This is a genomic window from Pseudomonas sp. AN3A02 (assembly GCF_011765255.1).
GTDB lineage: Bacteria > Pseudomonadota > Gammaproteobacteria > Pseudomonadales > Pseudomonadaceae > Aquipseudomonas.
This window is the reverse complement of record NZ_JAARNI010000001.1, coordinates 1-54378: the sequence shown is the minus strand read 5'-3', so window position 1 is coordinate 54378 and position 54378 is coordinate 1. Positions and strand designations below refer to the sequence as shown.

57 protein-coding genes, 4 tRNA genes and 1 pseudogene (1 of these 62 only partly in view) are annotated in these 54378 nt (G+C 59.4%); 34 read left to right on the top strand and 28 right to left on the bottom strand.

The genetic code is table 11. From position 1 onward, the window contains the following. On the bottom strand, nucleotides 1-362 hold the 5' portion of the coding sequence (locus tag HBJ59_RS00310; protein ID WP_167662473.1) for a MarR family winged helix-turn-helix transcriptional regulator. The gene continues 88 nt to the left of window position 1, outside the view; only the first 362 of its 450 coding nucleotides appear in the window; it begins with the start codon at nucleotides 360-362; the stop codon falls past the left edge of the window. Nucleotides 363-525: 163 nt separating this feature from the next. On the opposite strand from HBJ59_RS00310, the gene HBJ59_RS00305 reads away from it, so the two are divergent. Beyond that, a complete protein-coding gene (locus HBJ59_RS00305; protein ID WP_167662472.1) occupies nucleotides 526-1635 on the top strand; it encodes a beta-eliminating lyase-related protein in 1110 nt (369 codons plus the stop codon). Between the two features lie 13 nt (nucleotides 1636-1648). On the opposite strand, the gene HBJ59_RS00300 is transcribed toward HBJ59_RS00305, so the two are convergent. Further along, nucleotides 1649-2644 (bottom strand): AraC family transcriptional regulator, encoded by a 996-nt coding sequence (locus HBJ59_RS00300; protein WP_178124236.1) that lies wholly within the window; start codon nucleotides 2642-2644, stop codon nucleotides 1649-1651. 64 nt (nucleotides 2645-2708) lie between these two features. Here HBJ59_RS00300 and HBJ59_RS00295 point away from each other — a divergent pair, with 64 nt between their 5' ends. Then, a complete protein-coding gene (locus HBJ59_RS00295; protein WP_167662471.1) occupies nucleotides 2709-3941 on the top strand; it encodes an MFS transporter in 1233 nt (410 codons plus the stop codon). Nucleotides 3942-4017: 76 nt separating this feature from the next. On the opposite strand, the gene HBJ59_RS00290 is transcribed toward HBJ59_RS00295, so the two are convergent. Then, on the bottom strand, nucleotides 4018-5688 hold the full coding sequence (locus HBJ59_RS00290; RefSeq protein WP_167662470.1) for a M24 family metallopeptidase: 1671 nt from the start codon (nucleotides 5686-5688) through the stop codon (nucleotides 4018-4020). A gap of 77 nt (nucleotides 5689-5765) precedes the next feature. Here HBJ59_RS00290 and HBJ59_RS00285 point away from each other — a divergent pair, with 77 nt between their 5' ends. The 3 genes from HBJ59_RS00285 to HBJ59_RS00275 all read left to right on the top strand — a co-directional run bounded on the left by HBJ59_RS00285 (nucleotide 5766) and on the right by HBJ59_RS00275 (nucleotide 9466). Next, a complete protein-coding gene (locus HBJ59_RS00285) occupies nucleotides 5766-7265 on the top strand; it encodes a PLP-dependent aminotransferase family protein (RefSeq protein WP_167662469.1) in 1500 nt (499 codons plus the stop codon). A 77-nt stretch (nucleotides 7266-7342) separates the two neighbouring features. Continuing rightward, the gene (locus HBJ59_RS00280; RefSeq protein ID WP_167662468.1) at nucleotides 7343-8557 is read left to right on the top strand and encodes an MFS transporter; all 1215 of its coding nucleotides are present in this window, start codon (nucleotides 7343-7345) and stop codon (nucleotides 8555-8557) included. Nucleotides 8558-8665: 108 nt separating this feature from the next. After that, on the top strand, nucleotides 8666-9466 hold the full coding sequence (locus tag HBJ59_RS00275; RefSeq protein ID WP_167662467.1) for a GNAT family N-acetyltransferase: 801 nt from the start codon (nucleotides 8666-8668) through the stop codon (nucleotides 9464-9466). A gap of 806 nt (nucleotides 9467-10272) precedes the next feature. Here HBJ59_RS00275 and HBJ59_RS00270 read toward each other — a convergent pair. The 4 genes from HBJ59_RS00270 to HBJ59_RS00255 all read right to left on the bottom strand — a co-directional run bounded on the left by HBJ59_RS00270 (nucleotide 10273) and on the right by HBJ59_RS00255 (nucleotide 12157). Beyond that, on the bottom strand, nucleotides 10273-10659 hold the full coding sequence (locus tag HBJ59_RS00270; RefSeq protein ID WP_076016118.1) for a hypothetical protein: 387 nt from the start codon (nucleotides 10657-10659) through the stop codon (nucleotides 10273-10275). Nucleotides 10660-10765: 106 nt separating this feature from the next. Continuing rightward, nucleotides 10766-11089, bottom strand: coding sequence for a low molecular weight protein tyrosine phosphatase family protein (locus HBJ59_RS00265; protein WP_167662466.1), 324 nt, complete (start codon nucleotides 11087-11089; stop codon nucleotides 10766-10768). A 274-nt stretch (nucleotides 11090-11363) separates the two neighbouring features. Then, complete coding sequence (locus HBJ59_RS00260) at nucleotides 11364-11768, bottom strand: hypothetical protein (protein ID WP_076016116.1); 405 nt, start codon at nucleotides 11766-11768, stop codon at nucleotides 11364-11366. Between the two features lie 11 nt (nucleotides 11769-11779). Further along, nucleotides 11780-12157: a GNAT family N-acetyltransferase gene (locus HBJ59_RS00255; RefSeq protein ID WP_083676698.1), complete on the bottom strand. Its 378-nt coding sequence runs from the start codon at nucleotides 12155-12157 to the stop codon at nucleotides 11780-11782. Between HBJ59_RS00255 and HBJ59_RS00250 the strand changes: the two are divergent. From HBJ59_RS00250 to HBJ59_RS00240, 3 genes and pseudogenes are all read left to right on the top strand, one after another. Beyond that, nucleotides 12151-13279: pseudogene (locus HBJ59_RS00250) on the top strand (saccharopine dehydrogenase family protein). The gene HBJ59_RS00255 and the pseudogene HBJ59_RS00250 sit on opposite strands and share 7 nt — an antisense overlap. A gap of 3 nt (nucleotides 13280-13282) precedes the next feature. Beyond that, entirely contained in the window at nucleotides 13283-13774 is a 492-nt protein-coding gene (locus HBJ59_RS00245) for a DUF2269 domain-containing protein (protein WP_167662465.1), read from the top strand. A 15-nt stretch (nucleotides 13775-13789) separates the two neighbouring features. Continuing rightward, on the top strand, nucleotides 13790-14137 hold the full coding sequence (locus HBJ59_RS00240; protein ID WP_167662464.1) for a hypothetical protein: 348 nt from the start codon (nucleotides 13790-13792) through the stop codon (nucleotides 14135-14137). 8 nt (nucleotides 14138-14145) lie between these two features. Here the strand turns inward: HBJ59_RS00240 and HBJ59_RS00235 are convergent, their stop codons facing one another. From HBJ59_RS00235 to HBJ59_RS00225, 3 genes are all read right to left on the bottom strand, one after another. After that, nucleotides 14146-14514 (bottom strand): DoxX-like family protein, encoded by a 369-nt coding sequence (locus HBJ59_RS00235; RefSeq protein ID WP_167662463.1) that lies wholly within the window; start codon nucleotides 14512-14514, stop codon nucleotides 14146-14148. After that, nucleotides 14511-14963, bottom strand: a complete 453-nt coding sequence (locus tag HBJ59_RS00230) for a thiol-disulfide oxidoreductase DCC family protein (RefSeq protein WP_167662462.1) — start codon at nucleotides 14961-14963, stop codon at nucleotides 14511-14513. The genes HBJ59_RS00235 and HBJ59_RS00230 overlap by 4 nt, the downstream gene beginning before the upstream one ends. A 233-nt stretch (nucleotides 14964-15196) precedes the next feature. Beyond that, the gene (locus HBJ59_RS00225; RefSeq protein WP_167662461.1) at nucleotides 15197-16534 is read right to left on the bottom strand and encodes an MFS transporter; all 1338 of its coding nucleotides are present in this window, start codon (nucleotides 16532-16534) and stop codon (nucleotides 15197-15199) included. Between the two features lie 219 nt (nucleotides 16535-16753). On the opposite strand from HBJ59_RS00225, the gene HBJ59_RS00220 reads away from it, so the two are divergent. The 3 genes from HBJ59_RS00220 (at nucleotide 16754) to msrA (ending at nucleotide 18093) form a co-directional block, all read left to right on the top strand. Next, nucleotides 16754-17230 carry a hypothetical protein gene (locus tag HBJ59_RS00220; RefSeq protein ID WP_167662460.1) on the top strand — a complete coding sequence of 159 codons (477 nt, stop codon included), beginning with the start codon at nucleotides 16754-16756 and terminating at the stop codon, nucleotides 17228-17230. 12 nt (nucleotides 17231-17242) lie between these two features. Beyond that, a complete protein-coding gene (locus tag HBJ59_RS00215; protein WP_167662459.1) occupies nucleotides 17243-17485 on the top strand; it encodes a hypothetical protein in 243 nt (80 codons plus the stop codon). Between the two features lie 101 nt (nucleotides 17486-17586). Continuing rightward, nucleotides 17587-18093 carry a peptide-methionine (S)-S-oxide reductase MsrA gene (msrA, locus tag HBJ59_RS00210; protein WP_076016107.1) on the top strand — a complete coding sequence of 169 codons (507 nt, stop codon included), beginning with the start codon at nucleotides 17587-17589 and terminating at the stop codon, nucleotides 18091-18093. Between the two features lie 156 nt (nucleotides 18094-18249). On the opposite strand, the gene HBJ59_RS00205 is transcribed toward msrA, so the two are convergent. Genes HBJ59_RS00205 through HBJ59_RS00195 form a run of 3 tightly spaced genes read right to left on the bottom strand, consistent with a single transcriptional unit; the run spans nucleotide 18250 to nucleotide 22315 of the window. Beyond that, nucleotides 18250-19593, bottom strand: a complete 1344-nt coding sequence (locus HBJ59_RS00205) for a cytochrome c (RefSeq protein ID WP_167662458.1) — start codon at nucleotides 19591-19593, stop codon at nucleotides 18250-18252. 17 nt (nucleotides 19594-19610) lie between these two features. Next, the gene (locus HBJ59_RS00200; RefSeq protein ID WP_167662457.1) at nucleotides 19611-21863 is read right to left on the bottom strand and encodes a molybdopterin cofactor-binding domain-containing protein; all 2253 of its coding nucleotides are present in this window, start codon (nucleotides 21861-21863) and stop codon (nucleotides 19611-19613) included. Next, nucleotides 21863-22315, bottom strand: coding sequence for a (2Fe-2S)-binding protein (locus HBJ59_RS00195; RefSeq protein WP_167662456.1), 453 nt, complete (start codon nucleotides 22313-22315; stop codon nucleotides 21863-21865). The genes HBJ59_RS00200 and HBJ59_RS00195 overlap by 1 nt, the downstream gene beginning before the upstream one ends. A gap of 342 nt (nucleotides 22316-22657) precedes the next feature. Between HBJ59_RS00195 and HBJ59_RS00190 the strand changes: the two genes are divergently transcribed. After that, nucleotides 22658-23221, top strand: coding sequence for an NADAR family protein (locus tag HBJ59_RS00190; protein WP_167662455.1), 564 nt, complete (start codon nucleotides 22658-22660; stop codon nucleotides 23219-23221). 14 nt (nucleotides 23222-23235) lie between these two features. Here HBJ59_RS00190 and HBJ59_RS00185 read toward each other — a convergent pair whose 3' ends face one another. Continuing rightward, nucleotides 23236-23535, bottom strand: a complete 300-nt coding sequence (locus HBJ59_RS00185) for a hypothetical protein (RefSeq protein WP_167662454.1) — start codon at nucleotides 23533-23535, stop codon at nucleotides 23236-23238. Between the two features lie 59 nt (nucleotides 23536-23594). Next, nucleotides 23595-24227, bottom strand: a complete 633-nt coding sequence (locus HBJ59_RS00180; RefSeq protein WP_167662453.1) for a hypothetical protein — start codon at nucleotides 24225-24227, stop codon at nucleotides 23595-23597. 242 nt (nucleotides 24228-24469) lie between these two features. Between HBJ59_RS00180 and HBJ59_RS00175 the strand changes: the two genes are divergently transcribed. Further along, entirely contained in the window at nucleotides 24470-24934 is a 465-nt protein-coding gene (locus tag HBJ59_RS00175; RefSeq protein WP_167662452.1) for a GNAT family N-acetyltransferase, read from the top strand. Nucleotides 24935-25073: 139 nt separating this feature from the next. On the opposite strand, the gene HBJ59_RS00170 is transcribed toward HBJ59_RS00175, so the two are convergent. Next, on the bottom strand, nucleotides 25074-26018 hold the full coding sequence (locus tag HBJ59_RS00170) for an EamA family transporter (RefSeq protein WP_167662451.1): 945 nt from the start codon (nucleotides 26016-26018) through the stop codon (nucleotides 25074-25076). Nucleotides 26019-26660: 642 nt separating this feature from the next. Here HBJ59_RS00170 and HBJ59_RS00165 point away from each other — a divergent pair. From HBJ59_RS00165 to HBJ59_RS00155, 3 genes are all read left to right on the top strand, one after another. After that, nucleotides 26661-27407, top strand: a complete 747-nt coding sequence (locus tag HBJ59_RS00165; RefSeq protein WP_167662450.1) for a hypothetical protein — start codon at nucleotides 26661-26663, stop codon at nucleotides 27405-27407. Between the two features lie 202 nt (nucleotides 27408-27609). Beyond that, on the top strand, nucleotides 27610-28032 hold the full coding sequence (locus HBJ59_RS00160) for a hypothetical protein (RefSeq protein WP_167662449.1): 423 nt from the start codon (nucleotides 27610-27612) through the stop codon (nucleotides 28030-28032). A 332-nt stretch (nucleotides 28033-28364) separates the two neighbouring features. Further along, nucleotides 28365-28598, top strand: a complete 234-nt coding sequence (locus tag HBJ59_RS00155; protein WP_003214497.1) for a hypothetical protein — start codon at nucleotides 28365-28367, stop codon at nucleotides 28596-28598. 22 nt (nucleotides 28599-28620) lie between these two features. Here the strand turns inward: HBJ59_RS00155 and HBJ59_RS00150 are convergent, their stop codons facing one another. Beyond that, complete coding sequence (locus HBJ59_RS00150) at nucleotides 28621-28953, bottom strand: DUF6124 family protein (RefSeq protein ID WP_167662448.1); 333 nt, start codon at nucleotides 28951-28953, stop codon at nucleotides 28621-28623. A gap of 325 nt (nucleotides 28954-29278) precedes the next feature. Further along, a complete protein-coding gene (locus HBJ59_RS00145) occupies nucleotides 29279-29551 on the bottom strand; it encodes a DUF3630 family protein (RefSeq protein WP_076016096.1) in 273 nt (90 codons plus the stop codon). Between the two features lie 150 nt (nucleotides 29552-29701). On the opposite strand from HBJ59_RS00145, the gene HBJ59_RS00140 reads away from it, so the two are divergent. The 4 genes from HBJ59_RS00140 (at nucleotide 29702) to HBJ59_RS00125 (ending at nucleotide 32766) form a co-directional block, all read left to right on the top strand. Further along, nucleotides 29702-30169, top strand: a complete 468-nt coding sequence (locus HBJ59_RS00140) for a hypothetical protein (protein ID WP_167662447.1) — start codon at nucleotides 29702-29704, stop codon at nucleotides 30167-30169. Further along, on the top strand, nucleotides 30132-30908 hold the full coding sequence (locus HBJ59_RS00135) for a hypothetical protein (protein WP_256670776.1): 777 nt from the start codon (nucleotides 30132-30134) through the stop codon (nucleotides 30906-30908). The genes HBJ59_RS00140 and HBJ59_RS00135 overlap by 38 nt, the downstream gene beginning before the upstream one ends. 377 nt (nucleotides 30909-31285) lie before the next feature. Then, nucleotides 31286-31726, top strand: a complete 441-nt coding sequence (locus tag HBJ59_RS00130) for a TspO/MBR family protein (RefSeq protein ID WP_167663407.1) — start codon at nucleotides 31286-31288, stop codon at nucleotides 31724-31726. Between the two features lie 146 nt (nucleotides 31727-31872). Next, complete coding sequence (locus HBJ59_RS00125) at nucleotides 31873-32766, top strand: alpha/beta hydrolase fold domain-containing protein (protein WP_167663406.1); 894 nt, start codon at nucleotides 31873-31875, stop codon at nucleotides 32764-32766. Here the strand turns inward: HBJ59_RS00125 and HBJ59_RS00120 are convergent. Beyond that, nucleotides 32763-33299 (bottom strand): hypothetical protein, encoded by a 537-nt coding sequence (locus HBJ59_RS00120; RefSeq protein ID WP_167662446.1) that lies wholly within the window; start codon nucleotides 33297-33299, stop codon nucleotides 32763-32765. The two genes, HBJ59_RS00125 and HBJ59_RS00120, sit on opposite strands and share 4 nt — an antisense overlap. A gap of 144 nt (nucleotides 33300-33443) precedes the next feature. Here HBJ59_RS00120 and HBJ59_RS00115 point away from each other — a divergent pair, with 144 nt between their 5' ends. Continuing rightward, a complete protein-coding gene (locus HBJ59_RS00115) occupies nucleotides 33444-33791 on the top strand; it encodes a cytochrome c (RefSeq protein ID WP_218585703.1) in 348 nt (115 codons plus the stop codon). A 117-nt stretch (nucleotides 33792-33908) separates the two neighbouring features. Here HBJ59_RS00115 and HBJ59_RS00110 read toward each other — a convergent pair whose 3' ends face one another. The 4 genes from HBJ59_RS00110 to HBJ59_RS00095 form a co-directional block, all read right to left on the bottom strand. Continuing rightward, complete coding sequence (locus HBJ59_RS00110; protein ID WP_167662445.1) at nucleotides 33909-34247, bottom strand: hypothetical protein; 339 nt, start codon at nucleotides 34245-34247, stop codon at nucleotides 33909-33911. Further along, nucleotides 34220-34873: a hypothetical protein gene (locus HBJ59_RS00105; protein ID WP_167662444.1), complete on the bottom strand. Its 654-nt coding sequence runs from the start codon at nucleotides 34871-34873 to the stop codon at nucleotides 34220-34222. Before HBJ59_RS00105 ends, HBJ59_RS00110 begins: the two co-directional genes overlap by 28 nt. Nucleotides 34874-35027: 154 nt before the next feature. Continuing rightward, nucleotides 35028-36239 carry a YeeE/YedE family protein gene (locus tag HBJ59_RS00100; RefSeq protein WP_167662443.1) on the bottom strand — a complete coding sequence of 404 codons (1212 nt, stop codon included), beginning with the start codon at nucleotides 36237-36239 and terminating at the stop codon, nucleotides 35028-35030. Nucleotides 36240-36337: 98 nt separating this feature from the next. Further along, nucleotides 36338-36994, bottom strand: a complete 657-nt coding sequence (locus HBJ59_RS00095; protein ID WP_167662442.1) for an O-methyltransferase — start codon at nucleotides 36992-36994, stop codon at nucleotides 36338-36340. 129 nt (nucleotides 36995-37123) lie between these two features. Between HBJ59_RS00095 and HBJ59_RS00090 the strand changes: the two genes are divergently transcribed. Continuing rightward, complete coding sequence (locus HBJ59_RS00090) at nucleotides 37124-37762, top strand: TetR family transcriptional regulator (protein WP_167662441.1); 639 nt, start codon at nucleotides 37124-37126, stop codon at nucleotides 37760-37762. Nucleotides 37763-37796: 34 nt separating this feature from the next. On the opposite strand, the gene HBJ59_RS00085 is transcribed toward HBJ59_RS00090, so the two are convergent. Continuing rightward, nucleotides 37797-39188: an aldehyde dehydrogenase family protein gene (locus HBJ59_RS00085; protein ID WP_167662440.1), complete on the bottom strand. Its 1392-nt coding sequence runs from the start codon at nucleotides 39186-39188 to the stop codon at nucleotides 37797-37799. 104 nt (nucleotides 39189-39292) lie between these two features. Between HBJ59_RS00085 and HBJ59_RS00080 the strand changes: the two genes are divergently transcribed. Further along, on the top strand, nucleotides 39293-40168 hold the full coding sequence (locus tag HBJ59_RS00080) for a LysR family transcriptional regulator (protein WP_076016088.1): 876 nt from the start codon (nucleotides 39293-39295) through the stop codon (nucleotides 40166-40168). A 526-nt stretch (nucleotides 40169-40694) separates the two neighbouring features. Here HBJ59_RS00080 and HBJ59_RS00075 read toward each other — a convergent pair. Next, nucleotides 40695-40904, bottom strand: a complete 210-nt coding sequence (locus HBJ59_RS00075; protein WP_167662439.1) for a hypothetical protein — start codon at nucleotides 40902-40904, stop codon at nucleotides 40695-40697. Nucleotides 40905-41211: 307 nt separating this feature from the next. Then, a complete protein-coding gene (locus tag HBJ59_RS00070) occupies nucleotides 41212-42408 on the bottom strand; it encodes an amino acid aminotransferase (RefSeq protein WP_167662438.1) in 1197 nt (398 codons plus the stop codon). Between the two features lie 343 nt (nucleotides 42409-42751). Here HBJ59_RS00070 and uvrB point away from each other — a divergent pair, with 343 nt between their 5' ends. Beyond that, nucleotides 42752-44767: an excinuclease ABC subunit UvrB gene (gene uvrB, locus HBJ59_RS00065; protein ID WP_076016086.1), complete on the top strand. Its 2016-nt coding sequence runs from the start codon at nucleotides 42752-42754 to the stop codon at nucleotides 44765-44767. 124 nt (nucleotides 44768-44891) lie between these two features. Here the strand turns inward: uvrB and HBJ59_RS00060 are convergent, their stop codons facing one another. Together HBJ59_RS00060 and HBJ59_RS00055 are read right to left on the bottom strand one after the other, a co-directional pair. Beyond that, a complete protein-coding gene (locus HBJ59_RS00060) occupies nucleotides 44892-46442 on the bottom strand; it encodes an MDR family MFS transporter (RefSeq protein ID WP_167662437.1) in 1551 nt (516 codons plus the stop codon). Then, nucleotides 46432-47478, bottom strand: coding sequence for an HlyD family secretion protein (locus HBJ59_RS00055; RefSeq protein WP_167662436.1), 1047 nt, complete (start codon nucleotides 47476-47478; stop codon nucleotides 46432-46434). Before HBJ59_RS00055 ends, HBJ59_RS00060 begins: the two co-directional genes overlap by 11 nt. 196 nt (nucleotides 47479-47674) lie before the next feature. Here HBJ59_RS00055 and gltX point away from each other — a divergent pair, with 196 nt between their 5' ends. From gltX to HBJ59_RS00005, 10 genes are all read left to right on the top strand, one after another. Next, nucleotides 47675-49156 (top strand): glutamate--tRNA ligase, encoded by a 1482-nt coding sequence (gene gltX / locus HBJ59_RS00050; protein ID WP_167662435.1) that lies wholly within the window; start codon nucleotides 47675-47677, stop codon nucleotides 49154-49156. Nucleotides 49157-49303: 147 nt separating this feature from the next. Beyond that, a tRNA-Ala gene (locus HBJ59_RS00045) sits at nucleotides 49304-49379 on the top strand. Between the two features lie 80 nt (nucleotides 49380-49459). Further along, nucleotides 49460-49535 (top strand) — tRNA-Glu (locus HBJ59_RS00040). 50 nt (nucleotides 49536-49585) lie between these two features. Beyond that, nucleotides 49586-49661 (top strand) — tRNA-Ala (locus HBJ59_RS00035). A gap of 80 nt (nucleotides 49662-49741) precedes the next feature. Continuing rightward, nucleotides 49742-49817 (top strand) — tRNA-Glu (locus HBJ59_RS00030). A gap of 182 nt (nucleotides 49818-49999) precedes the next feature. After that, nucleotides 50000-50539, top strand: a complete 540-nt coding sequence (locus tag HBJ59_RS00025) for a TetR/AcrR family transcriptional regulator (protein WP_076016082.1) — start codon at nucleotides 50000-50002, stop codon at nucleotides 50537-50539. Between the two features lie 28 nt (nucleotides 50540-50567). Beyond that, nucleotides 50568-51401 carry an alpha/beta hydrolase gene (locus HBJ59_RS00020; protein ID WP_167662434.1) on the top strand — a complete coding sequence of 278 codons (834 nt, stop codon included), beginning with the start codon at nucleotides 50568-50570 and terminating at the stop codon, nucleotides 51399-51401. Nucleotides 51402-51451: 50 nt separating this feature from the next. Further along, entirely contained in the window at nucleotides 51452-51901 is a 450-nt protein-coding gene (locus tag HBJ59_RS00015; RefSeq protein WP_167662433.1) for a thioesterase family protein, read from the top strand. 40 nt (nucleotides 51902-51941) lie between these two features. Continuing rightward, nucleotides 51942-52919 carry a tRNA-dihydrouridine synthase gene (locus tag HBJ59_RS00010; RefSeq protein WP_167662432.1) on the top strand — a complete coding sequence of 326 codons (978 nt, stop codon included), beginning with the start codon at nucleotides 51942-51944 and terminating at the stop codon, nucleotides 52917-52919. Between the two features lie 565 nt (nucleotides 52920-53484). Next, nucleotides 53485-54378: hypothetical protein (locus HBJ59_RS00005; RefSeq protein ID WP_167662431.1), on the top strand; the 894-nt coding region annotated here is incomplete at its 3' end.

Here is a 54378-nt window from a genome sequence, read left to right as displayed (position 1 = left end):
AGCAGCCAATCGTCCTTGGCTGCCCGGCTGGCGATCAGGTGTTTACGAAAGCCGGGAGTCAGCTCGATCAGGGTTTGACGCCCATCGCTGGGGTCGGGTTTGCCCCTTATCGCTTTCATGGTCTCAAGCCCGGCCACAGTGATGCGCATGGACTGCGGTCGTACGCTTTCCGCCCGGGCCAGGGCCGAAACGGTAGTGGGCCCGTCACGGTCCAGGCGCAGCAGCACCGACTTCTGGGCGGAGGTGAAATCGTTCGGATGGGTTTGTTCCCGCAGCCGACGTATCAGCTTGCCCAGGGAGATACGCAGCTCGGCGGCCAGGGCGGCGGAGTGGGCTTCGGAGGTGATGGAAGGTTTGTTCATGTCCGGACGTTAGCATGCGTGCAGAAAAACTGTACAGTTTAGCTGTATGAATTTTTATTCATAAAAGGCGCCGCATTCCCTGCACGCCATAGAGCGCCATTGCAGAAGGCAGACTGATCAACCACTCTATTGACGATGTTCCACCCTGCATAGGCGCTCTTACGTGACACCCAACACTGATGAACAACGCCGCCAACTCAAAGCGGCCTGCACTGTCGAGATCAACGGGTTTGCAGAGCCCACGCCTGCCCAGTGGTTCCAGGAAATGGCGGATTGGGCGCAGGCCAACGACGTATCCCATGACAATTATGGCAGCGGTCAGTTGATCGAAGGTTTTGAAGCCAAGGTTGCCGAACTGCTGGGCAAACCCGCTGCGGTGTTCATGCCCAGCGGGGTGATGGCGCAATTGATCGCGGTCAACATCTGGAGCGAGCGACGCCGGCTGCCGCGCTTCGGGATACATGCGTCTTCTCATTTGCAGCTCCACGAAGAGCAGGCCTTCCAGGCCTTGTTGCGCTTGCATGGGGTGATGGTGGGGCACCGGTTGCGACCGATCCTTGCCGAAGACCTGTCAGCGATTGCCGAGCCCCTGAGCTGCCTCGTGGTGGAGTTGCCCGCCCGGGAGATCGGTGGGCAACTGCCTGAATGGCATGAGCTGGAGACCCTGAAAGCAGCGGCTGCGGCCTCCAATACACCGCTGCATATGGACGGCGCCCGCCTATGGGAAACCCGTGCTTACTACCAGCGTTCTTACGCCGAAATCGCTGAAGGCTTCTCCTCCGTATACGTCTCGGCCTACAAAGGCGTCGGTGGTATTGCAGGCTCGCTGCTGGTCGGCGAAACCGACTTTATCCAACAGGCTCGCCTGTGGCGTAAACGGCTGGGCGGCACCCTGATAAAACAGAGCCCGATGGTGGTCTCCACGGCCATGCGCTTTGATCAAAGGCTGGCGATGCTGAACGCCTGCTATCAGCGCGCGCTAAGCCTGGCAACCTGCCTGCAAACGATCCCAGGCATTCGTCTCCTGCCGCGCACGCCTCAGGTGAACATGCTTCACCTGTATTTCGACGCAGACCGGGCGGCGTTGCTCAACGCCCGCGATGAGATTGCGCGACAGCACGGATGTTGGCTGTTCACCCACCTGGAACCCGCAGAGGTGCCGGGGTGGTGCAAGACCGAGTGCTATGTCGGTGATCGATTATTGGGTCTGGAGGATGAGCGGGTTCTACAGCTGTTCACGGACCTGATGCGGCAAGCGACTCAAGACGACTGACGCAACCCTTTCGTTAGATCGACTGTCGCCGGCTGGCCCCCGGCGGCTGCCCGGTAACGCGCTTGAACGCCCGGCTGAACGCCGCCTGGGAGTTATAGCCAAGGCGCTGCGCCACGGTTTCGATCGGCAGCCGCTCCAGCGTCAGCCACTGGCTGGCCAGGCGCATCCGCAGTTCGGTGGCGTAACGCAAAGGTGGTGTGCCGATGGTGGTTTGAAAGTGCTGGGCGAACACCGAGCGTGAGGTATGACATTGCGCTGCCAACTCCTCCACCGTCCAATCGCGCCCGGGCTGCTGGTGCAACGCCAGCAAGGCCTTGGCCAGGCGCGGGTCGCGTAACGCGGCCACCAGGCCGGACGCATTCCCGCAGGCACATTCAACCCAACCCCGAATCACCATCGCCGCCACCACCTCTGCGAGGCGCGCCAGAATGCCGGCGAAGCCAATGCGGGCGCTGCTGACTTCACGCTCCATGGCCGTCAGGATCGGCATCAGCCCCGGATAACGCTGGCCCTTGGCATCGATCAGCATCAGGTCCGGCATCAGGCGGCCAAGGCCGTGCAAACTCCCCAGTTCAAACTCCATGCAGCCGCTGAAGAGCAGGGCGCTTTGCGTCACGCCCACATCGGCCCGGGCATCCACGGCACACACCGCATCACCGAGGGTTGCGGCGTTGAAGCTGTCGATGTCCTGCACCGGCACGTCCGGGCTGGAGAGCACCTGATGGGAACCGCCATGGGAGATGAACACCGCATTGCCTGGCGTCAGTTCATACAGAGTGCCGTCTTCGGTACGCAGGGTGACGCAACCGGCAGCGATAAGGTGGAAGTAGGCGTGTCCGGGCTTGGCCGGGAAGCCCAGGCCAAACGCCGGCCCAGTCTGGATGCGCCGGTACTCGACACCCCGCAGGCGCATGCCGCGCAGCAGCTCGTTGATGAGATCAGAGGACTGGTCGAACGGATCCGTGGGCATCATTTCCGGGGTTTCGGTAAAGGATTCGAGATTTTGCATCATAGATCATCCTGATCGTCGCACCTAGACTGCCGGTCGCAATAACTTTTGAAGGATGACCGTGATGAGCAGTTGTGTGTGTGACGCCGTAACCGGTGCAGATGTAGCGCCCGCGACGCCGGCCTGGATGGCGGTGTTTTCGTTGGCGATGGGCGTGTTCGGATTGCTGACGGCGGAGTACCTGCCGGCCAGCCTGCTGACGCCGATGGCAGCCGAGCTCGGTGTTTCGGAAGCCTTGGCAGGGCAGGCGGTGACGGTCACGGCGGTGGTTGCACTATTCGCCGGGTTGCTGGTGCCGGGCCTGACCCGAGGGATCGACCGCCGCGTGGTGTTGCTGTGCTTCAGCGCATTGATGATCTGTTCCAACCTGCTGGTAGCCGTCTCGTCGAGCCTCACGGTGTTGCTGCTGATGCGTATCCTGTTGGGCATCGCACTGGGTGGCTTCTGGAGCATGGCGGCGGCGGTGGCGATGCGGCTTGTACCGGCGGCGCTGCTGCCGCGTGCCTTGTCGATCATCTTCAGCGGCATCGCGGTGGGTACGGTCGTGGCGGTACCGCTGGGCAGCTTTTTGGGTGGGCTGTACGGATGGCGCAGCGCTTTTCTCGCAGCCGCTGCGGTGGGCGGCGTGACCCTGGTGTTCCAGCTGTTCACCCTGCCACCACTTGCACCCCGCCGGACGGCACGCTTGAAAACCGTGCTTGAGGTGCTGCTGCGTCCGGGCATTGCCGTGGGCATGTTGGGATGCGTGCTGGTGCATACCGGGCACTTTGCGTTGTTCACCTATATCCGGCCATTCCTGGAAAGCACCACTGGCGTCGGCGCCGAAGGGCTGGCGCTGATGTTGCTGGGTTTCGGCGTTGCAAACTTCGCCGGCACGCTGCTGGCCGGGTGGCTGCTGGTGCGTCTGCCGCGCGGCACCTTGGTGTTGATGCCGGCCCTGGTCGGCGTGGCAGCACTCGCCCTGGCGCTGTTGCCGGCGACCGTGACGGGCCAGGTGTGGCTGTTGATGCTCTGGGGCCTGGCGTTTGGCGGCGTGCCGGTGGCCTGGTCAAACTGGGTGGCCCGGTCAGTGCCCGATCAGGCCGAAAGCGCCGGCGGCATGGTGGTGGCTTCGGTGCAGTCTGCGATTGCAGCGGGTGCGGCGGCGGGCGGTGCGATGTTTAGCTTCAGTGGTATCGACGGTGTGTTTGTCGCGGCAGGTATCTTGATGCTGCTGGCGGCTTTGTTGATTGCGCTGAAGGTGAAGGTAGAAGCGCCTCCACAAGGTGCAGAGGCGGGGCCGGCGTTTCATCTTTGAAAAGGCGGCGTACTGGCAAAGTTTGGTGTGAAGCGCATCGGTGGACTCTCCGGCACCCGGCGAGTAGGGGGGACAACTAGACCCCCTTCGCCTCGCCAATCAAAATATCCTCGAAAAACGCCCCGATCGGTTGTGTGGGATGACACAGCTGAATTTCCAAAACCCAGACCATCTCGCTCGGTACGATCTCGACCTCAGCCAGCTTGTCCTGCCCGAACAGGGCATGCGGGAAGTCGGCGATGCGGTGCCCGGCCAGGTTGCGCTCAAGGCGCCAGCCTTTGGAGTGGGCACTGTGCTCGGCGAAGTCGTACAGCTCGCGTCCGGTCAGCCCTTGGTGCCATGCGCTGCGGGTTTCGTCGAACACTTCATGCAGTGCTTTCACGCAGGCGCCATGCAACGGGTGCTCGCCGAAGACGAAGGTGTCGCCGTAATCGCCTTCATAGCCATCCCACACCGGGCCGAGGTCGACCACGGCGATATCGGTGGCGCGCAGCTTGCGTTGCGGGTCGATGCCTTGGCGCGGTGTGCGGATGGTGTCGTCGCCAAAGCGGATATAGGTGGGGTGCCAGGTGTGAGAAGCGCCCATGGCCTGCAAGGTTTGACTGGCCATGTCGAGGGCTTGCGCCGTAGTCATGCCGACTTTCAATTGGGCGGCGATGGCGGCCAGGGCTCTGACCGTCTGCTCGCGGGCAGCGAGCATGCCGTCCAGCGAGTAGCGCGGGCCGACTTTTTCCAGCACCGGGTGCCGCGTGTTGAGCGACTCCGCTGGTGTCAATGCACCGCTGGGAACGAAGGCTTCGGCGACAAAACGGTGAGCCTGGGCGCCCGCTGCCAGGCAGGTTTCGCGGACTTGGCTGATCATCTTGCTGTTGCCGCAGGCGTAGATTTGGCTATCCGCCCAGTTGTGGGGCTGTGTCAGTGCAACCTGTTGCACGCGGGCGTCTACCGACTGCACTCGATGCCAGTGAAAGCGTGGATGTGCCTGGCTGGCCCGCTCAAGAAACTCAGCGTCGTAGAAGTCTGCCGGCGACGAGTTTCCCCAATACAGGGTGACTTCGGCCTGGCGAGCCAGGGCCGTCAGCAATAAGGGCTTGATGCCGGCATAACCGGTCCCGGTCGCGAACAGCACAACAGGGCGCTCATCGTCGTGTTGCCAGGTGCAGGCGCCCACGGGGCCTTCGATTTTCACTGCGTCACCCACTTGCAGGGTCGGCAGGATGCGTTCGGAAAACAGGCCGCCGCTGACCTGGCGAATATGAAACACCAACCGGCCTTGATCCTGTGCGGGCAGATTGGCGACGGAGAAACAGCGGCTGTCGCCGTCGTCAAGGCGAAACCTGACGTACTGGCCGGCCCGCACGTCGAGTGGCTGGGCGGTCAGCAACACCAGCTCGACGATGTCGGCGCTCAACGCGCGCTTGCTGATCACCTGTGCGCTGACTTCCAAGGCTGGCGTGTCCAGTGACCAGCCGGGAATTTCCAGGCGCATGTCGCTGCAGGCATGGCTCTGGCACAGCAACATCTCGTCAGCCGCGAGAGGGTAGGAGGCGGCCGGGGTGTCGGGTGTGAGCACCTTTTCGCGGTACTCGCCCGACACCACCTTGACCTTGCACGACCCGCAGGCGCCGCGGCGGCAGGAGAAGGGTACGGCAAGACCGCTGGCCAGCATGGCGTCGAGCAGCAAGTCATCGGCGGCTTCGAAGGATTTGCCCGAGGGCAACAATTCAACGACATGGCGGTTGTGCATAAACACCTCGGGGCAATTGAGGTTCGATTGTTGCGTTAGACTAGGACCAGAAGAACCTCCAGTTTTGGATAATTCACATGGTCCAGCTCCGCAAATGGCGCCCGCTGCTCAAGCTCGATGGCGCGCAGCCGCAGGCGTCGTACAGAAAGATCATCGAAGGATTGGTAAGCGCGATTGCCGAGGGACGCCTGCGCCCCGGAACGCTGTTGCCCGGCACGCGGGAAATGGCGCAACTGCTGGACGTCAACCGCAAGACGGTAATCCTTGCCTACGAGGAGGCGGTGACCAAAGGCTGGCTGGTCAGCATTCAACGTCGCGGCACCTTCGTCAGTACGCAACTGGCGACAGGAGCGGTGACTGCCGCCAGCGCGCCGACGTCGTTTGCCCCCGCGTTGCGGGAGGTGCCTGCTGCGGCCTATTTCACCCCGGGCGAGCAGGCGACAGCGCTGCAACATCGGCCGGGCGCGCTGTTTTTCGATAATGGTGCCTGTGACCATCGTTTGCTGCCCCAAGCCGTCCTGCATCGCTATTACCGCAACGCCTTGCGCAACAGCTTTACCACCAACACCGTGCGCCATGGCACCGAAGGCAGCGGCCAGTACTTGCGCGACGCCCTGGCCGAAATGTTGCGGCACAATCGCGGCCTGAATGTCGACGCGCAGCAGATCTGCCTGACCCAAGGCGTGCAGATGTCGCTGTACTTGGCCGCCAGCGCGCTGCTCAAACCCGGTGATGTGGTGGTGGTCGAACGCCTGAGTTACCCACCTGCCTGGGAGATTTTCCGCCAGTTGGGCGCGCAACTGGTCACCGTGGACCTGGACGACGAAGGTTGCCGGGTCGACCAGCTCGATGAACTGTGCCGCCGGCACAACGTGCGGATGATGTATGTCACCCCCCATCACCAGTTTCCTACCACCGTCAGCCTGCGTGCCGGACGTCGCCAGCAGCTCCTGGAATTGGCCCGGCTGCATGATTTCTGCATCATCGAGGAAGATTACGACCACGAGTATCACTTTTCCGGACGGCCCTATTTGCCCCTGGCCAGCGACAGCGCGCAGCGTCATGTGATCTACATCGGCTCACTGTCCAAGTCCCTGGGCAGTACCTTCCGTTGCAGCTATATCGTTGCCCCGTCGAACCTCATCGAAGTGCTCGAGCGCACGGCGGCGGTGAGCCTGGGCCAGGGCGATGCCGTCATGCAGCGGATGCTCGCGGACTTGATCAACGATGGCGAGTTGAAGAAGCATCTGCGTCGGGTGTCCAGGGAATACCGTCGGCGTCGGGAGACACTGCTGAGTTGTTTGCTGGAGGCGTTTGGCGAGCAGATAGCCGTGCAGGAGCCGGAAGGCGGGCTGGCGTTGTGGGTCAGGTTCGCCGACTCAATCAACGTCAATCAACTGGCTGAAAAAGCTCTGGAGCTGGACCTGGTGGTGCGCAGCGGTCGCCTGTTTTCACCCTTTGATCATCCGGAGAATGCCTTGCGCCTGGGTTTCGCCTCGCTCAATCCGGAGGAAATCCGCGCAGCCACGCAGCGCCTGGCTCAGGCGGCGCGGGCGATTGGGGAAGCGGCTAAATAATGATGCCGGCTGAAAGGTGAATGTGTAAGGATATGTTACTTAGCTTTTGATACTGCCCATTACAGGAACCGACTCTGATGCTCGCTGCCTTCAGACACTACCCGTTTTCGGTCAATCTGCTGCTGTCATCTGCGTTGTTCCTGACACTGGGGCGCGCCATTACCCTGCCGTATATGGTGATTTATCTGTCATCCAACTTCACGTTGGGCATCAGCGAGATCGGCCTGGTAGTGGGCGGTGCGATGCTCGTCGGCTCGTTGCTTAGCCTTTACGGCGGCTACCTGACTGACAAGATCTCCAGCTATCGATTGATCCTCAGCTTCACGGGGTTTTTCACCGTTGGCTTCGTCGGCATGTGCGTCACGTCCCACCTGTGGCTGTTTTTCCTGTTTCTGGTGTCGTTCAATTTTGCCTATTCAGTGATCGATATCGTGGTCAAGGCGGCGTTTGGCAAACTGCTGCCGGAAGCCGAACGCGGCAAAGTGTTTTCGGTGCGCTACACCCTGATCAACATTGGTTATGCGGTGGGGCCGTTCATTGGCGCGGGGCTCGCGCACATGGACATGAAACTGCCGTTCCTGGTGTCTGCGATCCTGGGCATGAGCTTCTTCCTGACCTACATGGTGTGGGGCGACAGGAGCCTCAGCTCCGCCGACCCGGCCAATGCCCCGGTGTCGTTCGTCGCGGTGGGGCGCATTCTGCTCAAGGACTATCGCCTGGTCTGCTTCACGGTTGGCGGCGCATTGAGCGCCGTGGCGTTCGGCCAGTTCACCGGCTACATCTCGCAATACCTGGTGACCACAAGCACACCGGAATTTACCTACCGGGTCATCAGCTCGGTTGTGGCGGTTAATGCGACGGTGGTGATCTGCCTGCAGTACATCGTGGGCAAGCGCATTACCAATGAACATTTGAATCAATGGCTGACGGCGGGCTTCAGCCTGTTTCTGCTGGGCGTCGTCGGCTTTGCGTTGTCCACCACCGTGCTGCATTGGGCGTTGGCCGTGGCGATCTTCACCGTGGGCGAAATCATCGTCTTCCCGGCCGAGTACATGTTCATTGACCGCATCGCGCCGGACCACTTGCGCGGCATGTATTACGGCGCGCAAAACCTGTCCAGCCTCGGCGGTGCGCTGGGGCCGGTGTTGTGCGGCTTTGCCCTGGCAACGCAGTCGGCGCATTTCATGTTCTACATGCTCGCGGCGTTTATCGTGGCGGGCGGGTGCTTCTATCTGATGGGTGCCTCGTATTCCAAACGCTACGACACTGGACGCGGTGATCGTGGGCAATGAGAAAAATGGAGAGGGAAAAAGCGGACGCTGAAGCAGGCTATCTTGCAGATACGTAGTGTTTGATTTACCGCTACCTTCCCTGGAAATCCCGCAATAAGGACTACGCACATGGACGTTGGAATGGCTCATGCGATCGAGACCGCAGAAAGCGAGTATTTGTGTTCCCGCGTTGAGAGCTTGTCTCGGGTCAGTGGAAACCCTTTTGGTGCTCGTGTGTTTTTCAACGAAGCGTTTCCATGCTTTCAAGTGAAGGCATCGCCCAGCCCGATGTTCAATCGCATCTACGGCGACAGCGCCAGCAAACCCCAGGCACTGTTGAGCCTACTCAAGGAATCAGCAGAGTACTCGACCGTAACGCCTCTTATCGGCAAGGCCTCGACGTTGGAACAGCACGCTTTTGTGGGGGAGGGGCGCTTGGAGCGCCTGAGGGGTTGGACGCACCTGCAGCTCGCGTGCTCCATCGAGGACGTGGTTTTGAACCACCACGCATTCGAAATCGAAGAAGCCACCTCACACACGCTGCCTGAGTTCGCAGCCGTTCATGCGAGTGGCTTTCATACCAAGCCAGAGCATCGTCAGATGAGCCAGGCTTCGTTTGCAGGACTGATGGCAAATGACCGTCTGAAAATCTACGTCCTTAAAGCTGATGGACAGGTGGTTGCAGGCGCGTTGATGTACCTGGCCAGCAACGGAGTTGCCTACCTTGGGACGGCAGCCACCCGAAAAGATGCACGAGGCTTGGGTTACCACGGAGCCCTGATCTCTCACCGCATAGAGCATGCGAAGAAGCACGGCAGCCTTGTGATCGCCGCAACTGCGCTTCCCAGTTCGCAAAGTCGCCGTAATTTGCAGCGCACAGGGCTAACGGCATCTCACGCTCAGGCGCTGTATCGTTTGGTGGGTAGTTGAGGTATGTCGGTGTGAGCGGCTGTTATTGATCGATAGCTGTCTGCCGCGACGGGCAGCAACCGGCCAATAGCAGAAACTCGGCTTCGGCCGTTTTCGACCCAATGCAGCCAGTTGTCATCCGAGGCTGAAGTCGATCAGTTATCGCCTGTCGGAGAGGACAGGAGCGGCGTCTAAAATAGCAAAATAAAGTTGGATGATTGGCGGCAAACGGCGCATTTAAATTAAATTCATGCGCCGTTTTTGAGACCTTGGAAGACCTGATTTTTTCTTGTGACGATTTGTTAGGGAGAGTTAGGGGCGGCCGGTTGCATTTCCATTTCCACCCGCCAAAAGTGGTCCTTCGAGCTATGCCAGCATGTGAAGCATCTCCATGAACATCGGACCTGATAGATCACGTATCTCTCCGTCGTCAGCAACCAAGCAACCTGCGGCGCCAGCGAATGACTGTTGGTCATGCGCTGGGATGTCCAAGCTGCAAATGATCCTGTAGCGAAACAGCCAACCGCAGGCGACGCGACCGCACAGTTCTACCGTTTGATGATAGCCATCAACGGACAGGGGCCGTGCACCGTGGGCCTGCGCAAGGCTATATGCTGTACTGCCGGTAGATTCGCGTTGGGAAGATTTGTTGTTCATACGTACTGGAAACGGCTGGAATAGCAGCCGATTATCTACTCGTTTGGTTTGAATGTCTGGGCGCCCGCTCTGGGTCGATTATGGCCCTCGCGACAGTCAGAGATCGGCCAACGCGGCGTTCGATCCACTACCTTCCAGCCGAAAAGCGAAAACCTCCCGATCTGTGAAAGTTAGTCTCCAAGGGTACGCATTATTTCCTCGACCACCGGCTTCGTGTATTTCTCACTGGGGTCAGTTCCCGGTGGGTCGTTACTACGGAACCATTCACCTTGATCGAATGCCTGGTAAAGCAACAAAGCGGGCTGAGGCATGTCGTTAGTCATTCCTACTTCAACCACAGTATTTATGATCCCGTTCATAACGCCGTTGCAAAACTCATAGAGCAGAGATCCTTGTATGTAGCCTTCCGCAACCGCGACGGACAGCTCGTTCAGCACATCATGCGGTGCAACGCCGAACCTTTCGCAAATGGGGACTAGATCACTCAGCGTTAAACCGTCTGCTTCCGCTTTCACCGACAGTTCCTTGAGTTCGATCTTCGGTAACACCATGAGCATGGGCTTCTTCCGGTTAGGTGCGAAAGGGGTCGTTCATGAGTGGAAGCAACCGGCCAATCGGTCAGTCGACTGATCAGGTTGAGACGGCGCAGAAGCGGACATAACATCAGGCAGATAAATAACGCCCGACTCTCGCTTCCAGTAGCGTGATCAACGCTGGTGCCATGTATTCGTAATCGTCAGAAATATTCAGGCAGATGATACGTTTATCCGCCAACTCCGAGGTGAAACGAGCAGTGAGTTTCTTTCGATGGTTTTGCTCCATCACAAAAATGAGATCGGCCCACTCGAGAAGCTCCTGGCTTACAAGCACATCCGCATCGTTATTAACACCAGCCGATGCTGTCTCAACACCCGACCAATCAGCAAAAAGTTGCTCGGCGGTCGGACTACGTAAGCGATTTTTGCCGCAGATGAACAACACATTCAAAGTGGTTTAACTCCAAATTTTTCCGGCGATCCGAAACTCAGGTTCGGACACATACTGACAGCTTAGCTTGTGAGAACCATAGAAATGCGTCCGCTCCGGGCAATCGAGAGAAGCCCCTCGCGAGCGGCTGCTATGGGTCGAAGGCGGTGGTTCATGAGCGGTAGCTGTCGGCCAAAACTGGTCGTTGGCGGTGACCTGAATTGGCAGATCCACGCAGGCACTCTGGACTGAGAACTTAATGCACGGATAGAACGGACTATTTCGACAGGCACTGTCAGGTGTTATCCGCTACGTAGTAAAGAATGTACCCGGAATACACGAGAGAACCGGCCGCCACTTCTGCTTTGAAGCACTCTGTGATTGCATCCTCATCAGCAAAACCGTAATCCGACAACTTGTCGCCGGCAAAACTAGCAAGTCGCCATGCGTCGAAGCCATCGATTTCACCACGATCCCCAAAGTCAAAGTCTACTGTACCTGTGGGGAGGCTTACCGCGCAGCCATAGCCGTGCTTGAAGTAACGAACTCCGCCTTCCAGCTCTCCACGCTGAGGAATGTCGGTTACCACCCAATCCGTATTGGTCGGGGGTCGTGGGATACCAGACCGCTGCATCATGTCCACCGCGGCGGCAACGCTTGCTTGGTAGTCACTGATCAACATGGCGAGTTGGTTATTCATACAGTCTCACATTATAAATAAGCAGCACTGAGGCCAGAGATTGAAGAGGGTAGCATTCGAAGCAACTTCTCCAGCAGGCGGCAAGAAGCGGCATTGCCGTCGGCTACAACTGCGTTTAGCACCTTCAGCCCGATTGCGTCGTGGGCGTAATCCATGACCCGTTGCATTGATTCAAAACCGTAGCCCTTCCCCTGTTGCCCGCTGAGAAACAAGTAGCCGACTTCTGCCGTCACTTCTTCATCGGGCACAGGCTTCAATCCCGTGACCCCAACGGCACAACGATCCAGGCTCAAGCGGTTAAACAAATCGGGTATCTTTAGCCGCCTCAGCCGCCAGTCTGCCTCAGGCTCAGCGCATGATCGATAGTTTAGGGAAAAATGGAATGACACTCAGGGTGATGGTGGTCGGTGGCTACGGCAATTTCGGCAGCATCGTTTGCCGGCATTTGGTGGTGGCGCCGGGCATTGAACTGGTGATCTCCGGCCGCGACCCGCACAAGTTGCAGCGCAAAGTGGATGAGCTGAAAAGCCAGTCGGGCACCGCCTGCGAAGGCTGGTGCGGCGATGCCATGGGCGCCGGGTTCGCGTCCGTTTTGCGGTCGATGAACATCCAACTGGTGATCCACACCGGCGGGCCGTTCCAGGGGCAATCCTATGCGGTCGCCCAGAGCTGCATCGACGCGGGCGTGAACTACTGCGACCTTGTCCGACTGCCGCACCTTCGTCAATGGCGTGAGCGTGCTGGATGCACAAGCCCGGCAGGCAGGCGTGGCAATCCTCAGTGGTTGCAGCTCCGTGCCGACGTTGTCTTCCGCCATCATCGATCAGTACCGCTACCGCTTCACCCGCATCGACGCAATCGAGCACGGCATTTCCTCTTCGGCCAAGATGCCGGGCTTGTCCACCGTCGAAGGCGTGCTGGCTTACGCGGGCAAACCGATCAAGCAACTCCGGCATGGCCAGGTGTATGAAGTGCTGGGCTGGCAGGACCTGACGCTGCGCAAGATGCCTGAGCTCGGCACGCGGGTGTTGGCGAATGTGGACGTGCCCGACATGGACATCTTCGCCAGTCGCTATGGTGCCCACACTTTGAGCTTCAAGGCTGGCGCGGGGCTCAAGCTTGGTGGTGTCGCCAACTACCTGCTGGCCCAGGCGCTGCGCACGGGAATCGTGCGAGACCATGTCGCCTGGGCCGCGCGCCTGCATCGGCTGGGTACCTGGTTCGAGCGCTTTGGCGATGGCAAAAGCGCGATGTACATCGACGTGCAAGGCCTCGGCACCGAAGGGCATCCGCTGTCCCTGGCGGTGCAACTGACGGCCCTGAATGACAAGGGCCCGGAAATCCCCAGCTGCGCCGCCGTTGCCCTTGCCCTCAAAATCGCCCAAGGCTACGTGCCTGAACCCGGTGCGCGGCCGTGCGTTGGCGAAATCACCGTCGACGAATACATGGCCGCCATCAACGACCCGGCGAACCTCAGCCTGGCCGTGCAATTCTCTGACGGGCAGGGCTGACCCATGCTCTATCTGGGCCTGAAGTACATCCACATCATCGCGGCGATTTTCCTGTTCGGCTTCGGCATGGGCTCCTACCTGTACCTGATCGCCGCAAGCCGTACGGCCAACCCGCAAGTGATCGCCCAAGTGGCGCGGATGGTGGTGCAGTTTGATACCTGGATTACCACGCCGGCGGGCTTTATCCAGATCATCACCGGCTTTCTGCTGATCAAGCTTGCCGGGCTGCCGCTGACCACCGAATGGGTGCTGACGTCGCTGATCATCTTCCTGTGCGTGGGGGCGCTTTGGCTGCCGGTGCTGGTGCTGCAGAAGCGGTTGCAGCAGATGGCGCTCAGTGCGGTCGAGACGGGCAGGCCGCTGGATGATGGATACCGCGGCGTTTACCGGAAATGGTTCTGGATGGGCGTTTTCGGGTTTTCCGGGATGTTTGTGATCGTGCTGATCATGGTGACGAAGATGACGCCGTGGCAGTTGATTGGGCTGTGTTGCTGATAAAAGGAACTGCCAATGAGTGAAACCGAAATCCAATCCACCTCACCGGATGATCACTACCGGGTCGAGGTGACGCCCTGGGAGGCGCGGAATACGCAGTGGGTGTGTTCACCGCAGATTGTGGATACATGGCAGGGGAGCTGTGTTTTTCAGTTTGAGGACGCTCGTTGGTCGGCGGATCAGTCGGTGTGGCTAAACCCAACCACAGTGGAGCTCAAGTTGCGCAAGTTCCCGGGAGATAAAACAGGGCGGGGCGTGTGTGTGGTGATTGATTGTGCAGGGCTTGTTGCACGCTTGGGCGATGGCAGCGTGGTTGAGTTATCAGTGCTGGAAGCTGCGCTTGATGCCATTGAGCTGAAATAAAGGCCCGTTCAGGGCTTGGTATTCCAAGCCACTGCACACGACGCCAACCCCGCCACATTCAGCGACACCGGATTAAACGCCTCCCTGAGCATCGCCGGGCTGAACACCGCCACATCCACCAGCAGCCCCGCCAGCGCAGCCGCAGCCACTGCAATCGGCCAGGCGCTGCGTGGTGAAAGCAGTATCCATACCGCCAGGACAATTTCCCCAACCCCCGCCAGCGTGGCGAACACCTGCACTTGTTCGATCCCGTGAGCCTGGATCATCGTCCGCTCGCCCTGGCTCAACCACAGCAGCTTCGGCACCAGCCCATGGTAGGCAAACATGAACGCCAGGCCGCCTCGGGCGATCCAGTTGATGCGCACAAAGGTATTCATGGCTGTTCTTTCAAAAAGCGCTGCTCATGATCCGGATCTGGCAACAGGCAAGTGTCGTATTTCCCGAAAAGCCGATAGCGATTGCGTGCGATGCGATCGTAAGCCCAATCCCGAAGAAAGCGCGGGATGGCGCGCAGGAGCAGCAATGGGCGCCAGCGGGCAGGCAGTTGCGCAATGATTTCGAACACCGCTTCCGAACGCGTCCAATAGTGCCGGTCGCGGATCACTGCGATGGTGTCGAACTGATCCAGCGGCAACCCCGCCCAGGCCAATAGCGCCTGACCTTCGGGCGACTGAACGGCCGCCAACCGCACACGCCGGTCGCGGTCATGGCGAATCAGGAACCTCGCCCAGCCGTTGCACAGCTTGCACACACCGTGGAACAGCACCACGGTTTCGCCGGGCTTAAGGAGTGGTGCGGGAGTAGGGCGGGTGTGGGAGGCGGGCATGTGTGTGGGTCCAGTCGGGCCGGGTTAGCCTGGATCATACTCGCGTTCGCCCACACTGTTCAGTCCGGGAGTGGAGATCTAACAAGCAAAGAAAATCCAGTGTGGGAGCGGGCTTGCTCGCGAATGCGGTGGGTCAGTCAGCACATTTTTCACTGCCACACCGCATTCGCGAGCAAGCCCGCTCCCACAGTTGATCTTTGTTGGATTGGGCATTGCGTTCACAACAGCCGAACCTAGCGCGACAACACCGGCGCTGCACCTTTTTCCTCCGCGCCCACATCATGCAGCGAAATCCGTGACGTCTCCGGCAACGCTAACCCACCCGCCAACGCCAGCAGCGCCACCGCAATCAGATAAAATGCCGGCGACAGATTGCTGCCCGTGGTACTGATCAACCACGTCGCCATCAACGGCGCCGTACCCCCAAAGATCGTATAAGCCATGTTGTAAGTAATCGCCGAAGCGGTATACCGCGTGCGGGTCGGAAAGGTCTCCGACAGCAACGCCGCCGTCACCACCCCACACAACACCGCGCCCACCGCCAGCAACATCACCCCGACGATAGACGCCGCGAACGAGCCGGAACTGGCCATCAGGAACGACGGGTACACCACGACCATCAACAACACACACGCCGTCATCACCGTGACCCGACGCCCCACGCGATCCGAATACAACCCCGCCAGCGGGCAAATCGCCGCCGCGAAGATCAGTGCAATCAGCGACACCAGCAACGCCATCGCACGGCTCAGCCCACCCGCCACCTGCATATACGTCGCGAAGTAGGTGGTGAACATATAAAACGACAGCGCCGTGAGCGACACAAAAGCGCCCAGGCAGCAGATCGCCGCACCATGGTTGCGCAGGGTTTCCTTGAGCGGGGAGTGGGCGACCGCGTGTTCCTGCTTCACCGCCTGGAACGCCGGCGTCTCATCCAGCTTCCAGCGCAGGTAAAGCCCCACCAGGCCCAGCGGCGCGGCGATCAGGAACGGCAGGCGCCAGCCCCAACTGCCCATCGCCTCGGCGGACAACGACGCTTCAAGTGCATAAGCCACCACCGCTGCGGCGGCGAACGCCGAGAACGTCGACACCGGCACAAAGCTGCCATACCAGGCACGTTTGTCACTCGGCGCGTGCTCCATCAGATAGGCACAAGCCCCGGCGTATTCACCCCCGGCGGAGAAGCCCTGAGCGCAGCGGATCAGCGACAACAGAATCGGCGCCGCTACGCCGATGGCGGCGTAGGTGGGCAGCAGGCCGATCAGCGTGGTGGCGCCGGCCATCAGCAAGATCGTCATGGCCAGCGTGCGTTTGCGGCCGATCCGGTCGCCGAGCATGCCGAAGAAAATCCCGCCCAGGGGCCGAAACGCGAACGCCACGGCAAATACCGCGAAGGTCTTGAGCAGTGCCGCGCTGGCGTCGCCGCTGGGGAAAAATTGTTGGGCGATGGTGGTGGCGAGGAAGCCGTAGACGGCGAAGTCGAACCACTCGACGAAGTTACCGATGCCGGCGGCGATGATCACTCTTCGCAGGGTTTGCGGGCTGACCTGTTCGGTGGATGGGCTCGTCATGGGGGAAGGCCTCGGCGGTGGTAGGGGAATGCTTGATTATCGGGGGCGGCAGTTGGGCGGCGGGGCTCAAAAGAGTCGTCCGCGTAGTCAGTAGCGACTTGATGGGGTAGGGCAGAGGCAGGAATTGGGCCAATACATGTGGCCCGCAGGGTGAAATGATTTGAATCCAGCGCGCGCCTTGTAGAGAATCCCCGCCTTTGGCTCGAAAGGATGCGTGCGATGAAGTTCGATGGGACTTTCCAATACCTGGGCAATCACGGGATCGTTTTCAACGTCTCGCAGATCACCCTCACCGACAGCGATCGCGGACGCCTGAGCGAGCTGCATTTTGGCGAAGCGAAAAGCGCCCACTATGAGGTCAATCGTAAGGTCGTCGAGGTGTACGACAAGATGTTGGCCAAGAACCTGCCGTGCCAGATGATGATCGGCATCTCCAAGCCGCTGACCCGGCAACAGGGCGATACCCTCAATGCTCAGCGCACCAAGATCGCTAACCTTGCCGCCACCGCCTTCGGCTCTGCCGCCACTGTGGCCTCCCCCTACGCGGTTGCTCCTGTAGGGGTCGGTGTGCGGATGTACGTGAATGAAATCTTGCCCACCTATCATGCAGGCGACGTATTGGTCAGCATCGAGGCGCAGGTCAACGGCGGTATCGGCCCGCAGCGCACCGGTACAACACTCATCATCAAGACCTGACTGGAGAAGCCCATGTCCGAAATTATCCAGTTGGTCATTGCCCTGGTGCTTTACTTTCTGTTGGATCGTTTTTTAAAGCCGTATCTGCTTCGCAAGTGGCTGGGGATGTTGCTGGTAGTGGGTGGTGCGGTCGGCTGCGTTGCTGCAAGTCAGATCCACTTATTGGGGTTTGATCTGGGGCTGATGTCGATCTTTGCCGTTCCGCTGGGATTGGGTTTGTTCAAGAGGCGTCGACGGTTCGAGCCGATTGGCTGACGAGAGGCAAGCATTTCCGCTGATTGGCGCTCGTTCAACCTTGGTATTACTCAACCCGGCCCCATAACTAGGGCTGTATCCATCCAGGGGAAGAACACGCCATGAGCAACCAAACTGAAACCGCCATCCTCGCCGGCGGCTGCTTCTGGGGCATGCAAGACCTGTTGCGACGCTACCCCGGCGTGCTGCAAACGCGCGTCGGCTACACCGGCGGCGATGTGCCGAACGCCACCTACCGCAACCACGGTAACCACGCCGAAGCCATCGAGATTGTTTTCGACCCGGCGGTGATCACCTACCGGCAGATCCTCGAGTTCTTTTTCCAGATCCACGACCCCAGCACGCCTAACCGCCAGGGCAACGACCTGGGCCCCGGCTACCGTTCGGCGATTTATTACCTGAGCGAACAGCAACGCGACGTGGCGGAAGACACCGCAGCGGATGTGGATGCCTCGGGGTTGTGGCCAGGCCGTGTCGTGACGGAAATCGAACCGGCGGGGCCGTTCTGGGAAGCGGAGCCGGAGCATCAGGATTACCTGGAGCGGATTCCGAATGGCTACACCTGCCACTTCATCCGCCCGAACTGGAAGCTGCCGAAACGCGGTTAAAAATGTGGGAGCGGGCTTGCTCGCGAAAGCGGTGTGTCAGTCAGCAAATTTCTCACTGACCCACCGTATTCGCGAGCAAGCCCGCTCCCACATAAAGCAGCTCCTACACAAAGCGTCTCTCTCACAAGGCGCTTATCTCACAAGGCGCCTTTCACCTCAGCGCATCTGCAGAATAATCGGGCTACTGCTCGCCGGGCCCGTGTGCTCACGCAACTTGCCCACCGCCTTCGCATCCACCGCACCGCCCTGATTGCCCCAGGTACCGCGCACAAACGTCAGCACCTCGGCAATCTCCTGATCCGACAACTGCTCCCTGAACGCCGGCATGCGATAAGCATCCGCCACATTCGCCGCCACCACCCGCTGCGAGCCATTCAAGGTGATATTGATCGCCGAAGCATTCTCCTTGGCCAACGCCGAAGTCGCACCCGCCAGCGGCGGCATCCAGTCCGGTTGCCCTTTGCCTTCCAACCCGTGGCACGACGCACAACGGGTCACATAGGTATGGGCGCCCGGTGCATCCAGGCGTTCCGCAGCCGACACTGCCTGATACTGCCAGGCCTTACCATCACGCTGCTCGTCCCCCGGCAACGACCTGAGATACCGCGCAATCGCCGCCAGGTCATCGTCGGTCATGAACTGCGTGGAGTTGTTGAACGCCTCGGTCATCGACCCATAAACCACCGCATGTTTATTGCGACCGGTCTTCAGGAATTGCACCACTTCCGGCTCACTCCAGCGCCCCAGGCCCGTGTTGTGATCGTCCCGCAGGCTCGGTGCGTACCAGCCATCCAGCAAGCCACCGGCCAGATACGGTTTGCCGCTCTCATCCAGCGCCTTCTCGTTAAAGGCCAGGCCCCGTGGCGTGTGGCAACTGCCGCAATGCCCCGGCCCCTGCACGATGTAGGCGCCGCGGTTCCACAGTTCATCCTTCCCGGCCTTCGCTACGTACGGCTTGCTGTCGGTAAACACACCATTCCACAGCGCGATGGGCCAACGCATATTCAATGGCCAAGGGATCGAACTCTCGATATTCGCCTGCCGCACCGGCGCCACGCCCTTCATGAAGAACGCATACAACGCGCGCACATCATCGTCGCTGAGCTTGGCGTAGGACGGATACGGCATCGCCGGATACAGCCGACGCCCACCCGGCGCGACACCCTGGCGCACCGCGCGGTCGAAGTCGGCGAGGCTGTAGCGGCCGATACCCGTTTCCGGGTCCGGCGTGACGTTAGTGGCATGGATCGCCCCCAGCGGCGTGGCCATTTCCAGCCCACCAGCAAAAGGCGCGCCGTTGGGCACGCTGTGGCACGCCACACAGTCGCTGAGCCGGGCGACATACTCGCCTCGGGCGATCAGCGCCGGGTCTGCGGCGACAGGCTCGGCGCCCAGCGGCGAAACCGGCTCACGGCTGACATACCAGGCCAACAGGCCTGCCGCGACCAGGCACGGCAGCGCCAGCCAGCCAACGGTTCTTGCGAATCGACGGTTGTTCATAAGTGCTCAGGCCCCGGTCAGGTGAAGGAGTAGCGGCTTAACGGCATGCTGCGAATGCGCTGCCCCGTCAAGATCGCCACGGCGTTGGCCACGGCGGGTGCCACGGCTGGCAGCGGCGGTTCGCCGATGCCACCCATTTTTTCCCCGCTCTCGATCACGCGCACATGCACCCGTGCCATCCGCGAAGGCGGCAGCACCGGATACAAATCGTAGTTACGCGCCCGAGGCAAGCCGTCCACATACACCGCCTCTTCCAACAGCACCTGGGACAAGCCCAGCGACACTGCCCCATGCACCTGCGCCTCGACAATCGCCGGGTTGACGATGCTGCCCGGGTCGATCGCCTGCCAGATGTCATGCACCTTGACCTGCCCGTTCTCGATCGACACCTCGGCGATCACCGCCGTCTGCGTGCCAAACGGCGACGCCATCGCCACTCCACGGGCGCGCTTGCTGCCGTCTTCGGCGGTAAACGGACCACGTTTCCAGCCCCCCGACAACTCGCCCACCGCCTTCAGCAGCGTGGTCAGCCGCTGGTTATCCCGCAACAGATGCAGGCGCAACTCGAACGGGTCTTTACCGCCCTTGTCAGCCAGTTCATCCAGAAAGGCTTCATAGAAAAAGTCATTCAGCGAGTTACCCACCGACCGCCAGTAACCCAGCATCACCGGGCCCTTCACATAAATCTGCGCGATGCGCTTGTTGGGAATCGCATACGACTTCCCGGACAACCCCTCCAGCGCCGTCGGGTCGAGCTTCTCGCCCTGTTTACCGGCCAGAGCCTCGGTCGGCCCCTCCGTGGCACTCACCGCTTCAATCGCCACCGGCCAGCCATCACTGTCCAGCGCCCCACGGAAATTCACCGCCGCGACAGGGCGCAGCACATCCCGCAGAAACTCTTCTTCGCGGCTCCAGATCAACTTCACCGGGCGCCCGACCGCCTTGGCCAACTCAATGGCCTGCGGGTAAGGGCTGGCCGAGTCATACAGAAAATGCCGGCCGAAAAACCCACCCAACAGCGGCGAGTGCAGGGTAATCCGCGACGGGTCCAGACCGGTGCGCTTGGCGATATCGGCCAGGAACATATCCTGCGCCTGATTCGGCAACCAGATCTCCAGCGAACCATCCGCATTGAAACGCGCCAGCGCCGAAGGCGGCTCCAACTGCGCATGGTGCAGATACTGGTTGTGGTAAGTGGCCTCGATCTTGGTCTTGGCGTTGGCCAGCGTACCGGCCACATCACCCTCGTTCTCATCATCCCGGGCCGGGCCGGTTTCGGCGGCCAGGCGCTTGAAATGCTCGTCGCTGGAAAAGTCCTTCGGCATCCCGCGCACTTTCGAATCCGCCGTCGGCTCCAGCCAGTCCACCTGAATCGACTCCACCGCACGCTTGGCATGCCACCAACGCTCAGCCACCACCGCCACTGCACCCGGCAAGCGATGCACCGAATGCACCCCCGGCATGGCCTTGACCTGGTCCTCATTGCGCAGGTTGCCCACCGTCATGCCCAACCGGGGCGCATGCTGCACCGCCGCGTGGAGCATGCCGTCCACCTTCATATCAATGCTGTACAGCGCCTTGCCGGTGGACTTGTCATACGCATCCAGACGCTTCACCGGCTTGCCGATCCAACGGAACTGGCTCGGATCCCGCAGCTTCACGCTGGCCACGTCCGGCACCGGCAGGTCCATCGCCCGCCCGGCCAACTCGCCATAGGTAAGGGAACGCCCGGACGCCGCGTGCACCACCTTGCCCGGCTCGGTCGACAACTCACCCACCGGCACCTTCAGCGCCTGTGCCCCGGCCTCCAGCAACATCGCCCGGGCCAACGCACCCAGCCGGCGCATCGTCGGGTAACTCATGCGCACCGACATACTGCCGCCGGTGATCCGCATGCCATTTTCCATCACCACAAAGGCTTCGCCGGGCGGGGCGCACTCCACCAAGAACGTGGCCGGGTCGGCGTCCAACTCCTCGCCGACAATCTGCGCCATCGCCGTGAACGTGCCCTGGCCGCCTTCGATAAAGGGGCTGAGCAAACGAATCGTGTTATCCGGACGAATCTCCAGGAACGCCGGCACCTGCGTACCGCGTTCACCAGCCGCCGCCGCAGTGGCCGCCTGCACCCGGCCAGAACCCAACGGCAGACCAAAGCCAATCACCAACGCACCCACGGCCGTACTGGCCAGGAAACGACGGCGGGACAGATTCACCGGGTCATTCAACGCCGCGACCAAAGGCAGGGCAGCGGGATCAATGCGAACGTTCATCAGGCGTCTCCCTTCGCAAGGTCATGCACCGCCGCATGAATCGCGTTATAGGTGCCGCAGCGGCAGAGATTAACCATCGCCGCGTCGATCTGCGCATCGGTCGGCTTGGGCGTCTGCTTGAGCAGCGCCGTGGCCGCCATCACCTGGCCGGACTGGCAATAGCCGCATTGAGCGACCTGATACTCGACCCAGGTCGCGACCACCCGCTTACCGACATCATCGGACTCGATCGCCTCGATGGTCGTGATCTCCCGACCGACCACACCGGAGACCGGCGTGACGCAGGAACGCACCACGTTGCCGTCCACAAGCACCGAACACGCACCGCACTGCGCCAGACCGCAGCCATATTTGGTACCGGTCATGCCCAGGTTGTCGCGGATGACCCAGAGCAGAGGCGTGTCGGGTTCTGCATCGACTTGGTGGGTCTGCTGGTTAATTCGTAATTCCATGGCTCACCCGCTGATCATCGGTTGGTTTTGCATTTTTTTAGTATTTTTGGGCGGTGAAGTGGGGCTTCGCCGCAGGGCATCGTTGGCCCGTTATGGTTCACGCGCGCGTGGTTTGAGTAGTTTAGCGGGCGTTTGGATTGACTCTAGACCGTAGGTCAGGGGGGCGCTATGCGGAGGGTGAAAGGTCGGAGGATTAGGCAAGTATTCGACAGGAATGCGATAGGGGAGGCGGGAGTATGGGCGTAAGCGTCAATCGGTGGACGTTCGATCTACGAAGCTTCGTGGTTGCCTTGGTCAGCACAGTAGCTGTAATTTCGTTCTTCAGTTAGCGAGGATATTTCATTGAACGACTCTGAACATTTGGAAGAACTGTGCGCCCGTTTCAACTCCGGGGAACAGCTGAGTTTTACGTTTTTCTGGGGGCACCAACGCAGCAAAACGGCCGTCACCGCTTCGTGCTTCAGCCAATGGTTCGAGGCTGGGTTCATTGTCGAGGGGCAACATTACCCTACAGCCGAACACTTCATGATGGCCGAGAAAGCGGCCTTGTTCGACGATCAGGAAATTCGTGCGCAGGTGCTCCGCGCTCCTACACCTAATGCCGCCAAAGCACTTGGCCGCAACGTGCGCGGATTCAATGACAAGGTTTGGCTGCAACACCGATACGACATCGTCGTTCGAGCGAACCAGGCCAAGTTCTCTCAGAATCCACCGTTGAACGAATACCTTCTAGAAACCGGTTCGCGGGTTATTGTCGAAGCCAGCCCGGTTGATAACATCTGGGGGATAGGGCTCGCACAGGACAACGCGGATGTGAACAATCCGAATCTGTGGAAAGGTTTGAATCTGCTGGGATTTGCGCTGATGCAGGTGCGGGATGGGACCGGTATGCCTGCCTCAAGGTAGTGCCCTGACCTTACTCACGAAAAACGCACAAGCCTTGGCGAAGGCCAGGGCTTATTAAATGCCGCCCTAAATTCATCGCTTGAATAAATTATGCCAAGCTCGGTTTGTGCTCGAACATCACCTTGATCTGCGAATACCGTGAATATTTCGACGGCTTTGATTTTGTCCTTGGCTTTGATAGCTGCCCAACCATCTTCAAACGTGGGTGGTTTGCAGGCAACCAACAACAATGACATGAGTAATGTGGCTACCCGTTTTGCCTGGTAGCTTCTTTGGAATTCAGCGTACAACTCGACTGCCCGAACATCTTCCATACCTGTTGTCCTTTTCCCATTCACTTGGGCTTGCAGGTGGTTGATCTGTTCAGAACCGGCTAGCGGCTCACTTTGCCCGAGCGCACGTCGAGGTATAGTCGATTGGCTGTGGTCATGCCGCCGCAGTACATGAAATACATACCTTGACCTCTGGCAGGGGATGCCATCCATCCGCCGATTTCTTCGAAGTCACCGGCGGTGCAGGTGCCGTTGTCTATGAGCTCACGCGCTGCTTTGGTGAACTGGGCGCGGTAGCGACGGTAATCGTCCGAGTTTTTGACCAGCACGTCGTCACCGGTCGCCCCCTCCCCGGGGTCTGCAGGTCTGTCTTTGGTAAGCGACTTTGTAGACAGCCACTCTGCGAACATCCCGTTATTAATGCCGTTGCTGGCGACGCACGCGGAGTTACCACTCTTCACGTATTCACTGATGCCTCCTGAGCAAGAGGCTGAGTAGGGCTTGGTAATGCGGACCCAAGCGCCTTTCGTCTCCAAAACCTCGACTCCTTCGCGGAACATTAATTGGCCTGCAACCCCACATTTAACGGACGGACAGGTGTGGCGCGCCACTCGGTCGGCAGACACCCAGAGATTCGGTTCTGCAACAGCCATGTTAGTCGACATCAATAAGGTCATGGCAGTGAGCAAGGCGGGAGGGGCCATATAACGCTGCATTTTGGTTGCGATGTCCATGTAGTCATTCCTTTGTTTTCGCGGACGCGAAAATGGGCGTCCTCCTACTGGCCAAGCCCCGCTTTTGAGGGCAGGGCTTGTGGCATTCCTGGGCGGCAAAACTAGAATCGCGTTGACTGTCTGCTTCTGGCTGAGGCTGTGTAAGAAAAAATGGTGTCAGACCACGATAGCAAATCGTGGAGCGTGATCTGATCCGATCTTCCTATACTGGCCATCCCAGCATGCCAGGCGAAGCGCAACCTATGCCCATCAAACCCAATCAAAACTCCCCAGTGACGTTAGTCCGCGCTCAACAAAGCGACTTGGACGATCTTGTTGCCCTTCGAATTGAGGCCATGCGCGAAAGTCTGGAGCGCGTCGGGCGATTTGATCCGGTACGGGCGCGCGAGCGGTTTGTTAGCGGTTTTGAAGCCCACAACACACATCACATTGAAGTGTCTGGGGAGAGGGTTGGCTTTGTAGTGGTCAAGCATCACCCCAATGAACTCGTGCTCGACCACTTATACGTGAGGCCGAGCGCGCAGGGGTCAGGGATCGGCTCTGCTGTGCTCACTCAGATTTTCAAAGAGGCGGATGCAGCTGCACTCCCGATTAAAGTAGGTGCCCTCAAAGAAAGCGCCTCGAATCGTTTTTACACCCGCCATGGTTTCCAGTTCGTCGAGAGAAGTGAGTTCGACAATTATTATGTCCGTCTGAATCTACGGTGAGCGGCCCAACGTGTTAGTGGGTTGACGGGATGCAGGAATTCCGCTTATCAGCGCCTCTAAGCGCTAGCCTGAAACCAGCAAATAAAGGGGACGGCTTCATTAAAAATGGATCCATCCCTTTTTCGCTCCACCTCTCGACTTACGCGACCTGAGCCTTGGTGGAAGGCGGGGTAGACTTGTGATAAGTCAGCAACACAATCCCAGTCACCACAATCACCCCGCCCACCACCTGCCCGGCGCTGAGCATCTGGTCGAGCACGATCCAGCCCATCAACAACGTCGCCAGTGGCTCAATGTTCATCACCGGCGCATTACGCGGCATATCCAGGCGCGGCACCGAAATGAACAGCACGATAAACCCCGTGCCATACAGCACCACCAACGTGGCCAGTGCCAACCATCCGGTACCGGTGGCCGGCAGGTTCAGGCCATCGACAAGCGCACCGCTCAAACCCGCGAGATTGACGCTGCTGAACACGATATAAATCGTCAGCAGACTGCGCACTGAACCGCGCACCTGAGACAGCTTGTGGTCGGTGATCCACAGCGCACAGGCGAATACGAAGGCGGCGCAAAAGGCCAGGGAGACGCCGACCAGCCATTCCGGGCCGAGGGTGGTGTTGGCGGAGAGGCGGCCGGGTACGTCCAGCACGAACACCAGGCCCACCAGAATCAGGCCCATCAGCAAGGCCGTGCGTGCGGTGGGGCGTGGGCCGCCGAGTGCCCAGGTGAGCAGGGCCAGCAGGATAGGGAAGACGTTGGCGACCAGTAAGGCCAGCGCTACCGGGACGCGGGCGACGGCGGAGTAGAGGCAGAGGCTTTGGGTGGCGATGAGCAGGCCCAAGAGGACTTGCCAGCGCCATGCGCCGGGAGGGAGGCGGAGGTTTTGGCGTTGGTATAGGACCAGTATCGCCAGCACTAACAGAGTGCCGCCGGAGCGCATGAGGATTGCCAGGAGGACTCCGGCGCCGTCGTCGAAGGCTACGCGGGCGGCGATGTGGTTGCCGGCGAAGGCGCAGCCCATGCAGAGGAGGATCAGGACGGCGATGTGGCGGGGGAATTGGCTGGGGGCAGGGGGAGTCATGGTAGGGGCTCGGGAGTTGGCTCCATCGTCGAGGATGGGGAATTATTTTTAGGTTGTCGTACAACTCGGTGATGGGATTTGTAGCGTGTTTGGTGGGAGGGGGCAAGGGGTTGTTTTAGTTTGGTTGGCTAAAAGTGCCTACTGAAGAGGCTTAGACCGAAATTCGTAGGGGGAGCCGGGCCTGGGACGGATAGCTCTAATTCAGCTGGTCGTTAGAAAGAGATCGTATGAGTCGTTTGGCGGGAGCGTCCCCGCGTGTTTTCGGCAACTAGGTCGGAAGGGGACGGATTTATTGATTTGGAATAGAACTCTTTTGTCCCGACAATATGGAGATAAGTTGAATAATTCGTGATGGTCGGGAACGGCTGTTCGCGAAAGACCGCTTCCGGCCAAAAGCAGTCTGTCGTGAAGGTGAGGAATCGACGAAAGCGAACCAATCGCTAGGGTGTTGCGACTGGCAAGATGCTAAATTATCAGTAGAACCATCTTCGATCCAGAAAACCAGTTTTTAAAGATATCGAACTATCACAAATGATAGGAATACGTTTAAGTTTTTTCTAGACCATCGCTGACTAAAAAAAGTATGATGCACATAAAATCAAACACCTACGGCAACTCTATCAGACAAGGAAGATTTTAACTTTGAACATTCGGACGTACGGAAATGCAGCTAAAGGGTTAGCAAAAAATCCATTAGGAATAATTGCATTATTTATCGTGATGATATACGGCTTTGCGGCATTGACTTTGGGCCTTAATAGCTCTCCTCAGCCTGCAGAGCGATTGCCTCTTGTATGGTTTTTAGTAATATTCCCTATAATTGTATTAGGCACATTTGGGTGGCTCGTTAGTTATCATCACGAAAAATTATACGCTCCGAATGATTACAAATCTGATGATGGTTTTTTACGAGGAATGGAGTCTCGCACCAAACATACTAAGGAACTTCAAGAGCAACAGCACGAGTTAAAAGAAAAAGTGCGACAGGCATTTAAATCATCTTTTGAATTCACTTCCCAAGAAAACGCCCAAGGCCTTCTTGAAAAGGTTACTGAAGAAATTGACAAAGCCACGACAATATCTGTTGATGCGCGAAAGTTTCTCGATAATGAGGCTGCTTTGTTTGTTTTTCCAACAGCAGCTTTTGAGACATTGGGGGAACTTACAAATGAAATTTATTTTAAACTAAAGAATAAGGTGCAAGCTTTTGAATATGGGTATTCGTGGCAGTTACGCGAAAAGACATCAGGCAAAATTATAAAGAATTCTCGCATGATCACAGGCGCTCGCAGGGGAAGGCCTTTGGCCGACTCTAGAAGTCTTGCAGAAGTCGGAATTACTCCAGGCATGACGCTTTGCGTGGAGTCACCGATGTTCGCTTATCAATAGTGGCACCAAGAAAGCAAGCAACTTAAGAGAAGAAGCTAATTTGAATTTTGAAAGCAAAGTTATTTTCGGTTTTACTCTTTTGATTGGTAGGCACAGACTGTGGCGTGCCGTATTGTGCCAGTCAAAACAAGCGGTAATTGGCGAGACAGTTAGCGCTCAGGAGCGATAGGCTTCGATCAAAAGACATAGGACGCTCGAAAAAATGGAATTTATTTTGATGTCTGCTATGAGGTTTTTACAAACGTTCGGCGGCACTTTTGGAAGTTCTATCGCTTTTTGGGCATTTGAGCTGTGGGGAGGAAATCCAAAGAGAGTTCCAAGCTTGTTTTTGTTACTGATCGCTGGTTTTTTTGCTTTGAGTGCTTGCCTCAGATTTTTTGACGAAGGCTTTAAAAAGACGCTCCTTTCTACTGGGGCTCTGCCATCGATTGTTATTTTTATGATTTCTGCCATCTCCATCAGACGAGGGTGGTTTGGCTTCAGTATTGATCTTGAACGACCGGGATTTATTGGCCAATGGCTACTCATAATGATAGGTGTTCAGATAGCACTCATCATTATTTATAAGGGTATGTTCAAAACCATTTATAATGTCGTGTTCAAAACCAAAGTAAAGCATCATTAAACTGAGTACTGGCTCGCCGGTGAAAGCTAAAAGCCACTACGGTTTAGTAGTGACAGTTTCGACCACGCCAGAGTCAAATAAGCCGCTGGAATACAGGCACTATGTGTTAGTCCTAGATTGAATTCCAAGCAGTCATCACGGGCCGTTTCTATCCGAAAACTGCCTCTCGTAAAGGGCAGCTTTTGGCCGAAACCAGCCCTTTAATTCCCATACCGGTCTACCATGCCACCCCCGGCAGTGGTTCCACGCGCTACCGATCTCAATCTCAAGGTATCGCCCATGACCTCGTTCACCCGCACCACCCCATCCTGCATCTCATCCGAGGCATTCCAATGAGCATCGACCAAATCAGCCTCCCAAAAGGCGTAGGCCCTCAGGCCATCAAACTCCTCGACGCCATCACCGGTGCTGACACCAAAGAAGACCTCAACCGCGCAGGCGGGAAGGCCGAAGGTTTTGTATTGGGTCTGGAAAGCGCCAAAGCCATCAAAAGCCAAATCGCCGAGTCGCTGTATGTGGCGTACGACGACGCGGCGAGTAATCGGTTGGGTGAGTTGAAGGGCTAGTCCCGCAGGACTGCGTTGGGCTTTACGCCCGAGGTGTTTCGCGGTCCATCAGTTTGCCGATCAGCAGTACGCTCAATTCGCTCAGTTGGTGTATGGCCAATGCCACGTCGCGGTCTTTGCCGGTCAGTTCGTCGGACAGGTCGAGCAGCAGGGCGCTGACGGAGGAAACGGTTTCGTAGCTGTTGGCGATCAGGATTTCGCTGCTGACCCCGGAGGTGACGCTGAAGAGGGCGGTTGTCTCTGGGACTGTCTCGGCATCAGTGCCGGGATTGAGGTAGTGATCAATGGCGCGCTGGGCAGCCTGGTGGAGTTTTAGATCCGGTTTCTTCGGAGGATTCGGCGTTACTTTGAACATGGTGCAATTCCTGAATGGGGCCGACACCCTTTCGCTACTACACAAGAAGGGTGGCAGCTGTACGCAGGTTAGTAGACCGGGGAATTACACAAAGCCGGCGCACCCGAAGGCGCCCTACGCACAGCCACCATCAAGCACAGACAGGAACGTCTGATAGATGTAGCTCATGCACTAAGTGTAATTGACCCTAGGGCTACTAAACCCGATCACTGAGTTTTCAGCGACCGAGCAACCTTAGAGATGGCCACCCAGGTGCACAAGCCGGCGGATTCTGACGCAAGCGTAGGCAAAGGAGCAAGGTGCTACGGCCTACGCAAAGTCTCCTTTATCCCGCAAATGGAAGCACCAGCCGGTACGCCCTCAACCCCAAATCACTCAACCCCTCCAGGCTCTCGCCCTGGCCAGGCATGAGCAGGCTGATCCCCAGATAATGCTCAAGGTGCAGGGTGAGGGTCTGGCCTTCGACGCACAAATCCCAATAGCGCTGATCCAGCCCGTCGGCCTTTACGGTCCATTCGCCTTTCAAACCGTGCTCCAGCGTTTCGGCGATGGCCGCGAACAATTGCCAGTCGGACGTTTCCGAAATCTGTATTTCCATAAGGGATCATCGATAGGGTGAAAGGGCGTGTTTCGCCGTGAGATGCTTGTCGTAGAATGTGACAGAACCTGCGCAGCTTTCAAAGGAATGAGCCCGTGACAACGAGCACTACCATCACCCGTCCGCTCGGCATGAATGAAGGACTTCTTCATGTTTGATAAAAACGACTTTGACCAGATTCCCCGTGAGCAATTGCTTCACTACGGATCGGGTCGTCCCTACCCAGGTATCTATTTCGTCACCTATCGACAAGACGCCTTTAGAACTCCCGACGGGGAGGAGTGCATCAGGGTCACTCGCGCCCCCAACCCGAAAAACGACAGCGGATTACGCTTCTGGCTATACGCAGAGCTCCAGAATGATTGGTGTAGAAGGTTGGAATACTTCGCGGGCTACGTCTCCGATTCCCAGTTCGAGAGCATCTCGGAAGCAGAATTCAACCAATTGGTTGCCGACCAGGCGAATGAATTGGTCGCGCCGCTCAAACTGCCACTGCATGAGCCAACGGGCTTTATCGGTGCGCTGATGATGTACTCCATGAAGACCGAGTTCATCGTTTCGTTGGTCGCGGAGTACGAAGATGAGTTCATCCATTTCTATTGGGATACCACCGCTTGAGCGGCATCTGAATCCTCTGTCGCACGGAAGCCTGTTTATGAATGTTCACCGCTTTATTAGCCTCTTCCTGGGCTGCCTATTGCCGCAACTGTGCACGGCCAACACCCCGCACATCGACCCGCACGCCGAGAGCCTCTATCAGCAAGCGTTGCCGTACCTAAAACAAGCAGATGCCAAGCTGGAAGCGGTGCCTGCGAACTTTCCCACCGCCAGCGCAGACGAGAAAAAGCGTTCCCAAGTGCTGGTGGAGGAGGCGGGCGAGTTGCTCAAGCCGGCGATCAAGCTGCTTGAACAAGCTGCCGCGCTGGACCACCCGGTGGCCCAGCATCGCCTCGCGATGATCTACGTGATGTTCTACCCGGTCGACGAGATCAAGGAAAAGGCCTGCCCGTTGTTCCAAAGCAGCTTCCTACAAGGCTTTGCACCACCGGCGCTGCAGCTTTCATCCTTTTGCTTTGAATTTACGGACACGCCTGAATTCCAGACAACGCTGAAGGCCATTGCAACCAGCGCGCCCGCGTATGAGCAATATTTCCCGCAGCCTGCGGTGAAGCTTGAATGCAGGGCCGAGATGCCTCAGGGCATGGCGTTGCAGTGGGGCAGCAGTCGGGATTATCAGGCTGAAATGTACCGGCTGCTGGGGGACAGTAACCGTGCGCAGCGTACGGAGTATTACCAGCAGGCGATCGCGATCAATGATTGCTACAAGGCGAAAAAGCGCCTGGGGTTAAGTCAGTAACCGGGCGTATATGAATGACTATTTGAGACGCTTGCTGCGTTAAATTCACCCGCAACCCTCGATGCGATGACCGTTATGAAAGCTCCGAGAATGACCAAGGCACACGCGCTTCAACGAGCTCAACAGCTGGTGGCTCTAGGCTGGACTGTTAAACATGAGTTCATGGCTGACGGCGAAGTATATGAGTGGTATCTGGAGTGGGAACACGTTGAAGACCCGCCGTTGGAAGATAAGGATAAAGCGGGCCGCTAGCCGTTCTGTGCCGAGGGCGCAGAGGAAAGAAAAATACACTTTTTGCTGCGCGGGGCGTCCAACCCTGAAACCGCCGTCAAGGCTTTCATCTCCAGGCAGCTGCTCCCAGCTAAGGACCGATTATGCTGACGTTGTTTATTTTTCTTCTGGCCTGCGGTGCTGCGGCGAGCACCGGCATTATCTTCAAACCGGGCGACTGGTATGCCTCCCTGGTCAAACCCAGCTTCACGCCACCCAACTGGCTGTTCCCGGTCGCCTGGACCATCATCTATCTGCTGCTGGCTTGGGCTGGCTACCGCCTGACCCTGATCCCCGGCAGCGAAATCGTGCTGGCGCTATGGGCCGCGCAGATCGCCCTCAACACCTTGTGGACCCCGGTGTTCTTCGGCGCCCACCGAATTTTCGCCGGGATGGTGATCATCACGCTGCTGTGGCTGGTGGTCGCCGCAATGGTGTTGCTGACGGTGCGGCTGGATTTGATCACCGGGCTGATCCTGTTCCCGTACCTGGTGTGGCTAAGCGTTGCGGCAGCGTTGAATTTCTCCATCCTGCGCAATAACCGCTGAGCCTGGCGACGTGGGGAGAGGGCGGAAACATCATTGCCATGATGCCCACGCACACTGACCAAGGTGAACACCTCTTTTAGAGATAGAGGAAATACAGATTGGGAACTCATACGCTGTGGCCTGCTGAAGAACATGAACTGGCGCAAATGCAGCGCTTTAACCAAAGGCTCGCCTGGTTGCCGCGCTTTCGCATCCGCAACCGCGTGACGCCCCGGGTGATCCAGGCGCTGTTGCGCTCCGGCCAGATGGTGGCCGGCAACAAGTTGCTCAAGCATGGCCTTCAGGCAGAAAGCCGGCGAGTGGGCTCGGTGCCGCTGCGCATCATCCGGCCGAAGGGCAAGGCCAAGGGCGTGGTGCTGGATATCCATGGCGGCGGCTGGGTGATCGGCAATGCGCAGATGAATGACGACCTCAACGTGGCCATGGTCAACGCGTGCGACGTGGCGGTGGTGTCGGTGGATTACCGGCTGGCGGTGAACACGCCGGTGGAAGGGATTCTGGAAGACTGCCTGGCTGCGGCGTGCTGGTTGCTCGCGGACTGTGAGGAGTTTGCCGGCCTGCCGGTGATCGTCGTCGGCGAGTCTGCCGGAGGGCATCTGGCGGCGGCTACGTTGCTGGCGCTGAAGCAATGGCCCGAGTTGCTGGCGCGGGTGAGCGGGACGGTGCTGTATTACGGCGTCTACGATTTGACCGGCACACCGAGCGTGCGCACGGCGAAGCGGGAAACGCTGTTGCTGGATGGGCCGGGCATGGTGGAGGCGCTGCGCTTGCTGACGCCGGGCCTGAGTGATGAGCAGCGTCGGCAGCCGTCGTTGTCACCGTTGTATGGCGACCTTGCGGGGCTGCCGCCGGCGCTGATGTTTGTGGGGGATCTGGACCCGTTGTTGGATGACACGCTGCAGATGGCTGAGCGGTGGGCGGGGTCTGAGGTGTTTTTGTTACCGCAGGCGGCTCATGGGTTTATTCATTTTCCGACGGCGATGTCGGGCCGCGTGCTGGCTTACAGCCGCGAGTGGATCACGGCTCGAGTCGAGGCTTAGAGGGGGGACACCGAGGGGCACACCTTTGCCTGGTCGCTTTTAACCTGCTTGTGGCTGACTTCGCCTGTGGCTCCATTCTTGACGACCTTATAAATGGCGACAGTGCACATCTCTGAGGTTGCCTCATAGTCGGTACCGGCTTCCGGCACAAAGGAAACGCTGTAGAAGCACTGATGCCTTCTGGTAGTGCCTGAGTACACCACCGTCAGCGGTGTGTCCGGTTGGACATACACTTCGGCGCTGTTTTTTAAAGCCTCGCCACCCGGAATTCCCAAGCGTTTGTCATTGTGGGTTTGATCATTCAGCGGGGCTGAGCTCCTTGAATTGACCGCGCCGGCCCCCGGCAAATCCCAGTTGACGCAGCGGGTATCGGGTATCAACCGGACTACCTGGTCAGTGATCACTCGAAGTCTGCTGGTGGTCGGGGTTTGCGGTTCTTGATACGCAGTGGTGAATGACTTGAGGCTGTCCAGGGTAGAGCACCCGGAAAACAGTGGCAGTGATAAAAGGGCCAGGAATCTAAAGGCTTTCAATCGACTCGCTCCCTGCTGAGTGTTTATTGGTTTCTCTTGGCGATCCTTGCAAGCAAGTGCGGCCAGAAGGAAAATCATCCGGTTTATATAACAAGGTCACAGGGAACAGTGAAAACAAAAATACTATTCATCGCTTCGTTGGGGATGTTATCGCTCGTTCAAACATCACTGTCCTTCGCGGAAAATGTGAACGGCAAAAATATCTACGTGCAGCGATGTGGCATGTGCCATGGAGCCAATATCAAGGGCTCAGGGCCCTTGGCCAACAAAAGCAATCCGCCTACGCCTGACCTTACAACAGCCGCTTTCAAGAAACGCATGAATGATTATCCGGGCGTTATCGTGTCGTCCGTCATTCTTCGTCCAAATGGCGACCTGATTCCAAGAACGTTGCGGGAGAACGGTGTAAAGCTGTCGCCGTTCACCTGGAAAGTTCAGGACTTCCGCGACTTGAATCAGTACATGAGTGGTGTGATTTCAAAAAGCCGATGATGCTGCTCGTTCCCACGCCATGCGTGGGAATGCATACCGTGACGCTCCGCGTCACCAACAGCGGGACGCAGAGCGTCCCCGGCGGCATTCCCACGCGGAGCGTGGGAACGAGCAGCATCACCACAGCAACGCTTCAACTTCTTCGTACCTCGAAGCCACTCTGAGGAAAGCTTCCCCCCAGCCGCTGCTAAGGCTGACTTCTTGCAGCGGCCCAGTTGGCGCAAACAGCAGACTCACACTCATCTTTTCGGGTAACGCACCTGCGTTGAGCATGTTGATCATGCCGAGTAACTCTCCTTTTGCCTGGGCTTCGTCGTCCCACCTCGACCAACAGAAGTCATTGTCTGGAAGCGAAATCAGCTCAATAGCGGCTTCCAGCACAAGGATGAGGCCGTCAGCCGGGAAGTCATGATCTATCCCTTCATGAATCAATTTCCGCGCACGTTCCAATTCCATTGGGCGGTTTCCTTCTGGTTGGATGGACGCGGGAGCGACGCGATCATCTGGTCAAAGGCGCTCAACGCATAGCGCCCATCGAGGTTTTCAACCGCTGGAATGCCTGCCGGAAAATCGAATCGCACTCTGCCTGGCAGTGCCTTATCGAGGGCTGCGTACCAGGTCAAAAGGGCGGTTTGCAGGCGCACGTGCAGCTCGAACTTTCCCCGGCGGCGGGTCGAATCTGCCTGAGCGCGTTGCCGCGCCAGCGCTGGGTCGATCCGGCCAACGATGTAGCCGTCGGCAAAGCCGATTCGCTCTTGTGCGATTGTTTCTCTGGTGGCCGCCAAATCCAATAGCCAGTCCTGCTCGCTCGCCTCGCCGATCTGCCACAAGCTCCAAATGTAGTGAAGCTTGAGTGGGTCGCTGTCGCACAGCGCCCACGAAGACGTTTCTTCCATGGCGAGTGCTGCCTGCCAACGATCTACGTTTCGCTCTGCCCAGAAAGCTGCCGCGCCGAGCGGGTCCTGGAGGCGATCCGGTTCGCCCTCGAAACGTCCGTTTTCAGCGACGACATGCCGCCCGCCGTGCTTTGCGCTCCAGGTGGTTTTCCCGCAGGCGCTGATGCCCTCAACTACCAAAATCATCGTCCTGACTCCTTGTTCTCCTAGTAATCGGCTGCGGTTATGTGATCGTTCCCACGCGCAGCAAAGGAATGCATACCGTGACGCTCCGCGTCACCCAGTGCGGGACGCAGAGCGTCCCCGGCGGCATTCCCACGCGGAGCGTGGGAACGATCAATTAGCAACCGCTCAACGCTACTTGCGGACGCTCACCTGCAAAAAAGAACGGCCGCAACCGCACGCCCACGCTGTTGCCGATAAACGCCGCCACCAACCACACCCAGCCATGCAGGCTGCCCGACGCAATCCCGCTGAAGTACGCGCCGATATTACAGCCGTACGCCAGGCGCGAACCGTAACCCAGCAGCAACCCACCGATCACCGCGGCGAACAGCGAGCGCGCCGGAATCTTCAGGCTTGGGGCAAAACGTCCGGCCAGGCCCGCAGCCAACAGCGCACCAAGGATGATGCCGATGTCCATCACGCTGGTAATGTCTTCCCACACCGGCGCTGCCAGGGCTTTGGCATTGCCCGGCATTTGCCAGAACACCCAGCTGCCCACGTCCACGCCCAACCCGCTGGCGACCTTGGCGCCCCACAGCGCGAACGCCGAAGTGATGCCCCACGGCCGCCCGGCCAGTGCCAGGGTGGCGTAGTTGAGCAGGGCCAAGCCAATTGCGCCCCACACCAATGGCCATGGCCCGCGCAGGAAGCGGCGCAGGCCTTGGTGTTCGCTGGTGACGCCGGCTTCGAGTTGCCCGTGACGGCCTTTTTCCAGGCGCACGGTGACTGCTGCGATGATCCCGAACACCGCTAGGCTCAGCAGCAACGCAGGCACGACGCCGAAGCTTTTGACGATGGAAACCGCCGGGAACGAAGGAAGGGCAAACCACCAGTCGACGTGGTGAGTCGCGATCAACGAACCGCAGATAAAGAAGAACAAGGTCACCAGCATGCGCGCGTTACCGCCGCCCACGGTGAACAGGGTGCCGGACGCACAGCCGCCGCCCAGTTGCATGCCGATGCCGAAGATAAATGCCCCGAACACCACCGACACCCCGGCCGGCGCCACCAGCCCGACCACGGGTTGGCCGAACAAGGTGCCGGCTCCCAGCGCGGGGAAGAACAGCACCACGGCAATCGCCAGCATCACCATCTGCGCACGCAAGCCCGCGCCGCGCCGGTCGGTGATGAACACTCGCCAGGCCGAGGTGAAGCCGAAAGCGGCGTGGTACAGCGTCAAGCCAAGTGCGGCGCCGACCACCAGCAACAGCACTTGGCGCGAGCCGACGCTGTTTTGCAGGAAGATGGCGCCAAACAGCAGGATGACAAACGCCAGCAGGGGCGCGAGCGGCTTGCGCGCAGGGGTTGTAGAGAGAGAAAGGCTCATCGGGTATCTCGGTTCGTAGGCTGTGGGTTAAAGGCGAGGGTGCCGAGTATAAACCTCGCACCCTTCCACTGGCGTCTCGAATCCTCCAATGAGGGGCATTAGCCGAGGCGAACTGACAGCTCGACGTCATCGCCGATCGGCACCGACAGGTAGCCATTTGCCGGAGAGCGCACCCGGGCCAGGTAGTCGGGGCAGTAGTTGGTGTTGTCGGCGATGATCAACGCGCCGGGCTTGAGGCGGCTTTCCACCAGGTTCAGTACATCGCCATACAAGGCTTTGGCGCCGTCGAGCAGCAGCAGGTCGACGCTGTCGGGCAGGCCGGTGGCCAGAGTGACCAGGGCATCACCTTGGCGGATCTCCACGAGGTCGCTCACGCCGCCTTGCTCCAGATGTTGCCGCGCGAGGGCGATCTTCGTGGGCTCGAACTCGCTGCTGATCAGCGCGCCGCCGCCGTTGTCCCGCAGGGCGGCCGCCAGGTGCAGGGTGGACAAGCCGAACGAGGTGCCGAACTCGACAATGGCCCGGGCTTTGGTGCTGCGGGCCAGCATGTAGAGCAGGGTGCCGGTGTCGCGGGAGACGGGCAGCCACAGGTCTTTCAGCATCCCGTAGAGTTCCAGGTAGTCGGTTTTGCTGCGCATCAAGCGATCACGTTCTTCAGGCGTCACGGTGTTGAGGACGGGGCTGGTGGCGGCATTGGCCTGTGTGTACAGCCGTTCAATCAGAGCCGCCATCGGGGCTGAGGTAAGCGTATTCATGGGGAGGTCCTGTTGCAGGTTGAGCGCCGTGAGGCACCGGGCTAGTATGCGAATGATTCGTCGCATTTAAAGTATGCGAACAATTCGTCACATTCGCTATTCGCATTCGAACCGCCGCAGGCACGCCCCATGACCGATCGCCAGACCTCGCAGATTTCCTCACGCAAAGAGCCCAAACAGGCGCGATCCACCGAGTTGGTGTCGGCCATTCTGGAAGCGGCTATTCAGGTTTTGGCCAAGGAAGGCGCCAGCCGTTTCACCACCGCCCGGGTTGCGGAGAAGGCGGGCGTGAGCGTGGGCTCGGTGTATCAATACTTCCCTAACAAGGCGGCGATCCTGTTCAGGTTGCAGACCGATGAATGGCAGCAAACCTCGCAAATGCTCAGCCGGATTCTGGAGGACGTGAGCCAACCGCCTCTTGAGCGGCTGCGCACGCTGGTGCATGCGTTTATTCGTTCGGAGTGTGAGGAGGCGCAGATGCGGGTCGCCTTGAGCGACGCGGCACCGCTTTATCGAGATGCGCCCGAAGCCCATGAGGTTCGGGCGGGAGGGCAACGGATCTTCCAGACGTTCATGCTGGAACTGCTGCCGCAGGTGCCTGAGGCAACCCGCGACCTGGCGTGCGACTTGATCGTCACCACCTTCAGTTCGGTGGGCAAGGAATTCTCGGGAAGCCCGCGCACCGAGGCGCAAATTACTGCCTACGCGGACGCGATGGCGGATATGTTCGGTGCGTATGTGACGGTGCTTAACCAGGCAGCACGATGACCCGCACAGCGGGCCATCGTTTGAAGCGGTTACCTTAACGGCGGTTCAGCCACACGGTCTGCGCATTGCAGAATTCTCGCACACCGAAGTGCGACAACTCCCGCCCGAATCCACTCTTCTTCACACCCCCAAACGAGACTCGAGGGTCGGACACGCTGTAGGCGTTGATGAAGATCCCGCCGGTTTCCAGCTGGTTGGCGATGTGGCGTGCCTTTTCCGGGTCGGTGGTGAACACGCTGGCGGTCAGGCCGAATTCACTGTCGTTGGCCAGGGCAACGGCGTGGTCGGCATCCCGGGCGGTGATGATGGAGGCGACCGGCCCGAACAGTTCCTGTTTGAACGAGGTCATCTGGTCGGTGACGTTGGCCAGTACGGTGGGTGCGTAGAAGTTGCCTGCGCCTTCGACTTTATGGCCGCCCAGCAGCAAGGTGGCGCCTTCGGCCAGGGTGGCCTGGACCTGGCCGTCGAGTTCGTCCCGCAGGTCGAAGCGGGCCATCGGGCCGATGTAGGTTTCGCTGGCGGTCGGGTCGCCCGTCACCAGGTTGCGGCTGGCTTCGAGGAATTTGGCGGTGAAGGCTTCAACTACACCTTCTTCGATGATCAGGCGCTTGGCGGCGGCGCACACCTGGCCGGAGTTCTGGAAGCGGCCGATCAGCGCGGCTTGCACGGCTTCGTCGAGGTTGGCGTCGTTGAGCACGATGAATGGGTCGGAGCCGCCCAGCTCCAGTACGCATTTCTTCAGCGCGGCACCGGCCTGTGAGCCGATGGCCATGCCGGCGCGCACGCTGCCGGTGAGGGTGACGGCGGCGATGCGTGGGTCGGCGATAGCCTTGGACACGCCGTCCTGGGTGACGTTGATCACTTCGAACAGGCCATCGGCGAAACCGGCGCGCTGGAAGGCTTGTTTCATCAGGTAGGCGCTGCCCATCACGTTAGGCGCGTGTTTGAGCACGTAGGTGTTGCCGCTGAGCATGGTCGGCACCGCGCCGCGCAGCACTTGCCACACCGGGAAGTTCCACGGCATCACGGCGAGGATCGGGCCCAGCGGGCGGTATTCGATCTGGGCGGTGCCGTTGTCCACCAGGGTGGCTTCCGGGGCGAGCATGGCCGGGCCGTGGGCGGCGTACCACTCGGCCAGTTGTGCACATTTCTCGATTTCGCCACGGGCCTGGGCAATGGGTTTGCCCATTTCCAGGGTGATCATCTGGGCCATTTCTTCGGCCTGGTCCCGTAGGGTGCTGGCCAGGGCCAGCAGCAATTCGGCGCGCTGGGCGACGGGGGTAGTGCGGCCGTTGCGGAAGGCGTTGATCGAGCGGGTGAGCGCGGCGTCCAACTGCGCCTCGGTTTCGTACGGGTAGCTGGCGACCGTTTCACCGTTGGCGGGGTTGATCGACAAGGCGTGGGTCTGGGAGGAAATGGAGTTCATGGCACCGTCCTGCGCAGTGAATGGGATGGAGGCCAGCGTACGGGGCTGTATCTTTTTCGGAAACTGAATAATATTAAGCAATACGTTCACGTTTGGAGAATGACTTGGATCTGGTCCAGTTGGAAATTTTCAAAGCCGTTGCCGAGCAAGGCAGCATCAGCGCCGCCGCGCAGTTGATCCATCGGGTGCCGTCGAACCTGACCACGCGGATCAAGCAGTTGGAGCAGGACCTGGGCGTGGATTTGTTTATTCGCGAGAAGAGCCGATTGCGGTTGTCGCCAGCCGGGTGGAATTTCCTCGGGTATGCGCGGCGGATTCTCGACCTGGTGCAGGAAGCCCGGGCGACGGTGGCGGGGGAGGAGCCTCAGGGTGCGTTTGCCCTGGGTTCGCTGGAGAGCACGGCGGCGGTGCGCATCCCGGCATTGCTGGCGGCGTATAACCAGAAGCACGCCAAGGTTGAGCTGGACCTGACCACCGGGCCGTCCGGGACGATGATCGAGGGCGTGTTGTCGGGGCGGCTGGCGGCGGCGTTTGTCGATGGGCCGGTGCTGCACGCGACGCTGGAAGGCGTGGCGGTGTTTGAGGAGGAAATGGTGGTGATTGCGCCGCTGCACCACGCGCCGATCACCCGGGGGCAGGATGTGAGCGGGGAGAGCATCTACACGTTTCGCTCGAACTGTTCGTACCGGCACCACTTTGAGCGCTGGTTTTCACAGGATGGCGCGGTGCCGGGGAAGATCTTCGAGATGGAGTCTTATCACGGAATGCTGGCGTGCGTGAGCGCTGGCGCGGGGTTGGCGTTGATGCCGCGGAGCATGCTGGAGAGCATGCCGGGGTTTAAGACGGTGAGTGTGTGGCCGTTGGCTGATACGTTCCGGATTTTGAATACCTGGCTGATCTGGCGCCGGGGCACGGTGTCGCAGAGTTTGAACAGTTTTGTGCGGTTGCTGGAAGAGCGCGGCCTGGCCCTGACGCCGTAGCAGCTGTCGAGCTTTAGCGAGGCTGCGATGAGGTCGGCACAGTTGATATTGATGGTGCCTGACCCACCGCAATCGCGGCCTCGCTAAAGCTCGACGGCTCCCACATTTGGTCTTGGTCAGCCGCCAAATTGCAGGGTGCCCATGGCCAGTTTGGCGATCAGGGCGCCAGCGCCCGGTTGCATCAGTCACACAGGTTTTCTGTGGGAGCTGTCGAGCTTTAGCGAGGCTGCGATGAGGTCGGCACAGGCGATATTGATGGTGCCTGACCCACCGCTATCGCGGCCTCGCTGAAGCTCGACGGCTCCCACATTTGGCCTTGGTCGGCCGCCAAATTGTAGGGTGCCCCATGGCCAATTTAGCGATCAGGGCGCCGGTACCCAGTTGCATCAGTCACACAGGTCCCCTGTGGGAGCTGTCGAGCTTTAGCGAGGCTGCGATGACGTCGGCACAGTCGATATTGATGGTGCCTGACCCACCGCTATCGCGGCCTCGCTAAAGCTCGACGGCTCCCACATTTTAGGCTTTGTCAGCCGCCGAACTGCAGGGTGCCCATGGCCAGTTTGGCCATCAGCGCGCCGGCGCCCAGTTGCACCAGCCACAGGGCCAAACCGCCGAGGAATACGCCGAGGGCGACTTGCAGTACCAGGCTTTTCTGGCGCTTGACGGGGGGGGGGCGCGGGGTGAAGTGGTCCAGTTCGTCGCGGTCGGCACGCAGGTCCAGGTCGTCGTTTCTCATAGGCTACTCAAGGGAAGGGACTGTCTTGCTGTCAGTCTAGGGGTAGCGGACTGAAAGCAGCGAACTTTTAGGGGCCATGCACTCATCTATTGAAGCAATCTGCTCACCCTGTGGCGAGGGAGCTTGCTCCCGCTGGGGCGCGAAGCGGCCCCCATTCAGGCACCGCATTCATTCAGAAAGTTCACGGTGGCAGGTTTTAGGGCCGCTGCGCAGCCCAGCGGGAGCAAGCTCCCTCGCCACGTTGAGCGCGCGCGCAGAATGAAAAAGGGGAAGCCATCGGCTTCCCCTTTTTCGCATCACAACAGGCTTACAGCACCTGAACGATGGCCTTGGTCACTGCATCAATGTTCTTCTGGTTCAACGCCGCCACACAGATGCGGCCGGTATCCAGCGCGTAGATGCCAAACTCGTTGCGCAGGCGCGTCACTTGCTCAACGCTCAGGCCGGAGTAGGAGAACATCCCGCGCTGGCGACCGACGAAGCTGAAGTCGTGGCCCGGAGCCGCCTTGGCCAGGTCGGCCACCATCTGCTCGCGCATGCCGCGAATGCGCAGGCGCATTTCGGCCAGTTCGGCTTCCCACTGGGCGCGCAGCTCAGGGTCGTTCAGCACCGCTGCAACGATTGCCGCGCCGTGGGTCGGCGGGTTGGAGTAGTTGGTGCGGATCACACGCTTGACCTGGGACAGGATGCGCGCGCTTTCTTCCTTGGAGTCGGTAACGATGGACAGGGCGCCCACGCGCTCGCCGTACAGCGAGAACGACTTGGAGAACGAGCTGGACACAAAGAAGGTCAAGCCCGACTCGGCGAACAGGCGCACCGCAGCGGCGTCTTCGTCGATGCCGTCGCCAAAGCCCTGGTAGGCCATGTCGAGGAACGGTACGAGGTTTTTCGCCTTGACCACGTCCAGCACTTGTTGCCAGTCGGCCGGGCTCAGGTCGACGCCGGTCGGGTTGTGGCAGCAGGCGTGCAGCACGACGATGGACTGGGGCGGCAGGGCGTTGAGGTCTTCCAGCAGGCCGGCGCGGTTAACGTCGTGGGTGGCGGCGTCGTAGTAGCGATAGGTCTGTACCGGGAAGCCGGCTTTTTCGAACAGCGCCTGGTGGTTTTCCCAGCTCGGGTCGCTGATGGCGACGACGGCGTTGGGCAGCAGTTGCTTGAGGAAGTCTGCGCCGATTTTCAGGGCGCCGGTGCCGCCGACCGCTTGGGCGGTGATCACGCGGCCGGAGCTGATCAGTGGTGATTCAGCGCCAACCAGCAGCTTTTGCACGGCCTGGTCGTAGGCGACAATGCCGTCGATCGGCAAGTAGCCACGGGCGGCGTGTTGCGCCACTCGAATGGCTTCCGCTTCGGCAACGGCACGCAAGAGTGGAATCTTCCCCTCCTCGTTGCAGTAAACGCCCACGCCAAGGTTCACCTTGGTGGTTCGGGTATCGGCGTTGAATGCTTCGTTGAGGCCCAGGATTGGATCGCGTGGTGCCATTTCGACAGCGGAGAACAGGCTCATTTTTGCGGCAGCTCTATAGAGAGTGGAGGGACGTGTCGCGCTCCAGCCGAATGCACTAGAGCGGTGCACAAACGGGGAGCTAGTATAGAGGCCATCACTGCTCACGGCGACAGCCGAAACGGCTTTTCGGCCAAGTTTTTCGGTTTATTTATCGACCGTTAGTCTTATTGCAACGTTGACCGGCAATGGCGTGTAGGACGATTGCCTTGAAACCCGTCACATTCGCCTCCACTTCTACAGCTATCATGGTTTTTTCCTGCAACCTGCGCCGAACAGTCGCGGGTCGCGGTCTTTTTCGTCCCCGCTGCTTTTTCCGGCCCCGGGGTGACTCAAGAGGTACGTTATGTCGGATTTCCAGCTAGTCACCCGCTTCGAGCCTGCCGGCGATCAACCGGAAGCCATCCGTCTGATGGTCGAAGGCATCGAAGCCGGCCTGGCACACCAGACCTTGCTCGGGGTGACCGGCTCCGGCAAGACCTTCAGCATCGCCAACGTGATCGCCCAGGTGAACCGCCCGACCCTGGTGCTGGCGCCGAACAAGACCCTGGCCGCGCAGTTGTATGGCGAGTTCAAGGCGTTCTTCCCGAACAACGCGGTGGAGTACTTCGTTTCCTACTACGACTACTACCAGCCGGAAGCGTATGTGCCGTCGTCCGACACCTTTATCGAGAAAGACGCTTCGATCAACGACCATATCGAGCAGATGCGACTGTCGGCGACCAAGGCGCTGCTGGAGCGCAAGGACGCGATCATCGTCACCACGGTGTCGTGCATCTACGGCCTGGGCAGCCCGGAAACCTATTTGAAGATGGTGCTGCACGTCGACCGCGGCGACAAACTCGACCAGCGCGAACTGCTGCGGCGCCTGACGAGCCTGCAATACACCCGCAACGACATGGACTTCGCCCGGGCGAGCTTCCGCGTGCGTGGCGATGTGATTGACATCTACCCGGCGGAATCCGACCTGGAAGCGATCCGCATCGAGCTGTTCGACGATGAAGTCGAGAGCCTGTCGGCCTTCGACCCGTTGACCGGCGAGGTGATCCGCAAGCTGCCGCGCTTCACCTTCTACCCGAAAAGCCACTACGTGACCCCGCGGGAAACCCTGATGGGCGCCATTGAGGGCATCAAGGGCGAACTGGTGGAGCGCCTGGAATACCTGCGTTCCAACAACAAGCTGGTGGAAGCCCAGCGCCTGGAACAGCGCACCCGCTTCGACCTGGAGATGATCCTCGAACTGGGTTACTGCAACGGCATCGAAAACTACTCGCGCTACCTTTCGGGCCGCGAATCCGGGCAGGCGCCGCCAACCCTGTTTGATTACTTGCCGGACGACGCCTTGCTGGTGATCGACGAGTCCCACGTCAGCGTGCCGCAGGTGGGCGCGATGTACAAAGGTGACCGTTCGCGTAAAGAAACCTTGGTGGAATACGGCTTCCGCCTGCCGTCGGCGCTGGATAACCGGCCAATGCGTTTCGACGAGTTCGAAGGCATCAGCCCGCAGACGATTTTTGTCTCGGCCACGCCGGGTAACTACGAGGCCGAACATGCGGGGCGTGTGGTTGAGCAACTGGTGCGCCCAACCGGCCTGGTGGACCCGCAAATCGAAATCCGCCCGGCGCTGACTCAGGTCGACGACCTGCTGTCGGAGATCGGCAAACGCGTGGCGCTGGAAGAGCGGGTGCTGGTCACTACGCTGACCAAGCGTATGTCCGAAGACTTGACCGATTACCTGGCCGACCACGGCGTGCGCGTGCGTTATTTGCACTCGGACATCGACACCGTTGAGCGCGTGGAAATCATCCGCGACCTGCGCCTGGGTGCGTTCGATGTGCTGGTGGGGATCAACCTGCTGCGTGAAGGTCTGGACATGCCGGAAGTGTCCCTGGTGGCGATTCTGGATGCTGACAAGGAAGGCTTCCTGCGGTCCGAGCGTTCGTTGATTCAAACGATTGGCCGAGCGGCGCGGAACCTGAATGGCCGGGCGATTCTGTATGCGGACCGGATTACCGGCTCCATGGAGCGCGCGATTGGCGAGACCGAGCGGCGTCGCGACAAGCAGATTGCCTACAACCTGGAGCATGGCATCACGCCGAAGGGCGTGTTCAAGGATGTGGCCGACATCATGGAAGGTGCGACCGTGCCGGGCTCGCGCAGCAAGAAGCGCAAGGGCATGGCCAAGGCTGCGGAGGAGAATGCCAAGTACGAAGCAGAATTGCGTTCGCCGAGCGAGATCACCAAGCGTATTCGTCAGCTGGAAGAGAAGATGTACCAGTTGGCGCGGGATCTGGAGTTTGAAGCGGCGGCGCAGATGCGCGATGAGATTGGTAAGTTGCGGGAGCGGTTGCTGGCAGTGTGATGATCGTTGTGGCGAGGGAGCTTGCTCCCGCTGGACCGGGCTGGCGCTCCAGTGCGAAGCGCTCCCAGGATTTTGGGGCCGCTTCGCAGCCCAGCGGGAGCAAGCTCCCTCGCCACAGGTTATTTCAGTGGGCTTCCCCAGCCTTAAGCCCCGCCGGCAACGCCTTGGTCAACAAGATCGCCACCATACTGATCCCCAACGCCAACCCCACAAAGTGAAACGCATCGTTGTAGGCCATGATCTGCGCTTGCTGATGGGCAATCTCACTCAACTTGCCCAACGCCGCCGTCTCACTGCCAAACGTCTCCGTCAGCCTGGCCATCCGCTCCGCCACCTGCGGATTGGTCGGCACGATCGCCTCACGCAGGTAATCAAAGTAGGTCTTGGTGCGCGCATCCAGCAGCGTCGCCAGCAGCGCAATCCCGATCGCCCCACCCAGGTTTCGCAAAATATTGAACAGGCTCGACGCCGACCCCGCGTCCTTCGGCATGATGTACGCCGTGGCAATCAACGAAATCGTCACCATGATCAGCGGCTGCCCCAGCGCGCGGATGATCTGGATTCGGTTGAACTGGTCGCCGGCGAAGTCCGGGTTCAGCACTCCCGATGAAAAGCTCGCCAACCCAAACAGCCCGAATCCCAGCGTGCACAGCCACTTGGGCGACACGTATTTCATCAGCTTGGGCACCAGCGGAATCAGGAACAGCTGCGGAACGCCCATCCACATGATCACTTCGCCGATTTGCAGGGCGTTGTAGTTCTGGATCTGCGCCAGGTACAGCGGCAATAGATAGATCGAGCCGTACAATCCCACGCCCATCCCCAGGCTGGAGATGCTCGACAGCCCGAAATTGCGGTTGCCGAGGATGCGCAGGTTGATCAGCGGGTTGGGCTTGGACATCTGCACGATCACAAAGGTGATCAGGCTCAGCAGGGCGACGGTGCCCAGGCTGACAATCAGGCTCGATTCCAGCCAGTCCTTGCGATGGCCTTCCTCAAGAAACACCTGCAAACACCCAAGGCCCACGGCCATGGTGACGATGCCGAGGTAGTCGGTGCTTTTGAGCAGGTCCCAGTTGGAGTCCTTTTTCTCCAGGCCGTACAGCAGCCCGGCGATCATGACCAGGCCCGGCGGGATGTTGATGTAGAAAATGTATTCCCAGCCCCAGTTCTCGGTCAGCCAGCCGCCGATGGTCGGCCCGATGGATGGGGCGAAGGTGGCGGTCATGGCGAACATCGCCATGCCTTTGGCGCGGTGATGCTCGGGCAACTTGATCAGGGTGAGGGTGAACGCCAGCGGGATCAGCGCGCCGCCGGTAAACCCCTGAAAGGCGCGGAACACGATCATGCTTTCCAGGCTCCAGGCCATGGAACACATCAGCGAGGCGATCAGGAACCCGCCGGACACCCACACCGCCAGGCGGCGCGCCGACAACAGCTGCACCAGCCAGGCGGTGAGGGGGATCATGATGATTTCGGCCACAAGGTAGGAGGTGGAAATCCACGAGCCTTCTTCAAGGGTGGCCGACAGTGCGCCCTGAATGTCCTTGAGGGACGAGTTGGTGATCTGGATGTCGAGCACTGCCATGAAGGCGCCGAGCATCACGCTCATGACCGCGATCCAGTCGCGCCGGGTCGGTTCTCCGATCGGGGCCAGCAGTTGATCACCGGCCATCTTGCGGGTCTTTGATATTCACTTTGACCGTCACCGACATGCCCGGGCGGATTTTGCCCTGCAGCGGGTTGTCGGCGGCGAAGGTCAGTTTGACCGGAATCCGTTGTACGACTTTGGTGAAGTTGCCGGTGGCGTTGTCCGGCGGCAGCAGGCTGAACTGCGCGCCGGAGGCGCCGAACAGGTTGGCGACGCGGCCTTCGATTGGGGTATCGCTGTAGGCGTCGAACGTCAGCTCGGCCTTTTGCCCGGGCTGCATGTGGCCAATCTGGGTTTCCTTGAAGTTGGCCTGCACCCAGATGTCCCGGTCCGGGACGATCGACAGCAGGTAGGCGCCGGCTTGCACATATTGGCCGTTGCGCGCAGCACGCTGGCCGATCAGGCCACTGATGGGCGCGTGGATTTCGCTGCGGGTCAGGTTCAGTTCGGCCTGGGCCAGGTCGGTCTTGGCGTTGGCGATCATCGCGTCGAGGCGCTTGATCTCGGCGTTCAGGGCGTTGACCTGTTGGCGCTGGCCCTGCAGGTCGGCCTGGGCCATGGTCACCTGGGAGCGGGCGATATGGTTGTCGGCGTCGAGGGTGGTGACGCGTTCTTCGGAGACATAACCGGGCTTGCGCAGGGTTTGTGCGCGGTTCAGGTCGATCTGCGAGCGGCCGAGGGTGGCCTGGCTGGAAGAAACCTTGGCTGCGCCAGCGGCGATCAGGCTGGCTTGCTGGGTGAGTTTGCTCTGGGCCTGCACGCGCTCGGCTTCGCGCATGGCCAGGGCGGCGTTGGCGCGGTCGACGGCGAGGTGGAAGTCGTCGCCTTCGAGCTTGACCAGCAGTTGGCCTTTTTCCACGTGTTCGTTGTCGCCCACCAGCACCTCGACGATGCGCGCGCCAAGCTGGCTGGAGACGCGGGTGATCTCGCCCTGGACGTAGGCGTTGTCGGTGCTTTCATAAAAGCGGCCCTTGAAAAACCACTGGGCGAAAAAACCCGCGGCAATCAGGACCACGATAAACAGGAAGATAAACAGGCGGCGTTTGAGCGGGGCGGGCATGGCGATCATGTCGGTAACAAAAGGTAATGGAATATAGCCAGCGAACCGTCTGGCAAATAGCCATGTCGAGTCTTGAGACCGGAGCTTGTCTCATATGCCCTTTGTTCGCCTCCCCACGCTGGAGCCCAAGGGCTTGGGGCTGTTACCATTCGCCCCTTGTTTCATTTTCAGTTTTATCGCCAATTCGAGACCCGCCATGACCACCGTCCGCACGCGCATCGCGCCATCGCCTACTGGGGATCCCCACGTAGGTACTGCTTACATCGCCTTGTTCAACTACTGCTTTGCCAAGCAGCACGGCGGTGAATTCATCCTGCGGATCGAAGACACCGATCAACTGCGTTCCACCCGTGAGTCGGAACAGCAGATTTTCGATGCCCTGCGCTGGTTGGGCATTACCTGGGCTGAAGGCCCGGATGTCGGCGGACCACACGGCCCGTATCGCCAGAGCGAGCGCAGCGACATCTACAAAAAATACACCCAGCAGTTGGTCGACATGGGCCACGCTTTCCCGTGCTTCTGCACCGCCGAAGAGCTGGACCAGATGCGCGCCGAGCAACAGGCCCGTGGCGAAACCCCGCGCTATGACGGCCGCGCACTGCTGCTGTCGAAAGAAGAAGTGGCCCAGCGCCTGGCCGCCGGCGAGCCGCACGTTATCCGCATGAAGGTGCCGAGCGAAGGCGTGTGTGTGGTGCCGGACATGCTGCGCGGTGACGTCGAGATCCCGTGGGACCGCATGGACATGCAAGTGCTGATGAAGACCGACGGCCTGCCGACGTACTTCCTGGCCAACGTGGTCGATGACCACTTGATGGGCATCACCCACGTGCTGCGTGGCGAAGAGTGGCTGCCATCGGCGCCGAAACTGATCCTGCTCTACGAGTACTTCGGCTGGGAACAACCGCAGCTGTGCTACATGCCGCTGCTGCGTAACCCGGACAAGAGCAAGCTGTCCAAGCGCAAGAACCCGACCTCGGTGACCTTCTACGAGCGCATGGGCTTTATGCCTGAGGCGATGCTCAACTATTTGGGCCGCATGGGCTGGTCGATGCCGGACGAGCGCGAGAAGTTCTCGTTGCAGGAAATGGTCGATAACTTCGACTTGTCCCGTGTGTCCCTGGGCGGGCCGATCTTCGACATCGAGAAACTGTCGTGGCTCAACGGCCAGTGGCTGCGTGACCTGCCGGTGGAAGAGTTCGCCAGCCGCGTGCAGCAGTGGGCGTTGAATCCCGAGTACATGATGAAGATCGCGCCGTTGGTGCAGGGCAGGGTGGAGACGTTCAGCCAGGTTGCACCGTTGGCGAGCTTCTTCTTTGCCGGTGGCGTGAACCCGGACGTGAAGCTGTTTGAGTCGAAGAAACTCTCGGGTGACCAGGTTCGCCAGTTGATGCAGTTGATCCTGTGGAAGCTCGAAAGCCTGCGCCAGTGGGAGAAGGATGCAATCACCGCGACTATCCAGGCGGTGGTTGAATCCCTGGAATTGAAACTGCGCGATGCGATGCCGCTGATGTTTGCCGCGATCACCGGGCAGGCCAGTTCGGTGTCGGTCCTCGATGCGATGGAAATTCTGGGCCCGGACCTGACCCGTTTCCGTCTGCGCCAAGCCCTTGATTTGCTTGGTGGTGTGTCGAAGAAAGAAAACAAGGAATGGGAAAAGCTGCTGGGCGCTATCGCTTAAGTAAGCTGTTGTAACGGTCAAACCCCGGTTTTCCGGGGTTTGCTCGGTAAGTGATTGTTATCTCGGCAAAAAATTTTGAAAATTGTTGAAAATAAATTTGACACGTTTCGAATACGCCATTAAGATTCGCCCCGTCCTCACCGACGAGGGGCTATAGCTCAGCTGGGAGAGCGCTTGCATGGCATGCAAGAGGTCAACGGTTCGATCCCGTTTAGCTCCACCAATTTACAGGTTCAAGGTTTGGCCACACCGTCCTTGAATCCGATCAGGTCTCAGCTCTGATCAGTTGTATAGAAGGTTTGTGTCCCCTTCGTCTAGTGGCCTAGGACACCGCCCTTTCACGGCGGTAACAGGGGTTCGAGTCCCCTAGGGGACGCCAGTTTCAACAAGCAGTTCGAAAGGTCTGCTGCGCCGCGAGGCGAAAAATCCGGGGCTATAGCTCAGCTGGGAGAGCGCTTGCATGGCATGCAAGAGGTCAACGGTTCGATCCCGTTTAGCTCCACCAATTTACAGGTTCAAGGTCTGGCCACACCGGCCTTGAATTCGATCAGGTCTCAGCGCTGATCAGTTGTATAGAAGGTTTGTGTCCCCTTCGTCTAGTGGCCTAGGACACCGCCCTTTCACGGCGGTAACAGGGGTTCGAGTCCCCTAGGGGACGCCACGATTACCCGCTCTGCGGGATTTTTAAGGGTCATTCAATTATTGAATGGCCCTTTTGTTTGTCTGGCGTTTGGCCAATCCTCCTTCCTCTCCCTGAATGTTCTTCTGACCAATGGTCATGCCGGTGGCTTGCGAAATATTATTATGGTAATAATATTCGATGCATGAGATTCGGAGGCAACGATGAACGATAAAAAAGCGCAAACCCGCGAACGTATTCTGCAAGCTGCCGGCGCCGCCCTGGTGCAGCGTGGCCCGGCCGAGCCGAGTGTGGGCGAAGTGATGGGCGCGGCGGGGCTCACCGTCGGTGGTTTCTACGCGCACTTTGAAAGCAAGGATGCGTTGATGCTGGAGGCCTTCACCGCGTTGTTGGCCCGGCGTCGTGCATCCATCGATGACATGGATTCGACCTTGACCGGTGAAGAGCGCCGCGCCCTGGTGGCAGCGTTCTACCTGTCGCGCAAGCACCGTGACTCCACCGCCCAAGCGTGCCCGATCCCGGCCACCGTGGGCGAGATGAGCCGCCTGCCGGACGAATTCCGCCAGGCCTTGAACGAGCATTGTGAGCTGATGGCCGCACAGCTGGCCGCCAGCCCCGAAGAAACCGACAAGGCCCTGGCCGACATGGCACTGATGATCGGCGGCCTGTCGCTGGCCCGCGCCCTGGGCCCAGGTGAGTTGTCAGACCGTGTGTTGCGTGCGGCCAAGTCCGCGGTGCGTTAAAAACGGCTTCTGGCCTGAGGAATGAGCGATGGGCACGTTGAAATGGATTCGTGGCGTCAATGGCACCTTGGGCCGGCTGGCGCCGCACACCGTTGCCAGCAAGATGCGTCGGGTGTTTATGACGCCTCGCGATCTGCCGCCCCGTGACTGGGAGTTGCCGTTGCTGGCGCAGTCCGAGCGCATCACCTTGCGTTTCGGCCTGTCGGCGCTGAAGTGGGGCCAAGGCCCTGCGGTGCTGTTGATGCATGGCTGGGAAGGGCGCCCGACGCAGTTCGCCAGCTTGATCACGGCATTGGTTGCGGCGGGCTATTCGGTGGTTGCGCTGGATGGTCCGGCTCATGGCCGTTCGCCGGGGCGCGAAGCCCACGTGCTGCTGTTCGCTCGCGCCATGCTGGAAGCCGCTGCCGAGCTGCCGCCGCTGCATGCCGTCGTCGGTCACTCCATGGGCGGCGCCAGCGCGATGCTCGCGGTGCAGTTGGGTTTGCGCACTGAGGCATTGGTGAGCATCGCCGCACCCTCGCGGTTTCTCGACGTGCTGCGTGGTTTTGCCGGCATGGTTGGTTTACCGGCCCGTGCGCGTTCGGCGTTTATCCAGGAGGTGGAGCTGACCATGGGAATGCCTCTCAGGCACCTCGACGTGGCTCATTATCAAATGAATATCCCGGGCCTGATCGTGCATGCCGAAGACGACACCTTCGTCTCGGTCAAAGCCTGCCAGGTGATCCACGACGCCTGGTTCGACAGCCGCCTGCTGCGCCTGGAGCAGGGCGGGCACCAGAAGGTGCTGGCAGATCCGCGCGTGATCGAAGGCGTCCTGGCGCTGCTGGCCGGCCGCCACGTGCCAGAGCGCCAAACCGCCTGAGCCATGGGTTACACTGCTCACCGCCGACATTAATCGACCGGGAGCACCGCATGGGCTGGGATTTGGCAACGCCGTTTATCATCGATCTTCAGGTCGGTGCCGAAGACATCGACGGCCTGGGGCACGCCAACAACGCGGTGTACGTGTCCTGGCTGGAGCGTTGTGCCTGGCGCCATTCCCAGCGCTTGGGGCTGGACCTCACCGAGTACCGCCGGCTGGACCGCGCCATGGCCGTCGTGCGCCATGAGATCGATTACCTCGCCGCCGGCTACGAAGGCGACGAGCTGCAGTTGGCGACCTGGATCGTCGACTGGGACCAGCGCCTGAAAATGACCCGACGCTTCCAACTGGTACGCCCCCGTGACGGCGCCACCTTGCTGCGGGCGCAAACCACCTTTGTCTGCATCGAACTGTCCAGCGGCAAGCCCAAGCGCATGCCGGCGGAATTTCTTGACGGTTACGGCCCTGCGCTGCAAGGCGAATTACCCTCCGGCGCCTGAAACCCGTAAACTGCGCCACGTTTTTCGTTGAGTGTTTTCCATGCAAATTGCTTTGGCGCCCATGGAGGGGTTGGTCGACAACATCCTGCGGGACGTGCTGACCCGGGTCGGCGGTATTGATTGGTGCGTGACCGAGTTCATCCGGGTCAACGACCGCCTGCTGACGCCTGCCTACTTCCACAAACTCGCCCCTGAGTTGCTGCACGGTGCCAAGACCGCTGCCGGCGTGCCTCTGCGCGTGCAGTTACTCGGTTCAGACCCGGTGTGCCTGGCGGAAAACGCGGCCCTGGCGTGTGAGTTGGGCTCCCAGGTGGTTGACCTGAACTTCGGTTGCCCGGCCAAGACCGTCAACAAGTCACGGGGTGGGGCGGTGCTGCTCAAGGAGCCGGAACTGCTCAACCAGATCGTCGAGCACGTACGGCGTGCGGTGCCGGCGCATATTCCGGTCACTGCCAAGATGCGCTTGGGCTTCGACAGCCCGGACGGTGCCCTGGTGTGCGCCACGGCCCTGGCCGAAGGCGGCGCGGCGCATATCGTGGTGCACGCACGCACCAAGGTTGACGGCTACAAGCCGCCCGCGCATTGGGAGTGGATCCCGCGTGTGCAGGAGGTGGTGAAGGTGCCGGTGTTCGCCAACGGTGATATCTGGAGCGTTGAAGACTGGCGACGTTGCCGGGAAATCAGCGGCGTGGAAGACATCATGCTCGGCCGCGGCCTGGTGGCCCGTCCCGACCTGGCCCGGCAGATTGCTGCCGCACGTGCTGGCGAAGAAGTCGTGGAGATGACCTGGGCGCAGATGCAGCCGATGCTTCATGAGTTCTGGAGGCAATCGGTGGAGCAACTGACCGAGCGCCAGGCGCCTGGCCGTTTGAAGCAATGGTTGGCGATGCTGACCCGCAACTACCCCGAGGCGGTGGAGTTGTTCACGGCGATGCGCCGGGAAACGGACCTGGAGCAGGTCGGACGATTACTGGGAATACCGGATGCTGGCGCGCAGGCGTTGGCACTGAAAGATTGAGTTCATATATATAAGCATTTCAAGCTTGCATGAGAGGGCGCCGTTGGCGCCCTTTTTTGTGCTTGCGATAAAGTGTCTCATCGCCGGAGTACGCGGGCGCGCGGCAGGTTTTTAATCTTGTGTTGTTGTTTTTTATCCGCCTTATATTTGCTTGATATGTGTTAGGTGGTGCGTATTTGCTACATGTTTTTACTGTTGGGGCTGATGTATTTTATTGGATTGGTTAGTTGGGTATGTGGGCGCGCCCGATAACATAAGTCTGGTTTGATTGTATGAGTGACTGATTTCATCGATTTGCCGATGGCGCTGAGTATTGCTCAATGTATCGGGTTCTGGGGGCGGAAGTCGAGTAAGAACACGACATTTTCTGGAATGTCCATAGGATAACGTCCCGGTTTTAATTTTGATGTCCTTATGTGAGGGCTGATTATCGGAACTCGATGGCTGCAACCCCCACGAAAGTAGGGAGTGTGCATTGCTCGTGTTTGTTTTCAGTTCAACATCAGATCAATTGATCCCCAGGCCAGTAACGGTGTTTGGGGTATCGCTTAATAAGGATTTATCAATGTCCAATTTGTCAGTTAATAACTTTCCGCGCTTGAATAATGATCTTCACTCGCAGGTGACGGATACGTCCAAGCCGGTGCCTAATACTGCCAGCGATTCCCCTGCAAGTACGGTCAGTAACTTGCTGAAGAACGGTACGGCTGTTGCAAAAGACGGCACCGTGACCTTTAACAAGGACGCGCTTGAAAAGTTGTTCGAGATGTTTGAGTTTGCGTTCAAGGCGATACGCAACATGCTGTCGGGCCAGGGAGGCCTGCCCAGGCCGATGCCCGATGCAGCACCGCAGTCCAATAAATCCGAGCAGAGCGGCGATGCGTTGGCTAAGGTCAAGGCTGACAGCAATCCAGCAGTGCTGACCCCGGCAACCAACATCAAGCCGGATGTGAAACCAGCGGTTCAGGACCTTGCGCCCAAGGTTCAGGCGGACAGCAATCCAGCGGTGCCGACCCCGGCAACCAGCGTCAAGCCGGATGTGAAACCAGCGGTTCAGGACCTTGCGCCCAAGGTTCAGGCGGACAGCAGTCCAGCAGTGCCGACCCCGGCAACCAACATCAAGCCGGATGTGAAACCAGCGGTTCAGGACCTTGCGCCCAAGGTTCAGGCGGACAGCAGTCCAGCGGTGCCGACCCCGGCAACCAACATCAAGCCGGATGTGAAACCAGCGGTTCAGGACCTTGCGCCCAAGGTTCAGGCGGACAGCAGTCCAGCAGTGCCGACCCCGGCAACCAACATCAAGCCGGATGTGAAACCAGCGGTTCAGGACCTTGCGCCCAAGGTTCAGGCGGACAGCAGTCCAGCGGTGCCGACCCCGGCAACCAACATCAAGCCGGATGTGAAACCAGCGGTTCAGGACCTTGCGCCCAAGGTTCAGGCGGACAGCAATCCAGCGGTG

Excerpts from the sequence above, each read along its gene's own strand:
- HBJ59_RS00160 (WP_167662449.1), top strand. The coding sequence starts at position 27,610 with ATGGAATTTATTTTGATGTCTGCTATGAGGTTTTTACAAACGTTCGGC.
- HBJ59_RS00245 (WP_167662465.1), top strand. The coding sequence starts at position 13,283 with ATGCTCTATCTGGGCCTGAAGTACATCCACATCATCGCGGCGATTTTC.
- HBJ59_RS00300 (WP_178124236.1), bottom strand. The coding sequence starts at position 2,644 with ATGCAAAATCTCGAATCCTTTACCGAAACCCCGGAAATGATGCCCACG.
- HBJ59_RS00260 (WP_076016116.1), bottom strand. The coding sequence starts at position 11,768 with ATGAATAACCAACTCGCCATGTTGATCAGTGACTACCAAGCAAGCGTT.
- HBJ59_RS00175 (WP_167662452.1), top strand. The coding sequence starts at position 24,470 with ATGCCCATCAAACCCAATCAAAACTCCCCAGTGACGTTAGTCCGCGCT.
- HBJ59_RS00125 (WP_167663406.1), top strand. The coding sequence starts at position 31,873 with ATGCAGCGCTTTAACCAAAGGCTCGCCTGGTTGCCGCGCTTTCGCATC.
- HBJ59_RS00230 (WP_167662462.1), bottom strand. The coding sequence starts at position 14,963 with ATGCCCGCCTCCCACACCCGCCCTACTCCCGCACCACTCCTTAAGCCC.
- HBJ59_RS00070 (WP_167662438.1), bottom strand. The coding sequence starts at position 42,408 with ATGAGCCTGTTCTCCGCTGTCGAAATGGCACCACGCGATCCAATCCTG.
- HBJ59_RS00090 (WP_167662441.1), top strand. The coding sequence starts at position 37,124 with ATGACCGATCGCCAGACCTCGCAGATTTCCTCACGCAAAGAGCCCAAA.
- HBJ59_RS00290 (WP_167662470.1), bottom strand. The coding sequence starts at position 5,688 with ATGCACAACCGCCATGTCGTTGAATTGTTGCCCTCGGGCAAATCCTTC.
- HBJ59_RS00145 (WP_076016096.1), bottom strand. The coding sequence starts at position 29,551 with ATGGAAATACAGATTTCGGAAACGTCCGACTGGCAATTGTTCGCGGCC.
- HBJ59_RS00185 (WP_167662454.1), bottom strand. The coding sequence starts at position 23,535 with ATGGAAGATGTTCGGGCAGTCGAGTTGTACGCTGAATTCCAAAGAAGC.
- HBJ59_RS00195 (WP_167662456.1), bottom strand. The coding sequence starts at position 22,315 with ATGGAATTACGAATTAACCAGCAGACCCACCAAGTCGATGCAGAACCC.
- HBJ59_RS00055 (WP_167662436.1), bottom strand. The coding sequence starts at position 47,478 with ATGCCCGCCCCGCTCAAACGCCGCCTGTTTATCTTCCTGTTTATCGTG.
- HBJ59_RS00240 (WP_167662464.1), top strand. The coding sequence starts at position 13,790 with ATGAGTGAAACCGAAATCCAATCCACCTCACCGGATGATCACTACCGG.
- HBJ59_RS00155 (WP_003214497.1), top strand. The coding sequence starts at position 28,365 with ATGAGCATCGACCAAATCAGCCTCCCAAAAGGCGTAGGCCCTCAGGCC.
- HBJ59_RS00205 (WP_167662458.1), bottom strand. The coding sequence starts at position 19,593 with ATGAACAACCGTCGATTCGCAAGAACCGTTGGCTGGCTGGCGCTGCCG.
- HBJ59_RS00270 (WP_076016118.1), bottom strand. The coding sequence starts at position 10,659 with ATGCTCATGGTGTTACCGAAGATCGAACTCAAGGAACTGTCGGTGAAA.
- HBJ59_RS00200 (WP_167662457.1), bottom strand. The coding sequence starts at position 21,863 with ATGAACGTTCGCATTGATCCCGCTGCCCTGCCTTTGGTCGCGGCGTTG.
- uvrB (WP_076016086.1), top strand. The coding sequence starts at position 42,752 with ATGTCGGATTTCCAGCTAGTCACCCGCTTCGAGCCTGCCGGCGATCAA.
- HBJ59_RS00060 (WP_167662437.1), bottom strand. The coding sequence starts at position 46,442 with ATGGCCGGTGATCAACTGCTGGCCCCGATCGGAGAACCGACCCGGCGC.
- HBJ59_RS00225 (WP_167662461.1), bottom strand. The coding sequence starts at position 16,534 with ATGACGAGCCCATCCACCGAACAGGTCAGCCCGCAAACCCTGCGAAGA.
- HBJ59_RS00095 (WP_167662442.1), bottom strand. The coding sequence starts at position 36,994 with ATGAATACGCTTACCTCAGCCCCGATGGCGGCTCTGATTGAACGGCTG.
- HBJ59_RS00020 (WP_167662434.1), top strand. The coding sequence starts at position 50,568 with ATGGGCACGTTGAAATGGATTCGTGGCGTCAATGGCACCTTGGGCCGG.
- HBJ59_RS00010 (WP_167662432.1), top strand. The coding sequence starts at position 51,942 with ATGCAAATTGCTTTGGCGCCCATGGAGGGGTTGGTCGACAACATCCTG.
- HBJ59_RS00170 (WP_167662451.1), bottom strand. The coding sequence starts at position 26,018 with ATGACTCCCCCTGCCCCCAGCCAATTCCCCCGCCACATCGCCGTCCTG.
- msrA (WP_076016107.1), top strand. The coding sequence starts at position 17,587 with ATGAGCAACCAAACTGAAACCGCCATCCTCGCCGGCGGCTGCTTCTGG.
- HBJ59_RS00075 (WP_167662439.1), bottom strand. The coding sequence starts at position 40,904 with ATGAGAAACGACGACCTGGACCTGCGTGCCGACCGCGACGAACTGGAC.
- HBJ59_RS00220 (WP_167662460.1), top strand. The coding sequence starts at position 16,754 with ATGAAGTTCGATGGGACTTTCCAATACCTGGGCAATCACGGGATCGTT.
- HBJ59_RS00105 (WP_167662444.1), bottom strand. The coding sequence starts at position 34,873 with ATGATTTTGGTAGTTGAGGGCATCAGCGCCTGCGGGAAAACCACCTGG.
- HBJ59_RS00215 (WP_167662459.1), top strand. The coding sequence starts at position 17,243 with ATGTCCGAAATTATCCAGTTGGTCATTGCCCTGGTGCTTTACTTTCTG.
- HBJ59_RS00285 (WP_167662469.1), top strand. The coding sequence starts at position 5,766 with ATGGTCCAGCTCCGCAAATGGCGCCCGCTGCTCAAGCTCGATGGCGCG.
- HBJ59_RS00115 (WP_218585703.1), top strand. The coding sequence starts at position 33,444 with ATGTTATCGCTCGTTCAAACATCACTGTCCTTCGCGGAAAATGTGAAC.
- HBJ59_RS00015 (WP_167662433.1), top strand. The coding sequence starts at position 51,452 with ATGGGCTGGGATTTGGCAACGCCGTTTATCATCGATCTTCAGGTCGGT.
- HBJ59_RS00295 (WP_167662471.1), top strand. The coding sequence starts at position 2,709 with ATGAGCAGTTGTGTGTGTGACGCCGTAACCGGTGCAGATGTAGCGCCC.
- HBJ59_RS00085 (WP_167662440.1), bottom strand. The coding sequence starts at position 39,188 with ATGAACTCCATTTCCTCCCAGACCCACGCCTTGTCGATCAACCCCGCC.
- HBJ59_RS00280 (WP_167662468.1), top strand. The coding sequence starts at position 7,343 with ATGCTCGCTGCCTTCAGACACTACCCGTTTTCGGTCAATCTGCTGCTG.
- HBJ59_RS00100 (WP_167662443.1), bottom strand. The coding sequence starts at position 36,239 with ATGAGCCTTTCTCTCTCTACAACCCCTGCGCGCAAGCCGCTCGCGCCC.
- HBJ59_RS00025 (WP_076016082.1), top strand. The coding sequence starts at position 50,000 with ATGAACGATAAAAAAGCGCAAACCCGCGAACGTATTCTGCAAGCTGCC.
- HBJ59_RS00140 (WP_167662447.1), top strand. The coding sequence starts at position 29,702 with ATGTTTGATAAAAACGACTTTGACCAGATTCCCCGTGAGCAATTGCTT.
- HBJ59_RS00180 (WP_167662453.1), bottom strand. The coding sequence starts at position 24,227 with ATGGACATCGCAACCAAAATGCAGCGTTATATGGCCCCTCCCGCCTTG.
- HBJ59_RS00110 (WP_167662445.1), bottom strand. The coding sequence starts at position 34,247 with ATGGAATTGGAACGTGCGCGGAAATTGATTCATGAAGGGATAGATCAT.
- gltX (WP_167662435.1), top strand. The coding sequence starts at position 47,675 with ATGACCACCGTCCGCACGCGCATCGCGCCATCGCCTACTGGGGATCCC.
- HBJ59_RS00150 (WP_167662448.1), bottom strand. The coding sequence starts at position 28,953 with ATGTTCAAAGTAACGCCGAATCCTCCGAAGAAACCGGATCTAAAACTC.
- HBJ59_RS00235 (WP_167662463.1), bottom strand. The coding sequence starts at position 14,514 with ATGAATACCTTTGTGCGCATCAACTGGATCGCCCGAGGCGGCCTGGCG.
- HBJ59_RS00275 (WP_167662467.1), top strand. The coding sequence starts at position 8,666 with ATGGACGTTGGAATGGCTCATGCGATCGAGACCGCAGAAAGCGAGTAT.
- HBJ59_RS00135 (WP_256670776.1), top strand. The coding sequence starts at position 30,132 with ATGAGTTCATCCATTTCTATTGGGATACCACCGCTTGAGCGGCATCTG.